This is a genomic window from Drancourtella sp. An57, assembly GCF_002161525.1.
Classification (GTDB): Bacteria; Bacillota; Clostridia; order Lachnospirales; family Lachnospiraceae; genus Sellimonas; species Sellimonas catena.
In genome coordinates, this window is record NZ_NFHY01000009.1 from 1 (window position 1) to 57671 (window position 57671).

General features: G+C 47.9%; 57 protein-coding genes (1 of these 57 running past the window's edge). 2 read left to right on the plus strand and 55 right to left on the minus strand.

The annotated features are described in order from the left end of the window. The first annotated feature begins 139 nt into the window (after positions 1–139). On the plus strand, positions 140–1423 hold the full coding sequence (locus B5G11_RS08590; protein WP_087252863.1) for a helix-turn-helix domain-containing protein: 1284 nt from the start codon (positions 140–142) through the stop codon (positions 1421–1423). Between the two features lie 297 nt (positions 1424–1720). Here B5G11_RS08590 and B5G11_RS08595 read toward each other — a convergent pair whose 3' ends face one another. The 29 genes from B5G11_RS08595 to B5G11_RS08735 form a co-directional block, all read right to left on the minus strand. Continuing rightward, positions 1721–2944, minus strand: coding sequence for a D-alanyl-D-alanine carboxypeptidase family protein (locus B5G11_RS08595; RefSeq protein ID WP_087253073.1), 1224 nt, complete (start codon positions 2942–2944; stop codon positions 1721–1723). Positions 2945–3183: 239 nt separating this feature from the next. Next, positions 3184–4215, minus strand: coding sequence for a 3-deoxy-7-phosphoheptulonate synthase (locus B5G11_RS08600; RefSeq protein WP_087167294.1), 1032 nt, complete (start codon positions 4213–4215; stop codon positions 3184–3186). A gap of 104 nt (positions 4216–4319) precedes the next feature. Continuing rightward, on the minus strand, positions 4320–4889 hold the full coding sequence (gene scpB / locus B5G11_RS08605; RefSeq protein WP_087252864.1) for an SMC-Scp complex subunit ScpB: 570 nt from the start codon (positions 4887–4889) through the stop codon (positions 4320–4322). After that, a complete protein-coding gene (locus B5G11_RS08610; RefSeq protein WP_087252865.1) occupies positions 4858–5646 on the minus strand; it encodes a segregation/condensation protein A in 789 nt (262 codons plus the stop codon). The genes scpB and B5G11_RS08610 overlap by 32 nt, the downstream gene beginning before the upstream one ends. 104 nt (positions 5647–5750) lie before the next feature. Then, positions 5751–6650: a metallophosphoesterase gene (locus B5G11_RS08615; RefSeq protein WP_087252867.1), complete on the minus strand. Its 900-nt coding sequence runs from the start codon at positions 6648–6650 to the stop codon at positions 5751–5753. Then, complete coding sequence (locus B5G11_RS08620; protein WP_087252869.1) at positions 6647–7465, minus strand: HAD-IIA family hydrolase; 819 nt, start codon at positions 7463–7465, stop codon at positions 6647–6649. Before B5G11_RS08620 ends, B5G11_RS08615 begins: the two co-directional genes overlap by 4 nt. A gap of 46 nt (positions 7466–7511) precedes the next feature. Beyond that, entirely contained in the window at positions 7512–8696 is a 1185-nt protein-coding gene (locus B5G11_RS08625) for a D-alanyl-D-alanine carboxypeptidase family protein (protein WP_343215488.1), read from the minus strand. Between the two features lie 66 nt (positions 8697–8762). Further along, entirely contained in the window at positions 8763–9665 is a 903-nt protein-coding gene (locus tag B5G11_RS08630; protein WP_087252871.1) for a HAMP domain-containing sensor histidine kinase, read from the minus strand. Continuing rightward, complete coding sequence (locus B5G11_RS08635; protein ID WP_087252873.1) at positions 9666–10514, minus strand: ABC transporter permease; 849 nt, start codon at positions 10512–10514, stop codon at positions 9666–9668. Continuing rightward, the gene (locus B5G11_RS08640; protein ID WP_204863515.1) at positions 10498–11424 is read right to left on the minus strand and encodes an ABC transporter ATP-binding protein; all 927 of its coding nucleotides are present in this window, start codon (positions 11422–11424) and stop codon (positions 10498–10500) included. The genes B5G11_RS08635 and B5G11_RS08640 overlap by 17 nt, the downstream gene beginning before the upstream one ends. Before the next feature lie 88 nt (positions 11425–11512). Further along, positions 11513–12187 (minus strand): response regulator transcription factor, encoded by a 675-nt coding sequence (locus B5G11_RS08645; protein WP_087167302.1) that lies wholly within the window; start codon positions 12185–12187, stop codon positions 11513–11515. Between the two features lie 108 nt (positions 12188–12295). After that, on the minus strand, positions 12296–12472 hold the full coding sequence (gene rpsU / locus B5G11_RS08650) for a 30S ribosomal protein S21 (RefSeq protein WP_005603101.1): 177 nt from the start codon (positions 12470–12472) through the stop codon (positions 12296–12298). Positions 12473–12613: 141 nt separating this feature from the next. After that, complete coding sequence (gene alaS, locus B5G11_RS08655) at positions 12614–15259, minus strand: alanine--tRNA ligase (protein WP_087252875.1); 2646 nt, start codon at positions 15257–15259, stop codon at positions 12614–12616. A gap of 87 nt (positions 15260–15346) precedes the next feature. Beyond that, positions 15347–17809 (minus strand): homocysteine S-methyltransferase family protein, encoded by a 2463-nt coding sequence (locus B5G11_RS08660; protein WP_087252877.1) that lies wholly within the window; start codon positions 17807–17809, stop codon positions 15347–15349. A 16-nt stretch (positions 17810–17825) separates the two neighbouring features. Then, a complete protein-coding gene (locus tag B5G11_RS08665; protein ID WP_087167305.1) occupies positions 17826–18473 on the minus strand; it encodes a vitamin B12 dependent-methionine synthase activation domain-containing protein in 648 nt (215 codons plus the stop codon). Next, positions 18466–19335 (minus strand): methylenetetrahydrofolate reductase [NAD(P)H], encoded by an 870-nt coding sequence (gene metF, locus B5G11_RS08670; RefSeq protein ID WP_087252879.1) that lies wholly within the window; start codon positions 19333–19335, stop codon positions 18466–18468. Before metF ends, B5G11_RS08665 begins: the two co-directional genes overlap by 8 nt. A 32-nt stretch (positions 19336–19367) precedes the next feature. Further along, positions 19368–20804 (minus strand): glycogen synthase GlgA, encoded by a 1437-nt coding sequence (gene glgA, locus B5G11_RS08675; RefSeq protein ID WP_087167307.1) that lies wholly within the window; start codon positions 20802–20804, stop codon positions 19368–19370. A 71-nt stretch (positions 20805–20875) separates the two neighbouring features. Beyond that, on the minus strand, positions 20876–21664 hold the full coding sequence (gene spo0A / locus B5G11_RS08680) for a sporulation transcription factor Spo0A (protein WP_087167511.1): 789 nt from the start codon (positions 21662–21664) through the stop codon (positions 20876–20878). Between the two features lie 130 nt (positions 21665–21794). Further along, entirely contained in the window at positions 21795–22856 is a 1062-nt protein-coding gene (locus B5G11_RS08685; protein WP_087252881.1) for a SpoIVB peptidase S55 domain-containing protein, read from the minus strand. 103 nt (positions 22857–22959) lie between these two features. Next, positions 22960–24645: a DNA repair protein RecN gene (gene recN / locus B5G11_RS08690; protein WP_087252883.1), complete on the minus strand. Its 1686-nt coding sequence runs from the start codon at positions 24643–24645 to the stop codon at positions 22960–22962. Between the two features lie 38 nt (positions 24646–24683). Continuing rightward, the gene (gene argR, locus B5G11_RS08695) at positions 24684–25133 is read right to left on the minus strand and encodes an arginine repressor (protein ID WP_087167310.1); all 450 of its coding nucleotides are present in this window, start codon (positions 25131–25133) and stop codon (positions 24684–24686) included. 4 nt (positions 25134–25137) lie between these two features. Further along, positions 25138–25947: an NAD(+)/NADH kinase gene (locus B5G11_RS08700; RefSeq protein ID WP_087167311.1), complete on the minus strand. Its 810-nt coding sequence runs from the start codon at positions 25945–25947 to the stop codon at positions 25138–25140. Positions 25948–25951: 4 nt separating this feature from the next. Next, entirely contained in the window at positions 25952–26764 is an 813-nt protein-coding gene (locus B5G11_RS08705) for a TlyA family RNA methyltransferase (RefSeq protein ID WP_087167312.1), read from the minus strand. Positions 26765–26767: 3 nt separating this feature from the next. Beyond that, entirely contained in the window at positions 26768–28669 is a 1902-nt protein-coding gene (gene dxs / locus B5G11_RS08710) for a 1-deoxy-D-xylulose-5-phosphate synthase (RefSeq protein WP_087252885.1), read from the minus strand. A 12-nt stretch (positions 28670–28681) separates the two neighbouring features. Further along, entirely contained in the window at positions 28682–29581 is a 900-nt protein-coding gene (locus B5G11_RS08715; protein ID WP_087167314.1) for a polyprenyl synthetase family protein, read from the minus strand. Next, positions 29568–29765 (minus strand): exodeoxyribonuclease VII small subunit, encoded by a 198-nt coding sequence (gene xseB / locus B5G11_RS08720; RefSeq protein WP_087167315.1) that lies wholly within the window; start codon positions 29763–29765, stop codon positions 29568–29570. The genes B5G11_RS08715 and xseB overlap by 14 nt, the downstream gene beginning before the upstream one ends. Further along, entirely contained in the window at positions 29743–30969 is a 1227-nt protein-coding gene (gene xseA / locus B5G11_RS08725; protein ID WP_087252887.1) for an exodeoxyribonuclease VII large subunit, read from the minus strand. Before xseA ends, xseB begins: the two co-directional genes overlap by 23 nt. A gap of 3 nt (positions 30970–30972) precedes the next feature. Next, positions 30973–31380: a transcription antitermination factor NusB gene (gene nusB / locus B5G11_RS08730; RefSeq protein ID WP_087167317.1), complete on the minus strand. Its 408-nt coding sequence runs from the start codon at positions 31378–31380 to the stop codon at positions 30973–30975. A gap of 184 nt (positions 31381–31564) precedes the next feature. After that, positions 31565–31945 (minus strand): Asp23/Gls24 family envelope stress response protein, encoded by a 381-nt coding sequence (locus tag B5G11_RS08735; protein WP_087167318.1) that lies wholly within the window; start codon positions 31943–31945, stop codon positions 31565–31567. Between the two features lie 231 nt (positions 31946–32176). Here B5G11_RS08735 and B5G11_RS08740 point away from each other — a divergent pair, with 231 nt between their 5' ends. Next, complete coding sequence (locus B5G11_RS08740; RefSeq protein WP_087252889.1) at positions 32177–33517, plus strand: Rpn family recombination-promoting nuclease/putative transposase; 1341 nt, start codon at positions 32177–32179, stop codon at positions 33515–33517. 123 nt (positions 33518–33640) lie between these two features. Here B5G11_RS08740 and B5G11_RS08745 read toward each other — a convergent pair whose 3' ends face one another. From B5G11_RS08745 to B5G11_RS08870, 26 genes are all read right to left on the minus strand, one after another. Further along, the gene (locus tag B5G11_RS08745) at positions 33641–35233 is read right to left on the minus strand and encodes a peptide chain release factor 3 (RefSeq protein WP_087167320.1); all 1593 of its coding nucleotides are present in this window, start codon (positions 35231–35233) and stop codon (positions 33641–33643) included. Positions 35234–35383: 150 nt separating this feature from the next. Next, complete coding sequence (locus tag B5G11_RS08750) at positions 35384–36106, minus strand: SpoIIIAH-like family protein (RefSeq protein ID WP_207738697.1); 723 nt, start codon at positions 36104–36106, stop codon at positions 35384–35386. Positions 36107–36120: 14 nt separating this feature from the next. Then, entirely contained in the window at positions 36121–36654 is a 534-nt protein-coding gene (locus tag B5G11_RS08755; RefSeq protein WP_242959009.1) for a stage III sporulation protein AG, read from the minus strand. Beyond that, the gene (locus B5G11_RS08760; protein ID WP_158099241.1) at positions 36590–36928 is read right to left on the minus strand and encodes a stage III sporulation protein AF; all 339 of its coding nucleotides are present in this window, start codon (positions 36926–36928) and stop codon (positions 36590–36592) included. The genes B5G11_RS08755 and B5G11_RS08760 overlap by 65 nt, the downstream gene beginning before the upstream one ends. A gap of 8 nt (positions 36929–36936) precedes the next feature. Further along, complete coding sequence (locus tag B5G11_RS08765) at positions 36937–38097, minus strand: stage III sporulation protein AE (protein WP_087252894.1); 1161 nt, start codon at positions 38095–38097, stop codon at positions 36937–36939. Beyond that, positions 38094–38480 (minus strand): SpoIIIAC/SpoIIIAD family protein, encoded by a 387-nt coding sequence (locus B5G11_RS08770; RefSeq protein WP_087167324.1) that lies wholly within the window; start codon positions 38478–38480, stop codon positions 38094–38096. Before B5G11_RS08770 ends, B5G11_RS08765 begins: the two co-directional genes overlap by 4 nt. A gap of 35 nt (positions 38481–38515) precedes the next feature. After that, complete coding sequence (gene spoIIIAC / locus B5G11_RS08775) at positions 38516–38710, minus strand: stage III sporulation protein AC (protein WP_024732252.1); 195 nt, start codon at positions 38708–38710, stop codon at positions 38516–38518. Between the two features lie 49 nt (positions 38711–38759). Continuing rightward, positions 38760–39293 carry a stage III sporulation protein AB gene (locus tag B5G11_RS08780; protein WP_087252896.1) on the minus strand — a complete coding sequence of 178 codons (534 nt, stop codon included), beginning with the start codon at positions 39291–39293 and terminating at the stop codon, positions 38760–38762. Beyond that, positions 39284–40192 carry a stage III sporulation protein AA gene (gene spoIIIAA / locus B5G11_RS08785; protein ID WP_087252898.1) on the minus strand — a complete coding sequence of 303 codons (909 nt, stop codon included), beginning with the start codon at positions 40190–40192 and terminating at the stop codon, positions 39284–39286. Before spoIIIAA ends, B5G11_RS08780 begins: the two co-directional genes overlap by 10 nt. Before the next feature lie 249 nt (positions 40193–40441). Then, on the minus strand, positions 40442–40744 hold the full coding sequence (locus B5G11_RS08790; RefSeq protein WP_087252900.1) for a site-specific integrase: 303 nt from the start codon (positions 40742–40744) through the stop codon (positions 40442–40444). A gap of 222 nt (positions 40745–40966) precedes the next feature. Next, positions 40967–41596: a DUF1847 domain-containing protein gene (locus B5G11_RS08795; RefSeq protein WP_087167328.1), complete on the minus strand. Its 630-nt coding sequence runs from the start codon at positions 41594–41596 to the stop codon at positions 40967–40969. Positions 41597–41714: 118 nt separating this feature from the next. Next, positions 41715–43811, minus strand: coding sequence for a polyribonucleotide nucleotidyltransferase (locus B5G11_RS08800; RefSeq protein WP_087167513.1), 2097 nt, complete (start codon positions 43809–43811; stop codon positions 41715–41717). A 211-nt stretch (positions 43812–44022) separates the two neighbouring features. Beyond that, positions 44023–44289 (minus strand): 30S ribosomal protein S15, encoded by a 267-nt coding sequence (rpsO, locus tag B5G11_RS08805; protein ID WP_024732247.1) that lies wholly within the window; start codon positions 44287–44289, stop codon positions 44023–44025. Positions 44290–44405: 116 nt separating this feature from the next. Beyond that, positions 44406–45389, minus strand: coding sequence for a riboflavin biosynthesis protein RibF (ribF, locus tag B5G11_RS08810; protein ID WP_087167329.1), 984 nt, complete (start codon positions 45387–45389; stop codon positions 44406–44408). A gap of 11 nt (positions 45390–45400) precedes the next feature. Continuing rightward, positions 45401–46309, minus strand: coding sequence for a tRNA pseudouridine(55) synthase TruB (gene truB, locus B5G11_RS08815; protein ID WP_087252903.1), 909 nt, complete (start codon positions 46307–46309; stop codon positions 45401–45403). Next, positions 46306–47265, minus strand: coding sequence for a bifunctional oligoribonuclease/PAP phosphatase NrnA (locus B5G11_RS08820; protein ID WP_087252906.1), 960 nt, complete (start codon positions 47263–47265; stop codon positions 46306–46308). Before B5G11_RS08820 ends, truB begins: the two co-directional genes overlap by 4 nt. A gap of 1 nt (position 47266) precedes the next feature. Further along, on the minus strand, positions 47267–47638 hold the full coding sequence (gene rbfA, locus B5G11_RS08825) for a 30S ribosome-binding factor RbfA (RefSeq protein ID WP_087252909.1): 372 nt from the start codon (positions 47636–47638) through the stop codon (positions 47267–47269). 9 nt (positions 47639–47647) lie between these two features. Then, positions 47648–50290: a translation initiation factor IF-2 gene (gene infB / locus B5G11_RS08830; RefSeq protein ID WP_087252911.1), complete on the minus strand. Its 2643-nt coding sequence runs from the start codon at positions 50288–50290 to the stop codon at positions 47648–47650. Between the two features lie 23 nt (positions 50291–50313). Beyond that, positions 50314–50628, minus strand: coding sequence for a ribosomal L7Ae/L30e/S12e/Gadd45 family protein (locus B5G11_RS08835; RefSeq protein ID WP_087167334.1), 315 nt, complete (start codon positions 50626–50628; stop codon positions 50314–50316). Then, the gene (locus tag B5G11_RS08840; RefSeq protein ID WP_191426935.1) at positions 50615–50887 is read right to left on the minus strand and encodes a YlxR family protein; all 273 of its coding nucleotides are present in this window, start codon (positions 50885–50887) and stop codon (positions 50615–50617) included. The genes B5G11_RS08835 and B5G11_RS08840 overlap by 14 nt, the downstream gene beginning before the upstream one ends. Further along, complete coding sequence (nusA, locus tag B5G11_RS08845; protein WP_087252914.1) at positions 50880–52079, minus strand: transcription termination factor NusA; 1200 nt, start codon at positions 52077–52079, stop codon at positions 50880–50882. The genes B5G11_RS08840 and nusA overlap by 8 nt, the downstream gene beginning before the upstream one ends. 22 nt (positions 52080–52101) lie before the next feature. Beyond that, entirely contained in the window at positions 52102–52569 is a 468-nt protein-coding gene (gene rimP, locus B5G11_RS08850) for a ribosome maturation factor RimP (protein WP_087252916.1), read from the minus strand. A gap of 191 nt (positions 52570–52760) precedes the next feature. Next, the gene (gene phnX, locus B5G11_RS08855; RefSeq protein WP_087252918.1) at positions 52761–53528 is read right to left on the minus strand and encodes a phosphonoacetaldehyde hydrolase; all 768 of its coding nucleotides are present in this window, start codon (positions 53526–53528) and stop codon (positions 52761–52763) included. Position 53529: 1 nt separating this feature from the next. Then, the gene (locus B5G11_RS08860) at positions 53530–54624 is read right to left on the minus strand and encodes a 2-aminoethylphosphonate--pyruvate transaminase (protein WP_087252920.1); all 1095 of its coding nucleotides are present in this window, start codon (positions 54622–54624) and stop codon (positions 53530–53532) included. 110 nt (positions 54625–54734) lie between these two features. Further along, the gene (locus B5G11_RS08865; protein ID WP_087252922.1) at positions 54735–57392 is read right to left on the minus strand and encodes an extracellular solute-binding protein; all 2658 of its coding nucleotides are present in this window, start codon (positions 57390–57392) and stop codon (positions 54735–54737) included. A gap of 3 nt (positions 57393–57395) precedes the next feature. Continuing rightward, positions 57396–57671, minus strand: the 3' end of a protein-coding gene (locus tag B5G11_RS08870) for an ABC transporter ATP-binding protein (protein ID WP_087167340.1). Its footprint extends 495 nt past the window's final position; only the last 276 of its 771 coding nucleotides appear in the window; its start codon lies off the right edge, out of view; it ends in the stop codon at positions 57396–57398.

Sequence of the window (57671 nt, forward strand, 5' to 3'; positions counted from 1 at the left end):
ACTGAACTGAAAAGTTTATTTCCACTTTAAATGGGCTAAAGTGGATTTTAGTCTTACGCTTATTTCTACTTCCATTCCTGTTGCAGTTTGTCTTACACTGGTCTTGGTTGACAGTCGCTGGAAAGGCTGGTGTTTCCCTATGACATTATCAAATGCTTTTTCCCATTTAACTTTGGAGGAACGTCGCATCATTCTTACCGGCATTACCAATGGCTCTTCTAAATCCGCCATCGCCCGAATCATCGGAAAGGATAAATCTACCGTCGGAAAAGAAATCAAACTCCACCGAAAGCTTACTCATAAGTGCAGGCTTCCTCTTGAATGCGCAAACTATCGCTCCTGTGTCTTTGGCCGGCATTGTACTCCCGACTGTCCGGAGTATCTCCCTTTCCGCTGTTCCAGACGGGACCGTTCTCCCGGTGCCTGCAATGGATGCTCTGACTGGCCACGCTGCCGTTTCAACAAATATCAGTACTGCCCGGAGGATGCCCACCGTGACTACCGTACCACTCTCATCGATTCCCGCCAGGGTGTAAACCTGACTGTTCAGGAAGCAAAAAAACTTGCTGCTATCATTGCTCCCCTTCTAAAACAAGGGCACTCTCCCTACCGCATTGTAGCCAGCCATCCGGAACTCGGTATCTGCGAAAAGACCCTTTACAATTATATTGAAGGAGGCGTCTTTCGAGAAATTTCTGATATCTCCGTGTTGGATCTCCGACGTCAGGTATCCCGAAAGATTCCCAAAAAGCTCTCCAAAGGCTTCAAAAAGAGAATCGACAGACACTATCTTCAGGGACGTTTCTACAAAAACTATCAAGAATACGTTTCTGAACATCCGGAAGTTTTTGTTACACAGATGGACACCATTTATAACAACGTTTCTGACGGCCCTTTTATTCAGACCTTTTTCTTTCTCCGCCCACGGATCCTTTTCGGCATCCTGCATGAAGAAAAAACTTCTCTTGCCATGAAGCAGGGCGTGGACCTTCTGGAATCCATCCTTGGCCCGGAAGTATTCCGAAAATATGTCCATGTCCTGCTCACTGACAGAGGGTCCGAATTCTCGCTGGCAGAAGAGATGGAACACAGCACGGATGGCACAAGAAGAACACGGGTCTATTATTGTGATCCCATGCAGTCCGGTCAGAAAGGCACTTTGGAAAACAAACATATTGAACTCCGATATATCCTCCCGAAAGGAACAGATTTAAGAGCACTCGGCTTAACCGACCAGACAGCATTGAACCTCGCTCTGTGCCATGTGAATTCTGCACCTGTAGAAGTTCTGGGAGGCAAAACTCCCCTGGAACTGACTGATTTTCTGTACCATGATCTTTATGAAAAGCTGTATGACTTTGGAATTCAGCCAATTCCAAGGGATCATGTAGTTTTAAAACCGTACCTGTTAAAAAAGAAGTAAAAAAAACAACAGGCGGCTGTCATCCCCTTCCCATACTGACCAATTCCAAGTGGATTTTAGTCCTACACCTTAAAAACCACGACCGAAATCCGCTTTTTTGTCATGCAAAAAAAGAGGAGGAAACGGCGGTAAACCTGTTGTTTCTGTTTTTATTGTAACACTGAATTCTACTTTATAGCATAAAAAAAGTAGCAATTCTCTTCTTTTGTAAGAGTAATTGCTACTTTCATATTTCCTAATTTCAAAGTGGAATTAAACTTTTCACTTCAGCATATTTCGACGACTGCTTATGTGTATTTACAGTGCATAGGTTTTCCAGATCTGTCGGTAGGTCCAGAGCAGGTCTTTTCTGGAAATTTGGTCTCCGCTGATGATATTTTTTTGTTCAAGAACTTCTCCGTTTAGTAGAAGGGTTACTTCTCCGAGTTTTTGTTTTTTTTCTACCGGGGCCTGGATCGTATCTTGCTCCTGGATCTGGATTTCGATCGTTTCTGTCTTTTTCATCAGAATCCGTTTTTGCCTGTCTGTTGCAGAAATATTCAGGAATGCATTCACAGTTCCATCATTGTATAAATTTCCATCCTGTGGTGTTGAATCCTTCACTTCTTTTTCTTTTCCTGCCTCCAGAAGTCGTATTTCGCCATTTTGCAGTGCTTCCTCCCAATATTGGCGGTATTCGTACTGGTCGAGCCCGTACTGCACCAGTTTCTTCATATCATCCCATTTATAATTTTTGTTATTCGGCCATCCGCAGGCAAGAAGTGTTACGATCAGTGTTTTGTCTCCCTGTCTTACCGCTCCCGCATAACAGTATCCTGCTTCTCCGGTAAATCCGGTTTTCCCGGTCAGTGCGCCTTCCATCATATCCAGAAATGCATTATGATTGCTGCATGTGAATTGTTTCTTCCCTGTGGTATCCTGAAATGTTTTTGTCTTTGTCTGTGTGATCCGCAAAAACGCTTCCTTTTGTGGCGATTCCATAATGCAATACCTCATAATTCTCGCCAAATCTTTCGCCGTTGTATGATGAATTCCGTCTTCGTCTTTTCCATCCAGCCCGTTTGGTGTCACAAAATTCGTGTGGTTGCACCCCAGTTTTTTTGCTTTCTGATCCATCAGACTTGTAAACTCATCCACAGTTCCTGAAATATGCTCCGCCACTGCCCACGCACTGTCATTGTGAGACTCCAGCATAATTGAGTACAGGAGATCTTCCATATAAAATTGATCGCCTTCCTTCATCCCAAGATGCACTTCCGGCTGTCTTGCTGCTTCTTTCGAAACTGTTACAATATCGTTAAGATTTGCTGTTTCCAATGCAAGAATACAGGTCATAATCTTCGTTGTACTTGCCATTGGCCGCTCTTCCCCACCGTCTTTTTCAAACAGTATCCGTCCACTTTCACCATCCATGAGAACAGCTGACTGTGCATATAATTGCAAATTATCCACCTGAGCTTCTTCTTCCGCCTGTACCTGCAACACCGGAAAACCAACACTAATACAAAGTACACCTATCATAAAAATTACTCCGGCCTTCCACTTCAACCGTCTACAACTCCTCATTTTCAACAGACCACTCCCAGATCAAACTTTCTAAGACAACTCTATGAAAATTCAGACACCTTTATTCCAAAAATGTTCTTTTACCGTAATATTCATGTAAGGTTTGCTACTCATTTTGTTCATAATTTTTTCAACGGGGACGTGTTCCGGTGCATCGGAACACGTCCCCGTTGAAACGTTGAAAAATAAAAATTTTAACATTCTTCTGCGATTTTTTTGACGAGTTTTTCGGTATCGTCCCATCCGATGCATGGATCGGTAATGGACTGTCCGTAGGTGCGGTTGTCGGTGATTTCCTGGCGGCCTTCGATGAGATAGCTTTCGATCATGACTCCTTTGATGAGTTTTTTGAGATCGGTGTTATAATTTCTGCTATGCAGGACTTCGCTGACAATACGGATCTGTTCTTTGTATTGTTTGTTTGAGTTAGAGTGGTTTGCGTCTACGATGACTGCCGGGTTTTTGAGTCTGGATGTTTTGTACATTGCGCTGAGCCGGTAAAGGTCTTCATAGTGGTAGTTTGGTATGCAGGTTCCGTATTTGTCTACGCCGCCGCGGAGAATGGCGTGTGCGAGTGGATTGCCGCTGGTGGTGACATCGAGTGTCCGGTAGATAAACTGGTGGGCGCCTTGTGCTGCTTTGATAGAGTTGAGCATAACAGAAAGATCGCCGCTGGTCGGATTTTTCATTCCTACCGGGATGTCCATGCCGCTTGCCGTCAATCGGTGCTGCTGATTTTCAACAGATCTTGCTCCTACAGCCTCATAGGAGAGAATGTCATCGAGGTAGCTTCTGTTTTCCGGATAAAGCATTTCGTCGGCTCCGGTGAGTCCGCTGACTTCGATGGAATGCAGATGAAGTTTCCGGATAGCGATCAAGCCTTCCAGAAGGTTTGGCTCTTTGTCCGGTTCCGGCTGATGCAGCATGCCTTTGTATCCTTCTCCTGTTGTTCTTGGTTTGTTCGTATAGATCCTCGGGATCAGAATCAGTTTGTCTTTGACTTCTTCGTTGAGTCGGGCGAGCCGTTCTACATATTCGCAGACTGCATCTTCGTTATCTGCGGAGCATGGTCCGATGATAACGAGAAATTTATCGGAATACCCGGTGAATACATTCTGAATCTCTCCATCCCGTTCTTCTTTGATTTTTTTCATGTCCGCAGACATAGGATATTTTTGTTTCAGCTCTTCCGGCTCCGGAAGTCTGGCCTGTATCTTCATTGCCATAATCTTGTCCTCTTTCTTTTTGTCTATCTTTTACTGTCTTGTTTAAATTTGCCTGATCTCTGTTTGCTCTGTACAGCTTCAATCAAATTGCCCGTTTGCAATTATCATACATGCAGCTTGATCTCCGCTTCATCCTCTGCCTCTTCTTTAAACTGTTCCATCTGATCCGGATCGATGCCCGGCAGATCCTCCAGTTTCTGTACGCTGAATCTTCTTAAAAATTCTTCTGTCGTTCCGAAAAGAAGCGGCCTTCCCGGCGCGTCCAGTCTTCCAACTTCACAGACGAGGTTATATTCTACCAGTTTGTTGACTGCGTGATCGGACTTGACGCCGCGGATCTTTTCAATTTCAATTTTGGTAACCGGCTGTTTATACGCAATGATGGAAAGTGTCTCCAGAAGAACATCGCTGAGCACCTGCTTTTTCGGCTGTTTTGCAATGCGGATCAAATACTCATAAGCCTCGGGTTTTGTGCACATCTGGCAGGAATCTTCCAGTTCAATAATGCTGATTCCTCTGTCCTCTTCTTCGTATCGTTTCTGCATGGATGTAACCGCCTCTTTAATCCGTTCTTCCGGCTCTTCTACCGCTTTTGCAATGCGTGAGAGTTCCACTGCTCCTCCCATGGTAAAGAGGATGGCCTCAATGATTCCTTCCAGTTTCCGCATCTCCATTGTCCTCTTCCTCCTCATCTGTGGACAGAATCAAAATGTCCCCGAATGTTTCTTCCTGACTTGCAGTGATCTTCCCGGCTTTCATCATCTCCAGTACTGCAAGAAAGGTTACGATAACCTGTACTTTCGATGACTGTTTCATCAGCAGATCACGGAACTTAAATGACCGGTGTGTCCTTGTATATTCTGAAATGTATTCCATCTTCTCCGGGAGTGTTACTTCTTCTTTTTCAATCTTGCCAAACCGGCTTCTGACCGGGTCAATCTTATCATTCTGACGGCGCATGACTTCCTGAAAAATCTCGTTTAACCGGGTCAGGGTCAGATCCCCGATCAGCTCGTCCAGATCTACCGGTGGTGTGTACTCGACCACCTCTTTCGGGAGATCCGCTTCCCGGTACATCCGCCTTTCGCCTAATACTTCCCGGTCCCGCAGTTCATACGACATATACTTGTACATCTTATACTGCAAAAGCTGTTCTACCAGCTCCTGTCTTGGATCTTCTTCCTCTCCTTCTTCGTTGACTTCTTTTGGAAGAAGCATTCTGCATTTGATATCCAGAAGAGTCGCCGCCATCACGAGAAACTCGCTCATGACATTCAGATCCTCCCGTTCCATCTGCCGGATATATTCCATGTACTGGTTGGTAATCTCTACAATCGGGATATCATAAATATCTATTTTATTTTTATCAATCAGGTGCAGGAGCAGGTCCAGCGGCCCCTCAAACACCGGAAGCTTTACCGGTATGCCCATTTGGTTCCTTCTTTCTCTACGCTTCGTCTAACCGTTTTATTATACATGATCCTGCTTCTTTTCTCAAGAGATTCCGCTCCCTTCCCGCAGTTTCCCACACACTGCTATTTTTCCTGCCGTCCGCAGATTACAACCACTTCCGCCCGGTCAAACAAGCGGATCGGGATGCTGTGTCCTCCCAGTCCTTTGCTGACAATGATATCACTCTCGCCGAGTCTGGAATGTTCTCCCGAATATTTCGGAAATAATGTCAGCTGCGGTGAAATGATTCCGCCGATCCCGGGAAGGCGTACGACTCCGCCGTGAAGGTGTCCGCACAGGACAAGATCCATTCCCCAGTCCGCATAGGTCTCAGCATACAACGCCTGATGTGCCAGCAGAATCTTATACGGACCTCCGTCTTTGACCGGACGCATGTCAAACTGTTCCGGCATCAACTGTTCCGGACTCTCATCACAAAAGGAATCATAGTGTTTCCATGGAACCTGCTTGGCAAAAAAGGAAACCGGAATTTCCAGTCCTCCGATCTGTACATTCTGTCCTCCAAGCTTCAGGGTGCAGGCTTCATTTTCGAGCATATGAATTCCGGCGTCGACCAGCCTTTTTTTATAATTCTGATAGGCCTTTCCATATTCTTCCTCGCACTCTTTCATTTTCTGCTCATGATTTCCATTGGCACAGTAAACCGGAGCGATGGACGGAAGCTGTTCCATAAAGCGTGCCGCCTTCTCCGATTTTTCACCGGTACTTCGGATCAGCATGTCCCCTCCAACAAGGATTAGATCCGGCTTCTCGTCACGTACTGCGCGGAGCAGTTTTTCATTGCCTTCTCCGTATTCCTGATTGTGAAGGTCACTTAAAAAAACAATCTTCCAGTCATCTCCTGTGCCATTGGTCCCGGAATCCACATCATAGCGTGTTACTACAAAGGTATGGTTTTCATAAAAAATTCTCAAAAGCACCAGAAGCGCAAGAAAGAAAAGACACACGATAACGGTTATCATTCTGCCTTTTCCCCCGTTTCTGCCGCTGCTTTAACTGCCTCGTACAGGTCACGGATCGTGTCAAAACAATAGTCCGGCTTCCAGATACTTGTCCGCACTTCCTCCTCATCGGCTTCTCCGCTGTAGACAACCGCCGTCTCCATTCCGGCATTGATGCCGCAGGCGATATCGGTGTAAAGCCGGTCCCCTACAACAAGGAACTCTTCCGAAGATCCCCGGCACTGCTCTGCACACAGATCCGCAATTACCCGGTTTGGTTTACCGATAAAGTACGGCTCACGGCCGACGGTATCACGGATCATCCCGCAGATAGCACCACAGTCCGGAATGAATCCGAAAGGTGCAGGGCACCGCAGATCCGGATTGGTTCCGAGGAAATCCACTTCCTCCCGGAACAGCAGTTTACACGCTTTTTCCAGTTTTTCATACCGAAGTGTATCGTCAAACCCGGCAAGAACACAGGTCACATCCTGCTCTGCCTCTTCCGTCACCTGCACTCCGAATCCTTTCAGTTCTTCCACGAAAGAAGGTGTCCCAAGTACGAACACCTTCTTCCCCGCATAGTGTTCTTTCATATAAAGACATGCCGCGTAAGAAGCAGTCATAAACTGCTCCTCCGAAGCTTCGATGCCCCATCTTGCAAATTTGTCAACATAGTCTTTCCTGCTCTTTGTAGAATTGTTTGTGATATAGAAACTCCGGCCGCCTTTTCTTTCAATCCATTCCAGCAACTCTTTGGTTCCGTCATATAATGTCTCTCCGACAGCCAGCGTTCCGTCAATATCAAATAAAAAATACTTTTTTTCTTTTAACATGCTTTTGGCTCCTTTTCCTAGACATTATATAATTTTTCTCTTCCTTTTACAACGAAAAGCTGTCCAAAACATCTTCGATTGCGTGTTTTAGCGACATGGCCGGCACATCGTCCGCCGCAGCCAGCTCCACTTCTCCGATCTTCTCCCCGTTCAGCAGATACTGTACCGTTCCAGCCTTCTGTCCTTTCTTCACCGGAGCTTTTAAAGAGGCCTTTGGCACCACTTCCTTTTCTACTCCGCTTACATCCGCTCCGCTGACGTCGAGATAAGAGAAACCGCTCTTCTGCACGACCTTTACCTGATCCTCTTCTCCACGTTCCACTTTTACCGTTTTTTGCACGGACTCCCAGTCCGGATCCTCGTACTTCCGGCAGATGGAGAATCCATAATTCAGCAGTGTCTGAGCATCTGCAAACCGTGTCTTTACGTCCGGCGCCGCCATAATAACGGCAATCAGATCAATTCTGTCTTTCTGTGCGGTGGCACTCAAACAGAATTTTGCCTCTCCTGTGGATCCTGTCTTCAGCCCGGTGGCATAGGAGTACTGTCGGATCAGCTTATTCGTATTGGAAAGGCCAAACTCTTCCTCGCCCTTTTTCGTTTTATGTACGATGGTATCCATCCAGATTTTCGTATACTCGTACACATCCGGATATTTTGTAATCAGTTCCCGTGACATCAGTGCAATATCTCTGGCTGTCGTCACATGACCGTCCGTATCCAGGCCGTTGCAGTTTTTAAACACTGTATTCTCCATCCCGAGACCTTTGGCCCGTTCATTCATCTGCTGCACAAACGCCTCCTCTGTGCCGGAAATGTATTCTGCCATGGCGACACAGGCATCATTGGCACTGGATACAACGATACATTTCAGCAAGGTATCCACCGTCTGTTCTTCTCCGGCTTCCAGAAACACCTGGCTGCCTCCCATGGAAGCGGCATACTCCGAGGTGGTCACCACATCTTCTTTGTGAATTTTCCCTGCCGAAAGGGCGTCGTAAATCAAAAGAATCGTCATGACTTTGGTCACACTGGCCGGCGGTCTTCTGGTATCCGCGTCTTTTTCATACAATACTTTTCCCGTTGACGCCTCCATCAAAAAAACAGAAGGAGCCGTGACGGTCACACTTCCCGCACTTTCTCCTCCTGTCTCTTCTTCTGCCATGACGGCCATACTCCCTGAAATGCAGAACAGGACCGACGCCATCAGCATTGCTATCCACTTTTTCACTTCTTACCTCTTCATCTGGCATTTATTACATTGTAGGATTCTGCCTGCCAAAATATGTCTGTCCCATCAAGAAAGGAGCGGAAATCGAAGCTGAATCGTAAACCAGTTCCCCTTCAGCCAGGCCCGGATCTCTCCGTGCATCCGTACAGTAAATTCCTTTGCAATGGAAAGTCCAAGGCCGGAGGAAGCGGTCCTGCTTCTTGCCTCGTCCGCCTTATAAAACCGTTCAAATACTTTCCCTACATCAATTTCGTCCAGCCTGGCCGTATAGTTGGCACACTCCACCACAGCCCAGCCCTCTTTCCTGAACATGGAGAATTTCATCTGCCCCTCTCCATGATCGAGACCATTTTTGATAATATTCTGGAGCGTCCGGCGAAGCCCCGCTTCGTTTCCTTCGATCTGCAGCTGCTCCTCGGTAAGATCAATCTCCGGTTCCATGCCTCTTTCCACCCAGACATCATAATAAGAAAACGCCGTCTCGGTCAAAATCCGGTTCAGATAAAGGGGCTCCAGTTTCAGCTCATAGGTCTCATTTTTCAGTTTTGTATAGGTGAACAACTCTTCCAGCATTTCTTTCAAGCTTACAATCCGCTCCTGAATCACTTTTAGATACCGTTCCCGTTCTTTCTGCTCTTTGCTGTCTCTTAACAGCTGGAAATATCCATCAAGCGAAGTCAAAGGGGTCCTGATATCGTGGGAAAGATTCGTATAAGCATCGGAAATATCCTGCTCTTTTTTCAGATATCTCCGCCGCTGCTCTCTCTGCAGTTCCAGCATTTCATTCAGTTCATCTGTCAGTTCCCGGATGCCGAAAGCATCCATCTGTCTTGTAATCAGAAGATTGCTGTCATATTCTTTCAGAAACGCCAGCTGGCGGCAGATATCCCGTATCTGCCGCTTGTATACTGCCAGTATGATAAGAAGTACAGCCACCAGGGCCGCAAGAATTCCAATGATCCATTCCATTTATCTGATGTCCCTTCTTTGAAATACGATGGCACTGACTACAGTGAAGACTGTACCGTAGACAATCGCCACCAAGGCTGCCTTAATCAGGAGATCCGGATCTCCGTGAAGCTGCAGTATACTGATCGATCCCGTTACCGTGTAAGAAAGAACGTCCACTGTCCTGTCAAAGACTGATTGAAGTCCTCTTCCGACCATTCCCCAGAGCAGGACCGTCATATTCATGCAGAGCATGATCGCCAGCGTCATGCTGATAATATTATTGAGAATAAGAATCGAAATTCCCATCACAATCAGAGCCAGTGCATAGTGCAGCAACAGCTGGGTTCCGATATATCCGAGGAACTCCGATACCGGACCGATCTCCAGATATCCGTAAAATACTGCATTACAGAAAGCCTGAACTGCCAAAGTAAGCAAAAAGGTCAGTACCGTATAGAAAAATAAAATCACTGCCTTGGAAATCACCAGATCCGACCGCCGCCTGCACTGTCCTCCAATGTTTTTAATGTATCCGCTCCGAATATCTGCCGTTGCAAAGAGAACAGCAAAAACAACAATAAAAATTGCTTCCACTTTCCCCTGCGTGTTGGCATAAAACATGTCATAGAGCGTTGCTTTCTGCCCCGGTTCTGTCGGCACTGTCACATACATGCCAAGATTTTCCGCCGTATCTTCTACTCCTTCCTGCATCGTCTCCCAGTTATTGGCACTTGCCTGTGGATCCTTATATTCTTCCCGCATGGATGCAGTAGTGAAAACCAGCATCACAGTAAGCAAGATCCAGAGAATGTACTGGCTTTTTGATTTCAGCATCCGGTAAAAGTCCATTTTAATGATATTCAGCATGACCGGCACCTCCTGTCAGATTCAGATAATAATTCTCCAGCTTCTCGCTGCACACCTTCAATTCCCGGATATCCGCCCCGGCACGAATCAGCTCCCTGTTTAACCATGCGCTCCGGTCCATCTTCTCAAAGACCCACACATGGCCGGAATCCACGATCTGATACTGCTGAATTCCAAGCCGGTCCAGTATCGGCACAATCTGTTCCGGCACTCCCGTAGCAATCTCAATCCGCTCGCCGCAGCGCTCCATCAGTTCTTCCCTTGTAATCTCCTCGATCAGTTCCCCGTGATGGATAATGCCATAATCCGTAGCAATCTTGGAGAGTTCCTCCAGAATATGGCTGGAAATCACAATCGTCATATTTTTCTCTTTATTCAGTTTCAGGATGGTATCTCTGATCTCCACAATTCCCTGCGGGTCCAGTCCGTTAATCGGTTCGTCGAGCAGCAGCAGGTCCGGCTCGCCTACCAGAGCAAGGCCGATTCCAAGTCTCTGTTTCATCCCGAGGGAAAAGTGCTTCGTTTTTTTCTTTCCCGTGTCTGAAAGGCCTACAATTTTCAGAATCTCCTCAATGTATCCTTTTTTATGAATTCCGAAAAAACGGCATTTCAGGTCCAGATTATCATAGGCGCTTAAATTTCCGTAAATCCCCGGTGCCTCGATCAGGCACCCGATCCGGGACCGTACATTTGCAAGTTCTTTTCCCCTCAGCCCGAATATCTCGATCTCACCGCTGCTTGGCGATGCAAGTCCGGCAAGCATTTTTAAAAACGTTGTCTTCCCGGCGCCGTTTCGTCCGATCAGTCCGTATACCGCCCCTTTCCGGACATGCATGCTGATCCGGCTGACCGCCCTGTGATGCCCGTATTGTTTTGTAAGTCCCTGGGTTCTGACTATCGTCTGATTCACTTTTATTCATCTCCTTTTTTATTTGCTTTCATCTTACACTCTCTTTCCAAATCCTTCGCAAATAAAAAGTAAAGACTTCGTAAAGATCTCATCTGGAAAGTGTATAGCCGATTCCCCATACTGTATCGATAAACGACCGGTCCGATACTGTTTTTAGTTTCTTCCTGATATTGCTGATATGCACATCAATGGCCTTCGTTTCACCCATAAACGGCTCCTCCCACGCCGCCTCAAAAATCTCTTCCTTGCTGAATACTTTTTTGGGCCAGCTAAGAAACAGTTCCAGAATCAAAAACTCCTGCCTGGTCACTCCTTCCAGACGCACCCCGTCTACGTAGATCTGGTGCTCCTCACGGTCAAGGAGAAGTCCATTGTGCTCCAGCACTTTCGTTTCTTTTGCGCCGGAACTTTTTCTGAGCTGTACCTGGACTCTTGCCAGCACTTCCCGGATCTCAAAAGGTTTGACCACATAATCATCCGCGCCGCCAAGGAGAACATCCACCTTATCGTCCATCTCGTCTTTTGCAGAAAGAACAATAACCGGAATGGCCCCTTTTGCACGGATCTCTTTCAGAAGCGCCTCCCCGGACATGCCCGGCAGCATCAGATCCAGAAGGACCAGATCCGGCCGTTCCTGCGAAAGCACAAATCTCCCTTCTGTCCCGGAAAATGCCTGTACGCAGCGATATCCTTCCTTTTCCAGCGCTTCTTTCAGCATCTCATTGATATTGACATCATCTTCCACAATCAAAATCATATTCATCCTGTCTTCCTTCCTTTTGGCTCATCTTTTCCTATCGTAGCACGTCCGAAGTTTTCTGTAAACATAGAAAAAAACAGGATGCCTTCCGGCATCCTGTCTCTGCACATCTTAGTTATATTTACGTTTTCTAGCAGCCTCAGATTTCTTTTTACGTCTTACGCTTGGTTTTTCGTAATGTTCTCTCTTACGAATCTCCTGCTGGATACCAGCTTTTGCGCAGTTACGTTTGAATCTGCGTAAAGCGCTGTCTAAACTTTCGTTTTCTTTAACGATTACATTTGACATAGTCTCACACCTAACCTCCCCTCCAGTCCTGTATTGTGCATCATACGACTGTTCGGGTATTTTATTGCACTACAAGTATTATACCATATTTTCTTTATCCGTCAAGGAGTTTTTCGCATCTTTGTGCGCGCTTTTGCGGGATTATGCCAGCTGTTCCTTTGCGGTTTCTCTTGCTTTTTCCAGTGCAGCATCCACGCCATCCGGATTCTTGCCGCCGGCCTGTGCCATGTTCGGGCGTCCGCCGCCGCCTCCGCCGACCAGTCCTGCGATGGCTTTGATCAGGTTTCCTGCATGGGCGCCTTTCTTCACCGCGCCGTCTGTCGCCGTCGCCATCAGGCTGACTTTTCCGTCTGTCACAGATGCGATCACGATGACTCCTTCACCGACTTTTTCCTTTAACTGATCGCCGAGATCACGCAGTCCGTTCATGTCTACACCTTCGACTTTTGTTGCGATCACGGAAATTCCATCGATCACTTCTGCCTGATCTGTGACATCTCCCATGGCATCCTTTGCCAGTTTGCTCTTCAGGCTTTCCACTTCGCTTCTAAGCTCTTTGTTCTCTGCCTGCAGATGGCTGATCTTCTCTTCCAGATGATCCGGTGTCGTCTTCAAAGCCCTGGAAGCCTCATGAAGAATCATTTCCAGATTTGCATAGTATTCCATCAGTCCTTTGGAAGTCAGTGCCTCGATACGGCGCACACCTGCTGCCACACCTGCTTCGGAAACAATCTTGAAGGATCCGATGGATGCAGTATTGTCCACGTGTGTTCCACCGCAAAATTCCTTGGAGAATTCTCCCATGCTGACAACGCGGACGACATCGCCGTACTTTTCACCAAACAAAGCCTGCGCCCCTGTCTTTTTGGCCTCTTCGATCGGAAGGTTTTCTACCTTCACCGGAAGTGCATCGGCAATGGCCTTGTTTACAATCTCTTCTACGTTTTTGATTTCTTCCGGCGTCAGTGCGGAGAAATGGGTAAAGTCAAAACGAAGTCTTGCCGCATCCACGTAGGAACCAGCCTGCTCTACGTGCGTTCCAAGTACGGTACGCAGTGCTTTCTGAAGCAGATGAGTCGCACTGTGGTTTCTTGCGGAGAGTCTTCTGTTCTCCTCATCGACTTTCAGCACAACCGTCTCTCCGGTACGGATCATGCCTTTTACTGTATATCCAATATGCGCGATCTTTCCGCCCAGAAGTTTCTTCACGTCTTTTACTACGAATTCAAAGCTTCCATCTTCGGAAGTAATCACACCTTTGTCTGCATTCTGTCCACCGCTTGTTGCATAGAACGGAGTCTCTTCTACGAAAATCGTACCTTCCACGCCTTCGGTCAGCGCCTCAGTCAGTTCGTTCTCTGTCGTCAGCACCGTTACCTTGGAGCTGTGTGTCAGTGTCTCATATCCAACAAAAGTCGATGTCACAGACGGGTCGATGGACTCATAAACAGTCACGTCTGCTCCCATATAGTTTGTTACGCCTCTTGCTGCACGTGCGGTCTCCCGCTGTACCTGCATGGCTTTCTGGAATCCTTCCTCATCTACGGAAATTCCCTTTTCTTCCAGGATCTCTTTTGTCAGATCCAGCGGGAATCCATATGTGTCGTAGAGCTTGAACGCATTGTCTCCGGAAAGAATCTTCTCTCCTTTTTCGTTCATCTCTGCTTCCATCTCTGCAAGGATGCCGAGACCCTGGTCGATGGTTTTATTAAACTGGTCTTCCTCTTTACTGATGACATTGAGAATGAAATCTCTCTTTTCTTCCAGTTCCGGATACCCGTCTTTGGATCCGGCGATTACCGTCTCGCAAAGACCGGACAAGAATTTTCCTTCGATATTCAGAATTCTTCCGTGACGGCATGCGCGGCGCAGGAGACGTCGAAGCACGTAGCCTCTTCCCTCGTTGGACGGCATGATTCCGTCGGAAATCATAAATGTCACGGAACGGATATGGTCTGTGATGACACGGATGGAAATATCCGTCTTCTCATCCTCTTTGTAAGTCACGCCCGCAATCCGGCATACATGGTCACGGAGCGCTTTCATTGTATCAATATCAAAAATGGAATCCACGTCCTGTACAACACTTGCCAGACGCTCCAGTCCCATTCCGGTATCGATATTCTTCTGTTCCAGTTCGCTGTAATTGCCATGTCCGTCGTTGTCAAACTGGGTGAATACGTTGTTCCAGATTTCCATGTAACGGTCGCACTCACAGCCTACTGTACAGTCCGGTTTGCCGCAGCCGTATTTTTCGCCGCGGTCATAGTAGATCTCGGAACATGGTCCGCAAGGTCCGGAACCGTGCTCCCAGAAATTGTCTTCTTTTCCAAACTTGTAAATCCGGTCTGCCGGGATGCCCATCTCCTTGTTCCAGATATCAAAGGCTTCCTGATCATCCACGTAAACGGACGGATACAGGCGGTTTGGATCAAGTCCTACCACTTCGGTCAGGAATTCCCAGGACCAGTGGATCGCCTCTCTTTTAAAATAATCTCCGAAGGAAAAGTTTCCGAGCATCTCGAAAAAGGTACCGTGTCTTGCGGTCTTTCCTACGTTTTCGATATCACCGGTACGGATACATTTCTGGCATGTAGCCATCCGTCTTCTCGGCGGAATCTCCTGTCCGGTAAAGTATGGTTTTAATGGTGCCATCCCGGAATTGATGAGCAACAAACTCTTATCGTTGTGCGGCACCAGGGAAAAACTTTTGTGAACGAGATGTTCTTTGCTCTCGAAAAAGTCCAGGAACATCTTTCTTAACTCATTGACTCCATAAGTCTGCATGACGCTGTCTGCCTCCTCATTGTATATTTCAAGCGTTCTCTCTTCTTTTGCTTATCTTATTAATCATACTGGATTGCACGGAAGGTGTCAAGATTCCTTCTCCCCGGAATGCAGGACTTTCTGCGCAAAATGGACGGACTGCATGGCGTCTTTCCCGTAAAAATCCGCTCCGATCATGTCTGCATACTCCTGATTGAGCACCGCTCCGCCCACCATAACCTGGCAGTCCGGCTTTTCTTTTCGGAGCAGCCGGATGGTTTCCTCCATATTGACCACAGTCGTTGTCATCAGAGCGCTTAATCCCACCAGGCGGATGTCCTCTTCGACCGCTGTTTCCACGATCCGCTCCGGATCCACGTCTTTTCCCAGGTCAATCACATCAAATCCGTAATTTTCCAGCAGCACTTTGACGATATTTTTCCCAATATCGTGGATGTCGCCCTTGACCGTGGCAAGAATGATTTTTCCGTTTTTCTCCTGCACAATGCCGCTTTGTTCCATCGTATCCTTGAGTACCGCAAAGGCCTCTTTCGCCGCATCCGCACTCATCAAAAGCTGCGGAAGGAACAGCGTTCCCTGCTCAAACCGTTTTCCCACCGTGTCAAGGGCCGGAATCAGATGCTGATTGATAATGGAAAGAGGCTCCTCCGTCTCTGCAAGGGCTTTTGCCAGACGGCCTGCTTCCTCTTTCAGCCCCCGCTCAATGGTGTAACGCAGATCCATCTCCCCGGTTTTCCGGTCTTTTCCAGTTCCGGAAGCACCGCCGGCACTGTCTGTCTTCCCGGATGCCGGACTGCCTGTCCGGGCCGGTCCGGCCGGTTTATAATCTGCATACGCCGCAATATACGCTTCACAGTTTTTATCAAAGTTCATCAACGCTAGATAGGAACGGTAGGCCTTCATCATCTCTTCGGATCCCGGATTGATGATGCCCGCGGTCAGGCCTTTCTGCATGGCAAGGGCATAAAAGACGGAGTTTACTGCCGGGCGGTACGGAAGCCCGAAGGAAATATTGGACACGCCAAGCACCGTGCGGACATGGTATTTCTTCCGTACCATCTCCAGTGCCTGAAGCACCGTGATGGCTCCTTCCGGCTCGGAACTGATAGTCATGGTCAGCACATCAATGACAATGTCTTTCGGCCTGATTCCGTACTTTGCAGCCTCCCGGATAATCTTTCCGGCCACTTCCACACGTCCTTCGGCGGTCTTTGGAATTCCGTTTTCATCCAGTGCAAGGCCGATCACCACACCGCCGTATTTTTTCACAAGCGGGAAGACCATGTCCATGGATTCCTGTTTTCCGCTGACGGAATTGACCATCGGCTTTCCATTATAAATCCGCATGGCGCGCTCCATGGCTCTTTGATCCACCGTATCAATCTGCAGCGGCAGGCTCGTAATGCCCTGAAGCTCCTTTACAACTTCCTCCATCATGGCCGGCTCATCAATATCCGGCAGGCCCACATTGACGTCCAGAATATGGGCTCCCTGCTCCTGCTGGCGGATGCCTTCCTTTAAAATATAATCAATATCATGCTCTTTTAACGCCTGTTTGAAGCGTTTCTTTCCGGTCGGATTGATCCGCTCTCCAATAATCACCGGGCAGTCGCCAAGTACCACAGCCTGTCCGTAGGAGGAAACAATCGTCTCCGTTTTTTCCGTTGGAACCTGGATCTGCATACCCCTGCATGCCTTTGTCATGGCCCGGATATGAGCCGGGGTCGTACCACAGCATCCACCAATGATGCAGGCTCCGGTCTCCACAAGCTGCTTCATCCATCCCGCAAAAATCTCCGGCGTCACATCGTAGCATGTCTTTCCGTCTCTCTGCTTTGGAAGACCCGCATTCGGCTTTACAATCACCGGAACACTGGCATGTCGGCAGATCTCCTTTAAAATCGGAAGCATCTGCTCCGGTCCCAGTCCGCAGTTGATTCCAAGAGCATCCACGCCGAGTCCTTCCAGCATGGCCACTGTCCCCGTCACATCGCCCCCGGTCAGCAGTTTTCCTCTTTCATCAAAAATCAGTGTCGCAAAAACCGGAATACCGGTCTGCTCTTTTGCCGCAAGAACTGCAGCTTTGACTTCGTACGTATCGCTCATGGTTTCGATGTGAATCAGATCCGCCCCTGCCTCAGCTCCGTAACGGGCCGCCTGAGCAAAGGCTTCGTAAGCCTCGTCAAAGGACAAATCTCCCATTGGCTCTAGCAGCTTTCCCGTCGGCCCGATATCCAGCGCCGCGTAATGTCTGCCGTCATCCTTTCCGGCCAAAGCTCTGGCGGTCTTGACATTGTCTACCGCAGCAAAGATAATCTCCCGCAGAGAACAGTCCTCGTCATGAAATTTCAGTGCATTGGCCCCAAAAGTATTGGACAGCACGATGTCGCTCCCGGCCTCATAATACTGTCTGTGGATCTCGATAATCTCTTCCTTTCTCTTCAGATTCCATGTCTCCGGAAGCTCTCCGGGCTTTAAACCTCTCTCCTGCAAAAGTGTCCCCATTCCACCGTCTAAAAACAGGAGCTCTTTTCCAAGCCGCTCTCTCATATCTGGTCACTCCTTCTTACTTGCTGTCTCTTCTGTATGCGCAGTCTGTCTTTTCACAGACCTCGCACCCCTGCCTGTGACAGGGCGTCTGCTCCGTACTGATTCCGATCAGTGCTGTCACCGATTTGGTGGGCGTCAGCATGAAACTTTTTGTCATCGTAAGACCGATGGTCTTGTCCGCCTGCAGAATCTTCAGAAGCATCTCCTGATGGCAGATATCAAAATCTCCATATCCAGGGCTGAATCTTGGACGGAGGTATTTTCCTTCTTCTGCCATTTCCTGTGCGATCCGATCCTGACAGCTGTCACAGTACTCCTCCAGAAGCGCTGCTGCACAGGCCTGCAGGACAACCGCTTTTGCCATCTCCGTCACAGAAGCCCTGCGGATCATCTGGTCAGCTTCCGGCCCAAGAGTCGCCGCAAACACTGCTGCCTGTCTGCATCCTTTCATGTTTTTAGAAAGGCTTCTGCTTTTGATTTCCCAATCTCCGATTTTCAAGGTCTCCCCCTCCTGAGATAATTCAAAAATGCGATAGATGAATCGCTCTCTTACCCCGGAAGAAAGCTCCTCCATGGAGCTTTCCACCAAAGCAAGTGTCTGTTCATCTATCGCATGTCTTCCATATCCCAGATAACGGACAGCCTCCCTTATCTTTCTATTCATCTACAATCTCCGATAGATTCTCCATGATCGCCCTTGCAACCTCCGGCTTGTTCATGGAATAAATGTGGATATTATTGATGCCGTTTGCAATCAGGTCGATCACCTGATCCGTCGCATATGCCACGCCTGCCTGGCGCATTGCCTTCGGATTGTCACCGAACCGATCTACCACTGCTTTGAACCGTTCCGGCAGATAAGTTCCGGACAGTGAACAGATCCTCTTGATCTGGCTTTTGTTTGTGACCGGCATGATGCCCGGAAGCACCGGAACCGTGATTCCTGCCTCCCGGATCTTATACAGGAAGTTGTATAAGATATGATTGTCAAAAAACATCTGGGTCGTCAGGAAATCAAGCCCGCAGTCCACCTTTTCTTTCAGGTGGCGGATATCCTCCTTCTGAGTCGCGCTCTCCACATGACCTTCCGGATAGCAGGCTCCGCCAAGGCAGAAATCCCCGCTCTCTTTCAGAAGCTCGATCAGCCCGATGGCATGCTGGAACTTGTCCTCCGCCGGGTACTCCATTCCCTCCGGAATGTCGCCCCGAAGAGCCAGCACATTTTCAATGCCTTCTTCTTTTAATTTTTTGATCACTTCCCGCACTTCTGCTTTCGTAGAAGAGACGCAGGTCAGGTGCGCAAGGCTTGGCACCTTCAGATCGTTCTGAATGTGGGATGCGATACCCACCGTATTCTTGCTTGTGCCGCCGCCGGCGCCGTAAGTGACGCTGATGAAGGACGGCTTGACTGTCGCAATCTCGTCCACCGCCTTCAGGACGCTCTCATATTTGTCATCCGTCTTCGGTGGAAACACCTCAAAGGAAATATGTACTTTTCCTGATTGTAAATTTTCTCTTATTTTCATGTTGTACTCCTAAGCTGTCTATGTTTTATTCTTTACAGGCTCTCATAAAGCTCTTCGTACTGCCTTGCGGAATTCTTCCAGGAGAAGTCTTTCTTCATGCCCTGCTCTACGATCTTGTTCCAGTCACGGCGTTTGTCATAATAAATCTTCTCCGCGTACCGGATGGTTGCAAGCATCTCATGGGCATTGTAGTTTGCAAAGCTGAAACCGGTCCCTGTCTTTTCAAATTCATTGTACGGCTCTACCGTATCTTTCAATCCTCCGGTCTCTCTGACAATCGGTACGGTACCGTAGCGCAGACTCATCAGCTGGCTCAGTCCGCACGGCTCGAAGAGAGACGGCATCAAAAAGGCATCACAGGATGCATAAATCTTATGGGAAATCGGCTCAGAATAATAAATATTTGCCGATACTTTACCCTGATATTTCCATGCAAAGTGGCGGAACATATTTTCGTAACGCTCTTCTCCTGTTCCAAGAGCCACGATCTGAACCGCATCCTGACAGAGCTCATCCATCACATACGCAATCAGATCAAATCCCTTCTGGTCAGTCAGACGGGATACGATACCGATCATCATGGTCTTCTTATCCTGATTCAGTCCAAGTGCCTCCTGAAGCGCAAGTTTATTCTTTACCTTTTCCTTGCGGAAATTCGTTACATCGTAGTGGTGCTCGATCATCGGGTCCGTCGCCGGATTCCACTCATTATAATCAAGACCATTTACGATACCGGACAGACAGTTGGATCTTGCATTCATCAGACCGTCCAGGCGCTCTCCGTAGAACGGCTGCTTGATCTCTTCTGCATAGGAATTGCTGACGGTCGTCACCTTGTCCGCATAAACGATACCGCCTTTTAACAGGTTGGCATCTTTGTATGCTTCCAGCTTGTCCGGCGCGAAATAATATGCCGGAAGTCCTGTGATATCCTTCACTGTCTTCGTATCCCAGATTCCCTGGAACTTGAGGTTGTGAATCGTCATCACCGTCTTGATGCCGCGGAAGAATTCGTTGCCGTATCGGAAATTGTCCAGATAAACCGGCACAAGTCCTGTCTGCCAGTCGTGGCAGTGAATGATATCCGGGCGGAAATCAATCAGCGGAAGGGCGCTTAATGCTGCCTTTGAGAAGAACGCGAACTTCTCAATATCCCATTTCGTATCGCCGTACGGAGTAAATCCGTTGAAATAGTATTCATTATCGATGAAATAGAAGGTAATGCCCTCATGAACAAGCTCCAGAATTCCGACATACTGCTCTCTCCAGTTTAAGTCCATATAAAAATGTATTTTATATGTCAGTTTTTCTTTCCACTCTTCTTTCATACACATGTATTTCGGAAGCATTACTCTGACATCGTACTCTTCTTTGTCAAAATATTTTGGTAAGGAACCTACAACGTCTGCCAGTCCTCCTGTTTTGATAAATGGAACCGACTCAGATGCTACAAATAATATTTTCTTCATAAGTCTTCCTCCTGAATAAAAACATAAACTATGGACTTATTATACCGCATTTTCCGGCATTTGCAAAGAATTTATCGATGTTTGTATTCTAATCGGATCGTATCCGCTACCAGGGCGATAAACTCCGAATTGGTCGGTTTCCCTTTCCCGTTACTTACTGTATAGCCAAACAGATCATCCAGAACATCAAGCTTTCCCCTGCTCCATGCCACTTCAATGGCGTGGCGGATGGCCCGCTCCACTCTGCTTGCCGTTGTCTGGTGCTTTTTAGCTACCGTCGGATAGAGGATTTTCGTAATGGCATTCAGAACATCCATATCTTCCACCGCCATGATAATCGCATCTCTCAGATAGTGATATCCTTTGATATGTGCCGGAATCCCGATCTCATGGATCATATCAGTCACCCTCGTCTCCAGAGGCTTTGCGTCTTCTTCTCTCTTTCGTACCTCCATCGCCTGCATAGGGGCTTCCATATGTCTTTTGCATCTTGTGCTTTTGATTTTCTCAATCAGTACTTCGTTCCGAAATGGCTTCATAATGTAGTAGGCCGCACCTTTGCGGAATGCATCTTCTGTAATCTTCTCCTGTCCAACCGCTGTAACAATGATAAAATCCGGCCGTTTCTGGATTGTCCTGTCTTTATTGACCATGTCCATCACACTTAACCCGTCGACTTTCGGCATGATCAGATCCAGCAATACGACATCAGGTTCTTTTGTTTTTATAATCTGATAGACGTCTTCCCCATTGTTCGCCTTGCCGACGAGGGAAAGATCTTTGTCCGATGTGATAATATTTCCCAAAAGTTCCAGCATTCGTTCATTGTCGTCTGCGATCGCTACATTTACTTGATCCATTTTCCTTTCAACCTCCGCTTTCTCCCATTCTTTCCTAAAAAACGCTACGATCACTATTATAAATTTCACATTTTGCCAAATCAAGAAATTGCTGTCGTAACAATTCGACATCTCCCTGCATTCTTTTTCCTTATCTGACATGGTTCAACATATTCCCGATGTAGATCCCGTACCCCCTGGCCGCGTTCTGGACAAAAACATGGGTTACTGCTCCCACCAGTTTCCCATCCTGAAGAATCGGGCTTCCGCTCATTCCCTGCACAATTCCGCCGGTCAGGCCGAGGAGCTTTTCGTCCGTCACCTCGATTACGAATGCCTTATTTGCTTCCCTGGCATTCCAGTCGATTTTTGTAATACGAATCCGGTAGTCTTCCACCTCTCCGCTGACTGCACACCGGATCACGGCATCTCCGGTGTGAACCTCTTTTTTTGCAGCCGCCGGAACCGGCTCCTGATCCGAAAACAGTGCGTCAATCCGGTCAATGGTTCCGTAAATTCCTTCCTCGGTATTTTGGTCGATGGATCCAAGGATATTGTAATTATTGTAGACAATCACGCCTTCCATTCCTCCCGGATCCCCCTCCTTTCCTTTCTGGATATCCTGAATGCTGGTCGTGTAAAGGCGTCCGTCCCCGATTTCCAGAAGTTCGTTCGTATCCGTATCACGGATTCCATGTCCAAGCGCGCCAAAATGACTCTGACTGTCCAGAAAGGTAATCGTTCCCAGCCCCTGTTCATTGTCCTTTACCCAGATACCAAGTTTCTTTCCCTCTTCACTGTCAACCAGTTCGGTCTTCACATCCAGGTATTCTTCCTCCCTGCGCAGATGAAGGACAACTTCACTTGCTTCTTCCCGGGCCACCGCCGCCTGAAGCTCTTTTTTCGTACCAATCTCTTTTTCATCGACTCCTACAATGTAATCTCCCGGTTTTACCAGATGTCTGGCAGGCTCCTTTGCGATCCCGTCCGCATCCTCCACAGCCTCTGTCCCAAGAACCATCACACCGTCTGTCTCCAGATAAAGCCCCACCGGCATACCTCCGGGAATGACAAGATTTTCGTCAATTTCCGATGTACTGACCTCCTGTTCAAACTGTCCCTGCTTCCACTCCAGAAAACAATAGCTCCCACCCAGGAGCATAAACGCCACAAGCACGATCAGCACGCCCCTTCGATACCATTTCACCCACATAACGCCGCCTCCTAAAAAACTGAATATTCTGAAAATGATCATTGGGGACGGGTTCCTTTGCATCGGAACACGTCCCCAATTAGTATTTTCAAAACCATGTATTCTATTCTGTTTTTTTCATGTTTCCGGCAAGCTTTTTCATTTCCCGGGCTGTTGCAAGAACTGCATGCGTGATTTCGGCTCCTCCCAGAATCCTTGCGAGTTCCTGGATTTCTTCGTCTTCATTCAGAAGCCGGATTCCGGTTGTTGTTTTCTGATCATCGGTCTGTTTTTCGATCAGGTAATGTGCGTCTGCCATGGCTGCGATCTGGGCCAGGTGGGTGATGCAGAGAACCTGATGGCGTTTTCCGAGGAGTGCCATTTTCTCGGATACTTTCTGTGCGGTTCTGCCGCTGATTCCGGTATCGATTTCGTCAAAGATCAGTGTCTCAACTTCATCTTTGTCAGCCAGTACAGATTTGACGGCCAGCATGATTCTGGAGAGTTCTCCTCCGGATGCTACCATGCCGAGGGGCTTTTTCTTTTCTCCCGGATTGAGGGAAATCATGAATTCCGCCTCGTCTTTTCCGTATTCGGTGAAATCGGAAAGAGGCCGGATTTCTGTCTCAAATTCAACGTTCAGGAAATTCAGGTCGAGAATTCCCTGACGGATTTCTTCGGAAAGTCCTTTTGCATAGGATTTCCGGATCCGGGTCAGCTGATCCGTCCAGATCTGAAGCTCTTCTCGTGCTTCTTCTTTCTGTTTTCTAAGCTGTTCCAGATATGCGTCATAGTCTGCCAGTACAGCGAGTTTTTTTTCGGTCTCTTCCGCGTATGCCAGAATGTCCTCAATGGTCTTTCCGTATTTTGTTTTGAGATGATTGATCGTATTGAGCCGGTTTTCGGTCTCATAAAACTCTTCTTCGGAGAAGCGGAATTCTTCCTGACAGTCGGAGAGTTCCCGGTTGAAATCATTCAACAGGCTGTCGATCTCCAGCAGTTCTCCGTAAAGCTCTTTAATATGTTCATCATACGCCGATGCTTCCGACATGGCGTGGATGGCTCTGCTTAACAGACTGGATGCCGATACATCGGAGAGTTCCCCTGTGCACTGGTAGGCTTCCTGAATGCTGTCTGTGATTTTCTTTGCATTGAGCATCTTTTTATAGCGCTGTTCCAGTTCCTCATCCTCTCCGGTTACAAGGGATGCTTCCCGGATTTCCGATGCCTCAAAGGAAAGAAAATCGGCCTCTTTCCTGCGCTCGGTCTCTGCTTTGTCCGCCTCTTCCAACGTCTTTACCGCCTCCCGGTATACACGGTATGCATCCCGGACTTTTTTCTTTACCGGGTCTGCCTCTTCCTTTGCGTAGGCATCCAGAATTTCCAGATGCTTTTTCTTGTACAGCAGGGACTGGTGCTCATGCTGTCCGTGAATATCAATCAGGATCTCCGCTGCTGCTTTCAGCCGCCCGATGGGAACCATCTCTCCGTTGATCCTGCTGATACTCCTTCCGTCCATGAGTTTTCTGCTCAGAACCACAATCCCGTCCTCCGGTTCAATTTCGAGTGCTACAAGCTTTTCTTTCTGTCTCGGATCCCGGATATAAAAGACCATTTCCACCAGTCCGTAATCCGCCCCTTCGCGGAGCATGGAGGCGCTGTATTTTCCTCCGAGAGCCAGATGTACTGAACCAAGAAGAAGGGACTTTCCCGCTCCGGTCTCCCCGGTCAGGATATTCAGCCCGTCCTTCCATTCGACTTCTGCCTCTTCGATCAGCGCCAGATTTTTTACGTGCAGACTTTGTAACATGTCTCCTCCATTTTCTATGCACATCCGTCCGGCTGCAGTTACATGACCATTCCTCTGAGCCGGTCCATCACTTCCACTGTTTCTTCCCTGCTTCGGATGGCACACATGATCGTGTCATCCCCTGCAATACATCCGGCAATCTCATGCCACTGCATGGCGTCAATGGCTGCCGCAACAGCCATGGCCATTCCCGGCACGGTTTTGATAACCAGAATATTTTCTGCCATATCCATTGACGCAAAGCCATCCCGTAAAATACGGATGTACTTCTCGCTCATTTCTTTTCCATCATGCCTGAGAAGGGCATATTTCTGTCTCCCGTTCTCTGACGGCACCTTCGTCAGTTTCAGATCCCTGATATCTCTGGAGACGGTTGCCTGTGTCACCTTGAATCCCGCCTCATTTAAGCGCTCTGCCAGCTCTTCCTGTGTCTCGATATCATATTTCCGGATCAATTCCACAATCTTTGCATGTCTGTTTACTTTCATTCGGCTAATTTCCTTTCATTTTTTCCCGCAGTGTCTCCAGGAAACTGATCCTGCTTAACCGGATCAGTTTCGTCACTTCTTTGGCTTTTCGGATACGCACCCGTTCTCCTGTTTTCAGCCTCATAATGTCGGTTCCATCAAAGGTCACGACCGCTTCTTCCTCTTCTTTGTTTCTTCTGGATCCGATCTCCACTTCAATCAGATCAGCATCCGATACGACAATGCTGCTGTTATTCAGGGAGTGTGAACAAATCGGCGTAATCAAAATCAGCGATGCCGTCGGCTCCACAATCGGACCGCCTGCCGACAGATTGTAGGCAGTAGATCCGGTCGGCGTAGAGATAATCAGGCCATCCGCCTGATAGGAAGTCAGATACTCTCCGTTCACATATAGATTCAGCCTGACAATATGAAGCGATTCACTTCTTGTTACAACTATATCGTTGAGTGCCGTATCTGTCCTCAGATCTTTAAGCGTTCCCGAAAGCATCATCCTGTTTTCCACAGAATATTCTCCCGCCAGCAGCCGGTCCAGTGCCGGAATCAGATTCTGCACCTCCGCTTCTGTCAGATATCCAAGTGTTCCCATATTCACTCCGAGAATCGGAACATCCCGTCCCAGGAGCTCTCTGGCCGCAAGAATCAATGTCCCGTCACCTCCGATGACAAGGGCGCAGTCGATTGTTTCCTGTTCCGCCTCTTCCCGGTTCAGAATGCAGCGCACACCATGACTTTCCAGATAAGACACCGCCTGCTTTGTCACTCTATGATGTTCGTCTTTTCCACTGTTTGTGATAATGTAAATCTGTTTCATCTTTCTATTTTGCCAGTGTCTCAAAGGCCTCTGTCACGACACGTTTGATCGCCTCATCTGACGGCACATCCCGATCCTCCTCCCCATTTGTTTTCTTTAAGTGGACCAGATATTCGATATTTCCCTCCGGTCCTTTGATCGGGGAGAAGGTCAGATCCTTCACCGTAAATCCGATGGAAGCTGCATAGTCCGTCACCATCCGGATCACTTCTTCATGTGTGCTTCTTTCCCGCACGACCCCTTTCTTGCCGACTTTTTCCCTGCCGGCCTCAAACTGCGGCTTGATCAGCGCCACAATCTCTCCGTCCTTCGTCAGATACTGATAAATCGGAAGAAGAACCTTGGTCAGGGAAATAAAGGATACATCGATGGAAGAAAAGTCAATCGGCTCTCCCAGATCCTCCGGCGTCACATAGCGGATATTGGTCTTTTCCATGCATACCACCCGCTCGTCCTGCCTCAGTTTCCAGGCAAGCTGTCCTCTCCCCACATCAATGGCAAATACTTTTTTTGCTCCGTTCTGAAGCATACAGTCTGTAAACCCTCCGGTGGAGGATCCCACGTCCGTGCATACTTTATCCTGCAGCTCCACGTCAAATTCTTTCATGGCTTTTTCCAGTTTCAGTCCGCCTCTGCTGACATAGGGAAGCGCATGGCCCCGCACCTCAATGGCGACATCCTCCGGAAACGTTGTCCCGGCCTTGTCCTCCCTTTGTCCGTCCACAAAAACATTGCCGGACATGATGACTGCTTTTGCCTTTTCTCTGGATTCAGCCAGATTTCGTTTTACAAGTAATACGTCCAGACGTTCTTTCATTTTTTACTGGTCTCCTTTTTTCATTGCTATCTCATGCTGCATACCCGCATAGACGGTCAGAACCTTTTTCAGAATCGATTCTTCGTCCAGCATGACCTCTTTTCTCAGCATATCCACACTGCCGTGTTCAATATAATCATCCGGAAGAGTGATGTTTAAGATCCGGACATCCAGAGCCATTCGATTGGCAAACTCCAGCACCCGTTCTCCAAAACCGCCGCTTTCTACATTTTCTTCAATTGTTACCAGAAGTCTGTGATCTTCCGCCAGCTTTGCAATCCGCTCTTCATCCAGAGGCTTTACAAATCTGGCATTGATCAGGCTTGCATTGAGACCCGCCTCTTTTAGCTTTTCCCGGACTTTTGCAGCCGTTTCAAACATATGACCGACACTGATCAGGGCAATGTCCTCCTCCTCAAAGACTGCTTCTGATTTTCCATATTCTATCGCCGGCCGGAACTCCCGGTATCCGTCATATGCCGTTCCTCTTGGATAGCGGATGGCAACCGGTCCTTTGGTAAATCCGATAGCAAACCTGATCATATCCGCAAACTCCCATTTATTCTTCGGGGACATCACTGTCATGTTCGGAATCATGGACAGATAGGACAAATCAAAAATCCCCTGATGAGTCTCGCCGTCACTTCCGACCAGTCCGCCTCTGTCCACGGCAAACACAACCGGAAGATTCTGAAGGGCCACATCGTGAATGATCTGGTCAAAGCCCCTTTGCAGGAAAGAAGAGTACACCGCAAACACCGGTTTGAGTCCACCTGCGGCAAGCCCTGCTGCAAAGGTCACTGCATGTCCTTCTGCGATTCCCACGTCAAAAAACCGTTCCTTGTATTTCCGGTGGAACGAGGCAAGGCCGGTTCCGTCTTCCATTGCAGCCGTGAGGGCCACAAGAGATGGCTCCTTTGCGCCCATCTCATACATAACTTTTGCAAACACATCAGTATAGGTGTCTTTCTCTTTCTTTTTTAAAGGTTTTCCTGTGCGGATATCAAAGGGCTCCGTACCGTGGAACCGGGACGGCTCCTCCTCAGCAGGAAGATATCCTTTTCCCTTTTTCGTCAGAACATGTAGCAGCACCGGTCCCTGGACCTTCTTCGCCTCATGAAAGGCACGGACAAGTTCTTTGATATTGTGCCCGTCCACCGGTCCCAGATAGGTGATCCCCATATCTTCAAAAAACATTCCCGGGACAAACAGCTGCTTGATACTGCTCTTTGTCTTTCTCAGATGATTCATGATCTGATCGCCGCCTGACGGAATTTTGCGAATCGCCTTTTCGAGACTTTTCTTCAGGTTCGTATAGGCATCCGCCGTCCGGATTTCATCCAGATACCAGGACATCCCGCCCACGTTCTGAGAGATCGACATCTGATTATCGTTGAGCACAATGATAAAATTTGTCTTCAGATTCGAAGCATTGTTCAGTGCCTCGAATGCCATTCCGCCTGTCAGGGCACCGTCCCCGATGACGGAGATCACATAATAGTCCTCTCCACGGATATCCCGTGCCTCCACATAGCCGAGTCCTGCGGAAATCGATGTGGAACTGTGTCCTGTATTAAATGCGTCACACTTACTTTCATTCCGTTTCGGGAATCCGCTCATTCCGCCGTATTTTCTCAGCTCGTCAAAACCTTCCCGGCGTCCTGTCAGAATCTTGTGCGTGTAGGACTGGTGTCCCACATCCCAGATCATCTTATCCTCCGGGAGATGGAAACACAGATGCATCGCGATTGTCAGTTCCACCACACCAAGGTTGGACGCAAGATGTCCGCCGGTACGGCTGATTTTCTCCACAAGAAATTCCCGGATCTCCTGCGCGAGAACCGGCAGTTCGTCTTTTGCTATGTTCTGAATATCATTTTCTTTTTGTATCCTCTCAAGTACCATAGAAATCCCTCACTATTTCTTTCTATGTATCAATTCCTTTATCAGCCATGTCAGATATGGATTCTCCACAGATAGTCCTGAAAGAAGCGTCAGCGCCTCTTGGGAAATCCGCTCCACATCTTCTTTTGCTTTCTCAAGTCCGCGCAGCGTCACATAGGTTGTCTTTTCGTTCTTTTCGTCACTGTGGACCGGTTTCCCAAGCTCATCCGTCGTGCTTGTCACATCCAGGATATCATCCTGAATCTGAAACGCAATCCCCACATTGGACGCAATGCGTTCCATCGTCCGGATTTCCGCTTCGGACGCTCCGGCAAGAATCGCTCCGATCATCATGGAGCTCTCGATCAGGGCGCCTGTTTTCAGCTCATAGATAAAGTCCAGTTTATCTTTCCCGATCCGGCTTCCCGTGGAAGCAACATCCACAACCTGGCCTCCGATCATGCCGTAGATTCCCGCTTTCCCTGCAAGTACCTGCAGTGCCTTCCCGATCATCCGGGACGCCTCCGGCTTCATATCAAAAGCTTTTGAAGCCGTCTCAAAGGCATAATTTAACAGGGCATCTCCGGCCAGAATTCCCATATCCTCTCCATAGACGATGTGAGTAGTCTTCCGCCCTCTTCGATATTCGTCATTGTCCATCGCCGGGAGATCATCGTGCACCAGAGAGTAGGTGTGAATCATCTCCTGTGCCGCAAGAAACGGCCGGATGATGTCGGAAGTACCTCCGAACATCCGGTAGGTCTCCATCATCAGCATTGGACGAAGCCGCTTTCCACCTGCCATCAGACTGTATTCCATAGCCTCCATGATTACCTTCTGAAACCCTTCCTGTTTCGGAAGATAGGAGACGATGATCTCTTCCAGCTCTTTTACTTTATTTTCTCTTTCTTTTTCCCAACTATTCAAACTCATGCTTTTCTCCATTCTCGTCCAGCATCTGCACCTGTTTCTCCACGGTGCCGATCTGCTCATCGCACTGTTTTAAAAGCTCCATCGCTTCCGCATAATACCGGAAGGAATCTTCCAGAGAGATTTCCTCCGACTGCATCTTCTCCTGGATCTCATCCAGTTTTTCAAAGATTTCGTTGATCTCCATCGTCGTTCTTCTTTATCCTTTCCACGATCGTATGAATCGTTCCGTCTGTCACATACAAAGTCAGCCGGTCTCCCTGCCGGACCTGACCGGTCGTCCTTACCGCATGGCGTGTTTCATCCTGCACAAACGCATAGCCCTGATTGAGCCGGCTCACTGGAGACAGACCGGAAAAAGTCTCGATCTGCACTGCAAGACGCTGGCGCTGCCTCTGGATTTTTATATCCATTCCTTCTCTGATCCTCATTTCGAGATCCGCAAGACGCTTCCTTTTTTCCGCAATCCGGGTGCCCGGATGCAGTCTCCGGAACACTTCGTATTCCTGGGAAAGACGCATCTTCCGGATGGCTGTCTGTCTGTTGATTTCCCGCTTCAGTCTCTGGCGTCTCGTTTCCATTTCGTCTTTCACCGCCCGGCAGTCATATACTGCCAGTTCGGCGGCCGCCGACGGCGTAGGCGCGCGTAAATCCGCCACATAGTCCGCAATCGTCGTATCTGTCTCATGTCCGACCGCGGAAATCACCGGAATCGGACAGTCAAAAATGGCTCTTGCCACTTCTTCCTCGTTAAATGCCCACAGATCCTCCATGGATCCGCCGCCTCTTCCGACGATAATAACATCCACATCCTCTTTCTGAATCCGTTCAAGCGCCTTTACAATACTTGGCGCTGCCTCCGCTCCCTGAACAAGTGCCGGGGAGAGAATCAGTTCTATGTATGGATTCCTCCGTTTTGCGATGTGAATGATATCCCGGACGGCTGCTCCGGACGGTGCGGTCACAATGCCGATCTTTTTCGCAAAAGCCGGAATCGGCTGCTTATATTCCGGCGCAAACATGCCCATCTCTTCCAGCTCTTCTTTGAGCTCCTGAAATCTCTGCGCCAGAATCCCTGCACCGTCAAGGACAATCTCCCTGGCATACAACTGATAGGTCCCGTCCCGCTCATACACAGAAATGGAGCCAAACACAGCAACCTGCTGCCCGTCCTGCATCCGAAACGGCAGTCCTTTCCGGTTTCCCGCAAACAGAATGCAGGAAATCGATCCTGACTCATCTTTCAGAGAAAAATAAATGTGTCCTTTCGGATGGTATTTACAATTTGAGACTTCGCCCCGGACATAGATGCGGCTCAGCATAAAGTCCTGGGTAAACATATTTTTGATGTATTGATTAACCTGACTGACGGTATATATATTTTTCATCATCTGTTAATCTGCCAGCTTTGCGAGAACTCCGTTGATAAAAGCCGGACCCTCGTCACTGCTGTACCGCTTCGCAAGTTCTACCGCTTCATTGATCGCCACCTTGACCGGGATGTCATCGTCCCATTTGATCTCGTAGACTGCAAGCCGCAAAATTGTCAGGTCCACTTTATTCATTCTTCCGGTCTTCCATCCGGTCGTATGTTCATTGATCAGCACGTCAATCTCCGGGATCAGCGCTTCAATTTTCCTGCTTTTTTCCTCAATATACGCCTCATCCTCTTCTCTTACTTCCCGTTCCGTCTTCAGAAGGTCCATATAGAGGTCCGCCTGCTCTGGAAGCTCTTCCGGTGTGTGGAATTCCTTTCCAAATAAAATTCTGAAAATGTGTTCTCTGATTTCTGATCTTCCCATATTACTTCCTTTCTCTGCTCTTCCCGCATGGCTTTCCTGCCTTTTACCGGCAGAACTTTTCTGTGGAATAAAAAAGGGGCATCATCCCGACACCCCTCATTATACCGTACTTTCCGCTATGCGGCAATCTATTGTGCATAAAAATGCATTTTCTCGTATATTTATTCTTTACAATGTGCGGGTTTTATGCTTCTGTGTCATCATCAACGCCTACAACACGGATATTGACATCAGCGACAGTCAGTCCTGTCATATTTTCAATTGCTGTCTTGACTTTTTCCTGTACCTTGGAAGATACTTCCATAATATTCTTTCCAAACCGTAAATTCAGTGATAAGGATACTGTCACTACGCCGTCCAGAACATCTACCTTGACTCCCTTTGAGAGATTCTTCTTTCCCAGTTTACTGATGAGATCTCTCGTGGATGTGCCAGCCATGGAAGATACGCCGTCCACTTCCATTGCCGCAAGGCCTGCAATAATCGCTACCACCTCATCAGCAATCTGTACCTGTCCGATCTCCTCTTCCTGGATCGTATAGGTATTTCTTTCTTCTTTCCCCATATCTGAAACCTCCTCATCTCGGTCTTAATGCACATTTCCTGTGTATAGAATACACAATTACTGTGTTCATTATACCAAATTCCCCGGATGCTTACAAGGCGATTTGCCATTTCATAAAAATTTTATCTTTCTCCATCTTGTCCGCTCCGGTTTTTCGTGTTATCCTTTGGCCATCAGAAAAAGCATTCTGCTTTTTCATCGTTCACGGCATTCGCCGATTTACCCAACTGTTTGACAAAAGAAACATGGCTGGCAGCTTCCTGTCTGGAAAATGTGTTTAGAAAATATATCTGGAAAATCCGTTTCCTTCGGGGTGTCTCTTTTCTGATACCGGAAAGTATGGTAGACTACAAGAAACGGAAACAGTTTTCTTATGTCAGAGGCATTGCCATCGCAGAAAGGAGACTGTTTATGCAGCAAAACAACATGACAAATCAAACCACCGCGGCCACTTCGGAAGAAGATTTTATTATGAAGCCTTACATCGACTGGTGCTTCAAAGAGCTGATGCGGAATCCGAATACAAGAAGAGGGTTCATCGCCGAATTGCTGAAGCTTTCCCCTGATCAGATCGGGAATACGACCATCCTGGAAAATGAACTTTCCAAACGGTCGGAGGAGGAAAAGAAGGGAGTACTGGATGTTCACGTTCTTCTGGAAAACGGCACTCAGCTGGACATCGAGATGCAGGTCGTCTACATGCACTACTGGGACGACCGAAGTCTGTTTTATCTGTGCAAGATGTTTTCCAGTCAACTCCACAAAGGCGAGGACTATGATCAGCTTCAAAAATGCGTGCATGTCGGCGTTTTGAATTTTACCTACTATAAAAATGATGATATCTGTTATCGCAAGGCCCGGATTTACGATGAAGAAACCGGAAGCCTGTACAGTGACAAGCTGGAAATTCAGGTTCTGGAACTCCCCAAGATTCCCAAGGAGTATCATCATCCGGACGGTATCATTGCATGGATGAAATTCTTCCGCGGCGGTAAAAAGGAGGACTTAAAGGAGATGTCAAAAGGAAATTCTTATCTTGAAGAAGCCTATGAAGATCTGATGGAAATGAGCCAGGATGAAGAAAAACGCCGTGCATATGAGGCAAGAGAACGTGCAATTCGAGATCAGCTGTCCCTGCAGCGACAGGCCGAACGTACTTTTCAGCAGTTGACAGACGCACAGGAAAAACTGGAAAAGGCAGCGCGGAAAATAGTCGAGGCGGAACGAAAAGTGGTTGAAGCAGAACAAAAGGCTGCCGTGGCTGAACAGAAAGCAGTCGAAGCAGAACAAAAGGCTGCCGTGGCTGAACGAAAAACTGCCGAGGCTGAACGAAAAACGGTTGAGGCGGAACAAAAAACGATTGAGGCGGAACAACGGTCTGAAAATACTCAGGGAAAACTTTCTGAAACTCAAAGGCTGTTGGAAACAGTTCGTGCGCAGAAAGATGCTGCGCATGAGCAGGGACGGAAGGATGCCGTGATGGAATTATATCAGGAAGGGGTCCTGAATCTGGAACAGGCAGCGTCTGCATGCGGAATGTCCCCAGGCGATTTTCAAAAGCAGCTCGTTTAAACAGAAGGATCGAAAGTCAGAGATTGAAAGAGGGGCCGTTGCAGCTTAATAAAAGAAGCTGCAACGACCCCTGAACAATTTCATCATCAATGCTATGGTATTGACAAACCTGTATCCCTTCGGTTAAGACCGGCCAAACTCGGAAAGCTTCAGTCCTTCATTTCTCTCCAGTGTCATCCGGATGCTCCATTCGTGTACAAACAAGAGCAGTGGTCTTTCTTTCAGATCTTTGATCTTCTTCATATCGGATGTACCGGTCAGACGATCCATATCGATTTCCTCATTTTCGATCCAGCGGATATGCTCATACGGCAGCGTTTCCAGAATGATATCCACACCGTACTCATTTTTCAGACGGTATTTCAACACATCGAACTGCAGAACGCCGACTACACCGACGATAATCTCCTCCATTCCGGTGTTAAACTCCTGGAAAATCTGGATCGCACCCTCCTGGGCAATCTGATTGATCCCTTTGATGAACTGCTTTCTCTTCATCGTATCTACCTGGCGCACCCGTGCAAAGTGCTCCGGCGCAAAGGTCGGAATCCCCTCATAGGCAAATTTTTCCGGGGATGTGGTGATCGTATCTCCGATTGAGAAAATGCCCGGATCAAAAATTCCGATGATATCTCCGCCGTATGCTTTCTCGATCATTTTTCTCTCACTTGCCATCATCTGCTGCGGCTGGGAGAGACGGACTTTCTTTCCTCCCTGAATATGGAAGGCGTCCATCCCTGCGTCAAACTCTCCGGAACAGATGCGCATAAATGCGATCCGGTCCCGGTGTGCCTTATTCATATTTGCCTGAATTTTAAATACAAAAGCAGAAAAATCTTTCTCCGTCATCGGATCGATGTCGCCTTTGTCCGAATGTCTCGGAAGCGGAGACGTCGTCATTTTGAGGAAATGCTGCAGGAAGGTCTCTACTCCGAAGTTGGTAAGCGCAGATCCGAAGAAGACCGGAGAAAGCTCTCCTTTATCCACCAGATCCTGGTCAAACTCTGCACTTGCTCCGTCCAGAAGCTCGATCTCTCCTAACAGCTGCTCTTTCTGGTCCGGATCCATGTAACTGTCCACATCCGGGTCATCCAGACGGATCTTCTTTACTTCCCCTGTAGTCGTTCCCTTTTTCGTATCGAAGAACAGCTCGATCTCCTCTTCATTTCTGTCATATACCCCGCGGAATGCCTTTCCCGATCCGATCGGCCAGTTGACCGGACAGGTTGCGATGCCAAGCTCCTTTTCGATATCATCCAGAAGCTCGAAGGTATCCATCGCTTCCCGGTCCATCTTGTTAATAAAGGTAAAGATCGGGATATGACGCATGACGCAGACTTTGAACAGCTTTCTTGTCTGCGCCTCCACACCTTTGGATGCGTCGATCACCATCACGGCGGAATCCGCCGCCATCAGGGTCCGGTATGTGTCCTCCGAGAAATCCTGATGTCCCGGAGTATCAAGGATATTGATGCAATATCCCCCATAATTAAACTGCAGTACCGAAGAGGTGACCGAGATTCCTCTCTCCTTTTCGATCTCCATCCAGTCTGACACCGCATGCTTTGCAGTCGCTTTTCCTTTTACAGAACCTGCCTGATTGATGGCTCCGCCATATAATAAAAATTTTTCAGTCAATGTCGTCTTCCCGGCATCCGGGTGGGAAATAATCGCGAACGTTCTCCGCTTTTTTATTTCATCTGTAATCTTTGACATGATACTCTCCTGTATTTTCTTTTATTCTACCCGGAATCTTCCATATGATTCCACACAGGTAAATATTGTAGCACATCCATCCTGAATTTCGCAACAGGTTTTCCCGTCCAGACCGCATTTTTCGGACCTTTTGCGCGTGATGTCCGCTTTTTATTCTGCTGTTTCCGTATTCTCTGTGCCTTCCGTGTTGGTTTCCGAATCCGAAGACGTGCCCTCTGCAGCAGCGGTATTCTGGTCCGCCTTTTTATTCATCGGAGTGATGACGATATTTTCCGGCGCCACTCCGGTTTTTCTTGTGACAATATCCTCGATCTGGGCACGGTTTGCCTCCGTCATTTCCACATTTCCGACGACCACATCCGCTTCCCCTTCACTGACCGTCACAACCGTCTCGGTAAATCCTTTTGAGGCAAGCAGCGTTTCTGCCGCAGACTCCTGCTCAGCCACCCTGGTCAGCTCGATCATCTGATTTACCGCCTCTTCTTTCTGTTCCTCTGTCACAGAAGCGCTGTCGATAATCCCCTGCAACGTCTCCTTGTTTTTCGCCCGTACCTGTTCTCTGGATACCTTGGCCTGAGCCACCGTATTTTTCACCTCTCCGCTTGTCAGCACAGCCTCTCCCGGGGTGCCTTCCACATCCCCGTCCGTTTCCTCGGACGCGTCCTGATCCTGGCTTTCAATATCCCCGGACCCGGTCTCGATATCTTCCTCGGAAATATCAAGTAGTTCACTGTTTGCCTGCTGGGAAACTCCGCTGTCATCTGTACTTTCAAAAAGTTTTCCTGAATAATTCAGATACCCTGCCGCCGCGATCATCAATGCCAGTGCCGCCACAATCACCTGATTTTTCTTAATCAATCGTTTCACCGTCATTCCTCCTGCTTTTCCTATTTCATCTTTACTACCTTAATCTTATGTGACTCTACGGGAAATAATGCCTCAACCGCCTCTGTAATCTGTTGTACCACAACCGGTTCGTCTCCTCCCTCACAGAGCACTACCACCCCTTCCACTGCCGGAGTCAGTTCTTTTGCCACATAAGGCGTCTGTCCCCTGTCTGTCGTTTCTTCATAAACCGTTGTCTCGCTGCTTGTACTTTGGGTTTCATCTTTGGATGTCTCCTTGTCTTTTTCCACTATCTTTTCTGAAGAGGAAGAAAGAGTAATCATCACCTTCACCTTCCCTGCCCCTTCCATCTGCGCCAGAATCTTTTCCAGCTTAGCCTCAGCCATGGAAGCGTAATCCTCTTCATTCACGGTGTCGGTTTCAGCCTCTTTTGTCTTCCTGTTTTCAGGTTCAGAAACAGGAAGTGCTATCACCAGAAGCAAAAGCCCGGCAAGCAGCAGAAGCAGCCACTTATTTTTCATCGGCATTTTCCCGCCCTTCAGAAGATTCTGAAGCCATGTCCTGCTGCCATTCAAAATATCCCTCCTCCGCAGACTCGAATTGTTCCCTCGCCCGTTCCATTTCCTTTACGTTCTGGCGGTATTCCATACTATGATACAGGTTTTCAAATTCTCCCTCCAGCTGGAATACCCCAAGCACCGGCCTTGCCAGAAGCAGAATCAATACCAGCCCCGTAAAAAAGCGGATATACTTTTTGTAATCGGAATCCGGAATGATCTGCATCAGCATTGTCATCAAGATCAGATAAAAAACAAGATTCTTTATCCAGTCAAATATATATGTAAACATGTCTCCTCCTATGACCGAACGGCCGCCACAATCACGATGGTAATCAAAAACAGTACGGCACTGGTATAGACGGTTTTTAACAGAAGCACCGCTCCGTCTCCTGCACCTGCAATGCATCCGACCACACGTTTATCCGAAACAGGCTCCAGGAGCGCCGCGGTCAATTTATATAGAAGCGCCATCACCGCAATCTGAATAACCGGAATGAGACAGATCACCACACAGATAACCGCGCCGGCCACTCCGATTCCATTCCGGATCAGCGTCAGCGCCGAAACGATAATCTCCGTCATTCCTCCAATGGTATTTCCAATTCCAGGAATGGATTCCAGCCCTTTTTGCAGTCCGCTTCGCCTGACCTGGTCAAGTACCGGACTGATGAGCCCCTGGATCAGATTCATCCCCACAATTCCTACCAGCATCGTCTTTAAGATCCAGCTGATCACCGTTTCCACCAGTTCCGCAAACCGTCCCAGAAATGGTTCCGGGGAGAGTTCATCCATCAGACGGATCATCAGATATACATGGATCAGCGGTAGAATCAGATAGCAGACCACATTGTGGACGAGAAAAATAAGGAACAGCATCAGATTATAAAACACAACAGAAGTCGCGCTCCCCGTGACCACAGCCGCGGCCATCAGGTAGACCGGACAGAGCACCTGCATAAAATCCGTCAAAAGCTGCAACCCGGATGTAACCGCATCCATCATCATCTCAAAGGTCTGCAAAAGCAACGTAATCAAAAGCAGATACAAAATAAAAAATCCCGCATCCGCAGCCTGTCCTGCCGCAAACACATGGCTGAAGTTGGCAAAGACTGCCGCAATCAGCGCGATCACCAGGATGTGGAGCATCGCCTGTCTGTTTTCGGAAAGGACCGAAAACAAGGTGCCAAGAAGTCCTTTTCCCGCAAGCTGCAAGGCACCGGACACATCCCCTTCCATAAACGTCTCCAGAACATCGGCAAACCGGATTCTCTCATCCGGAAAGATTTCCCGCATCATCTTATCCACATCTGTGAAATCCAGATCCTCCATCATCTCCCGGGCCGCCTCCGGTGTTTCCTCCTCCCCGTTTGCTGCTTCTGCCGTCACACTCAGGCCGCCCCAAAACAGGAGAAGTCCAAGAATGACTGCCAGAACGATTCTGCTTTCCTTTCTTCTCATGATAAAAACGCCTCAATCGTTCGAAGCAGCGTCAGGAGAACCGGCATCCCAAGTGCCAGCACTGTGATCTTCCCGAAGAGCTGAATCTGGGCGGCGATGGTCTGGCAGCCGGAATCTTTGCAGATATTGGAGGCAAATTCCGCCACATAAGTAATACCAAGCATCTTCAGGAGAACTCCAAGATAAGAGCCTTCAATCTGGAGGAACGAGCCGATCTCCTTTACCGTATCCAGCACTGTGCCGAGCTTTCCAATAATCCCCGCACCAAGCAGAATTCCCGCCGCAATACTGACATAAATTCCGTATTCTGTTTTTCCTCCCTTAAACTGCAACGCAATCAGTGCCGCACATACACCGATGGCCGCTGCTTTTTGTATGGACATCTACTCCCTCCTTCGCCTCGTCATTTTATTTACAGCTACAGGGCAAACAGACGCCTCATGGTTTCAAACAGATCGTAGATATACGGCACAATCCAGATCAGGACCAGAATCAGCCCGGCAAGACTGGTCAAAAACGCCTGCTCCTCCCGCCCGCTGTGCTTTAACACCTGGCTTAAAACCGAGACCAGAATTCCCACTGCGGCAATTTTAAAGATCAGACTGACACTCATACGCACTTCCTTCCCTTCTTTTTTCTCCCAGCATTTCATCCATCGTTTTTTACAAAAACAGAATCGTAAGAAAAACCCCGCCAAGCACTCCAAGACAGTTCCCGATCCTCCGCCTGGGACCAATCTCCGCTTCCGCCTCCCGGATCCATTTTTCCCATCGCTCTCCCGAGAGTTTCAGCATCCCCGTCTGCATCTTAAGATCCAGATATCCGGTCTGGCTCCCAAGGGAAAGAAATATTTCCCACTCCTCTGCGGACAGATGCTTTTCCTTTCGATATGCCTCCAAAGTCCGGGAGGCATATTCACGGAACCACTCCGGAAACTTAAGGCTTCCCTGCTCCTCAAACACCCGGTGCGCCTGCACAAACAACGATGCATACGGCTCCTTGATTCTGGAAGAGATCTCCAGCATCACCTCCGGGAACGGCTCCCTGGTATATTCAATCTCGCCCCGGATCATCTGATACAATTCTCTCAAGAAACGCAGTTCTTCCAGATGCTGGTTCAGCGACCGCCCGTAACCGAATCCAAGGGCCGAACAGGCAGAAACTACAAGAACCGCTCCCGCGATTTTCAACAGCACGGCTGTCCCCTCCTGTCATAAATCCCCTCGATCATGCCCGGCCTGTCCCCCTGCTTCAGTACAATGTACCGCTCAAACCGCTCCTCCTGAATCATTCTCCCAAGAACCGGCTTTTTCCTCAGCTCCTGTACCGAATTTCCATGGGCCGTCACAAGTATCCTGCACCCACAGTGCATGGCATACTCAATCGCTTCCACATCCTCCTTCGTCCCGATCTCATCCGCCGCCACCACTTTCGGCGTCATCGAACGAATCAGCATCAGCATCCCCTCCGCCTTCGGGCATGCATCCAGCACATCACTGCGAAGGCCGATATCATTCTGCGCCGCCCCAAGATAACATCCGGCAATCTCCGAACGCTCGTCCACAATTCCCACTGTACAGCCCTTCACATAGGAATTGCCGTCAGATACCTGACGGATGATATCCCGAAGCAGCGTCGTCTTTCCGCAGCCCGGAGGCGAAATAATCATCGTATGGTACAACTCCTTCTGATTCGTAATATACGGAAACACCCGGTCCGCACACCCTTTCACCTCATGGGCCGCACGAATATGTACCGAAGACACATACCGAAGATTCTTCACACGGTCCCTCTCCGTAATCGCCTTTCCCGCCATCCCCACGCGATGACCACCCTCAATCGTCAAAAAACCCTTCCGCATCTCCTCCTCAAACGCATACGGCGAATATCTGCTCATAAAATTCACAATCTCCTTCAACTCCTCTTTTCCCGGAAAATAATCCAGACGTACCTCCCGACCGCCCACATAAACACAAACCGGCCGCCCGACCCGGATACAAATTTCCGTAACCTGATCAAAATCCAGATTTCTCTTTCCTATTACACTCTTCAACCTTTCCGGAAGAATCCGAAAAATCTCCTCCCGCTTACTCATGATTGTCCACCACCTTTTACATCACAATATATGCAGGGGGACGTGTTCTGATGCATCGGAACACGTCCCCCATGAAAAAAATATGAAGTTGTCTTTAAGTTGTTTTTACCGATCTTTTTCGACTTTTTGTCTTTTTGTTATGTGGCGCATCAGATATTTTCCTGTCGCAGTCTCGGATTTTCTGTAGTTTCTGAATTTCATACTTTTGTAACTTTTAGATCGGGCAGGCGGGTTTTGTGTATACATCTATTATTGTCTGATTTTTTTCACAGGTACCTTCAACTGGGCGTATCCGCAGAATTCCAGGAACTGATTCAATGCAGCCAGCATGGAATTTACGCTGCTTACAGCGTAACGCTCTATCAGCCATTCTTTATATGCAAGAAGCCTTGCCTTGTCCACTTCCCGGCTGTTTCCAAGAAACTTCAAAAAGCAACGCAGGTCTGTACTGTATTTGCTAATAGTCGTCTCCGCGTTTTCCCTTTCATACAGATAGGTTTTAAAATCCTTAACATCTGTTTCCTTCACCGTAAAATATACTTTCTCTGTCATGATGATTCCTCCTCACGCTTACTTTTCCCTGTTTTTATCCTTCTATAATATAAAGATGGAATAAAACAGCAAAAAGGGTCAGAAAAACGGGAAATTTTTACAATTTTTTCTTTTTTACATCCGGGCAATAAAAAAAGAAGCACATCCGGCAGCATGCTTCTGCCCTGATATGCTTCTTTTACTCGGTTTCGATTTATACAGATACAATGCGGTTCTGTATTTTTATAAAAGTTTCTTATAGTAAGACTCTGCCGTATAAAGTGCGGCAACCGGATTGTGTCCCAGTACCCGGTCTTTGGTCACGGCTGTGGTAACCGGTGCATCCGAATGTTTGTAGAACAGGCTGTCGTGTCCTACGCAGAGGCCGACTACGACATTGAGGTCGGTCTTTTCTTTGTTCAGATATTTTGCCTGTAAGATCGGATTGCACATGTGGCAGCCGATTTCCTGACATTCTTCCGGGATACCGATTCTGCTTTTGTCCACCGCTCCTGTTTTGCAGGCTACTCCGATGACTTCCAGACCGTGGGATCTCAGGATCTTCGCCAGTGTCCTGCTCTCCCGGATCAGTCCGACACAGGTCGCGATTCCGATCTTTTTCGCTCCGATTTTTCCGGCGAACTGAATGATCTCCTCCACTCTTGTCAGTTTCAGATATCCTTCATACTCGACCTCCGCCGCGGCAATGGCAAGCTTATGATTCTCCGGATCTTCATAGCAGGCAAGCGCCTCCTCCAACAGTTCTTCGTCCAGTGACGCAGTCAGGCAGAAATCCGGGTAGTTCCCGTCCTTTTTCTCACATGCTGTCACTGCACAGTCTACGCAGGATCTTCTGATCTTTTTTTCTTCCATTTTTTCGTTCCTCCCAGTCCTTTTTCCGTCTTCTCTTTTCCCATCATATCACACTTTTCCCACAAAAAAAAGCATCCACACCGTCTATGGCATGGATGCTTGAACTTTTCCGTTTGGATTATCTGTTTTCCGGAGCGACGTCTTTGATGCTGAAGCTGATTCTTCCCATCTTGTCTTTTCCAAGGCAGACTGCCTTGACCTTGTCTCCCAGTGTCAGAACATCTTCTACGTGGTCGATGCGCTGTTTGCAGATCTTGGAAATGTGAACCATTCCCTCTTTGCCCGGAGCAAACTCGAGGAATGCGCCGAAATCTTTGATGCTGACTACGGTTCCTTCGAGAACCTGTCCGGCTTCGAAGTCTGTTACGATGATTGTGATCAGGCGTTTTGCCTCTTCCATCATCTCTTTGTCTGTACCGCAGATGGATACGCTTCCTTCGTCGGAAATGTCGATCTTCACGCCGGTTCTTTCGATGATAGCGTTGATCGTCTTTCCTCTCTGTCCTACCACATCGCCGATCTTCTGCGGGTCAATGCTCATCTGAATGATCTTCGGAGCATATTTGCCGACTTCTGCTCTCGGCTCTGCGATTGCTTTGTTCATCACTTCATCGATGATGTAAAGTCTTGCCTGTCTTGTACGGGCAATCGCTTCCTCGATGATCGGTCTTGTCAGTCCGTGGATCTTGATATCCATCTGGATTGCTGTGATACCTTTATGTGTACCTGCCACTTTGAAATCCATGTCTCCGAAGAAGTCTTCCAGACCCTGGATATCTGTCAGGACGATGTAATCGTCGTCTGTCTCTCCTGTTACAAGTCCGCAGGAGATACCTGCTACTGCGCTCTTGATCGGCACACCGGCTGCCATCAGGGACATGCTGGATGCGCAGACACTTGCCTGAGATGTGGATCCGTTGGACTCGAATGTCTCGGATACCGTACGGATTGCGTACGGGAATTCTTCCTCAGACGGAAGTACCGGCACGAGGGCACGCTCAGCCAGTGCTCCATGTCCGATCTCACGGCGTCCCGGTCCTCTGGACGGCTTTGTCTCACCTACAGAGTAGGACGGGAAATTGTAGTGGTGCATATAGCGTTTTGAAGTCTCTGCCTCATCAAGTCCGTCAAGTTTCTGTGCGTCAGAAAGCGGAGCAAGTGTTGTGATGTTGCAGATCTGTGTCTGTCCTCTTGTAAACATTGCGGAACCGTGTACTCTCGGGATCAGGTCTACTTCCGCTGCAAGCGGACGGATCTGGTCGATCGCTCTTCCGTCCGGACGTTTGTGATCTTTGAGGATCATCTTGCGGACAGTCTTCTTCTGATACTGGTACAGCGCTTCTCCGATGCGTGGCAGCCACTCTTCGTTTTCAGCAAATGCCTCTTCGAGACGATCCTGAATCACGCGGATGTTCGCCTCTCTTGTCTGCTTGTCATCGGTAAATACTGCTTCTTCCATCTCCTCAGCCGGAACGAGCTTCTGGATCTCTTCCATCAGGTCTGCCGGTACTGCGAAGCTTTCATATTCATGTTTCGGCTTGCCGCACTCTGCTACGATCTGGTCGATGAATGCGATTACCGTCTGGTTTACTTCGTGTGCCGCGAAAATCGCTTTGATCATCACATCTTCCGGTACTTCGTTGGCTCCGGCTTCGATCATGATGACTTTTTCTTTTGTAGATGCAACAGTCAGCTGCATATCGGATACTGCTTTTTCTTCTGCAGTCGGGTTGAATACGAACTCACCGTTTACAAGTCCTACCTGTGTAGAAGCTGTCGGTCCGTCAAACGGAATATCGGAGATCGCAACTGCGATTGCGGATCCAATCATTGCTGTCAGTTCCGGGCTGCAGTCCTGATCTACAGAAAGGACAAGGTTTTCCAGGGTAACATCGTTTCTGTAATCCTTCGGGAAGAGCGGACGCATCGGGCGGTCGATGACACGGTCTGTCAGGATCGCATTTTCAGATGCCTTTCCTTCTCTTTTGTTGAATCCTCCCGGAATCTTTCCAACTGCATACATCTTTTCATTGTACTCTACGTTCAGCGGGAAGAAATCGATTCCTTCTCTTGGCTTCTCAGAAGCTGTTGCTGTGGAAAGTACTGTTGTTTCTCCATAGTGCATCAGTGCTGCACCGTTTGCCTGCTTTGCCACTCTGCCTACATCAACACGCAGAGGACGTCCGGCAAGTTCCATCTCAAATGTCTTGTACATAAGATCCTCCTCATTTTTCTTTTCTTTTTTTGTCGTGCGGAGAATCCCGAAACTACTGAAAAACAAGTCATATACTGGCTTGCTTTTCAGTGGTCCCGGTGTCTCTCCCCGCATACATTTCGCATGATTTTGACAAATATTGAAAACCGGAAAAATATCCCGGCAGTATAAAAGAGGACGGATAAGTGTCCGTCCTCTCTGAATAGCCTGACTATTTTCTGAGTCCTAATCTTTCAATCAAAGAACGGTATCTTTCGATATCTTTTTTCTTTAAATATGCAAGAAGACCACGTCTCTGACCTACCATCTTCAAAAGACCTCTTCTGGAATGATGATCCTTTGGATTTGCTTTGAAATGCTCTGTTAATTCATTGATTCTTGCTGTCAGGATTGCTACCTGAACTTCCGGAGATCCTGTGTCTCCTTCGCTTCTTCCATACTCAGCAATAATAGCTGCTTTCTTTTCTCTGTCGATCATGTTTTTATCCTCCTTATTTTTGAAACGCCGGATATCAGGCGGCGGTCGGAGTCTTCCGTCCACTGGATATCGGCTCACTCATACTTTTTGAGTATATCATGGCACCCTGCCGGATGTCAATTCTTTTCTTCACTTTTGTTTTTGATTTCCAGAAGCATGCGTCTGCTTTCCATTGTGAGAAGAAAGTGTCTCTTTCCTTCCCGTATATCTGTCTGAATCTGCCTTTTAAGTTCATCTATATCGTCAAACTTTTCTTCCGGTCTCAGATAATGATAAAGCTGCAGTACAACCTGCTTTCCGTCTGCTTCTTCCTTCTCCTCATAGCAGAAGAGATGAACCGAAAGAATGGTATCTTCCCCGCTTGATACAGTAGGCTTCTTTCCGATGTTGCACACACCCTGATACCATTGTCCGTCCACCTCCAGCTTACAGACGTAGGCTCCGGCAGGAGGCAGGATTTTTTCCTGACACGGGAAGATATCCATCGTCGGATATCCGATCCGGCGTCCCATGCCCTCTCCTTTCCTCACTGTACCCGCGATTGTATAAGGATAACTGAGCAGCCGGTTCACAAGATCAATATCTCCTGTTTTCATGACTTCCTTTACATAAGTACTGCTTACGATGCGTTCTCCGTAATACTCATTTGGTATCACTTCGAGACGGTATCCGTACGTTTCCTGGTACTTTGCGAGCATCCCGACGTCTCCACGCCTCTCGTGCCCGAACCGGAAGTTTTCGCCAACCACAATGTATTTTGCATGAAACAGATCCGAGAGAATTTTCTCGATAAATACTTCCGCCTCCATCTCTTTTACGGACAGAAACGGACATTCAATCAGATAATCCACTCTTCCGTCCAGACGGATGGCACGCTCTTCATTCATCATCAGTTTTTTCTGGTCAAGGTGACACATTTTTTTGAATTCGGTCATCTCGAAAAAACAAACAACACTTTTTAAATCCGGCTCCTGCTCCACATGTTCCATAATCCGCTCCACCAGTTTACGGTGTCCTCTGTGCAGACCATCAAATTTTCCCAGCGTTACGGCAGTTCCGGCTTCTTCCTGGTAATGTTCAAATCCTGTAATATATTGCATGTTCTTTCCTCTTATTCCGGACTGTAAAACATTTTTTCCACCTGATATTTCTTTTCTCTCCCGGCATAGCGGTAGAGTGCGAGGAATCTTCCGTCCGGACCGTAGACCCGGATGGTCTCCCCGTCCTTTTCCGGGATGTGGTCCTCGATCTGATCCGGCGACAGGGCATTCCCGTTGTAAACGGTCTTTTCCTTTCCCTGCTTCACCGATACTTTCGGCGCATCCGGAAACATGGCATCGATCGGAACAAGAATCTCCCCGATCCTGCCGCCATCCAGATACTCCTGAATTTCAGAAAGAGTCCGGCTTTGATCCAATGTAAAGTTTCCGGATTTTGTTCTGAGCAGGTCGCCCATACATGCCCCGCATCCAAGTTTTCTGCCGATATCATGACAGAGGGTGCGGATGTAGGTTCCTTTGGAGCAGACTACTTCAAACCTGACTTCCGGAAGCCGCATCTCAAGAATCCGGATGGAACGGATTTCCACCCGGCGGGCTTTCCGTTCGATTTCCTTACCTTCTCTTGCAAGTTCATAGAGCTTTTTCCCGCCAACCTTTACCGCAGAGTACATCGGCGGGATCTGGTCATAGATCCCTACGAAAGAAAGGATGGCTTCCTGCACTTCCTCTTCGGTCAGATGGCCGGTCGCGGAAGTATCGAGAACTGTACCGGAAAGATCCTGGGTATCGGTCTCTTTTCCAAGCACCATCACGGCTTCATATGCCTTTTCTTTGTCCGTCATCATTTCACAGAGCCTGGTTGCTTTTCCAAGGCAGACCGGAAGGACGCCTTCCGCATCCGGATCCAGCGTCCCGGTATGTCCGATCTTTTTCTGTCTTGTCATTCCCCGAAGCTTTGCCACCACATCATGGGAAGTAAAGCCCTTTTCTTTTCTTACGTTCAGAATTCCGTGGATCATGCTTCTTCCTCCAGCTGAAGGGCAACCTGTCCGACGATGTTGTTGACTGCATCATGGACGGTTCCGCGGAACGTAAGTCCTGCGGCCCGCACATGTCCGCCGCCGCCAAAGTACTGGGCAACCTTGCTGACATCCACTTTCTCTTTGGAACGGAGGCTGACTTTAAATTCTCCGCTTTCCAGTTCGTAGAGGAAAATCGCAGCCTCCACGCCGGTTGTCACTCTCAGCTGGCTGACAATGCCTTCCAGATCTTTTGCCTTCACTCCAAAGAAGTTCATGCTTTTCTTTGTAATGTAGGAAAAGATTACTTTTCCGTCCATCAGACGGATACTCTCCAGAAGCGCCTTTCCAAGCACCTGATTCTGAGCGTAGGTCTTTTCATAAAATGTTTTCTCTATGATTTTCGGTCCGTCGATTCCTTTTCTTAAAAGCTCCGCAGCTGCCTCCATGGTCGAAGGCTTTGTGCAGGAATACTGAAACACTCCGGTGTCGTGTACAATTCCCAGATACAGTGCTTCCGCAATCTCCTTTGTGATCCTCTCTTTTTCCAGCAGATCATAGATCAGCTCAGAGGTGGAGCTTGCGTCCGGAACGATCTGGTTTACATCCGCAAATGCCAGGTTGCTCACGTGGTGGTCGATGCAGACCGTCTTTTTGGCCTGTTCAAACAGTGTACCTGCAAATCCGAGTCTTTTCGTATCCCCGCAGTCCAGTGCGAAGAACACATCATATCCGGTATCTTCCGGCAGCTCGTGACGGATCTCGTCTGCCCCTGTCAGCATATGGAACGAATTCGGGATCTCTTCCAAATACACATCCGTGCTGACTTCCGGATAATACATACGTAAATACTGGTAAAGCGCCAGGCAGGAACCGGTGCAGTCCCCGTCAGGCCGTACATGCCCTGCAATGCCGGCCCGCTTTACTCCTTGCAGTATCTCATCCAGTTTCAGCATATTACTCTTCCTCTTTCTTACTGCCTTTCGTGATATCGTCGATCTTCTTTGACATTGCCACCCCGTATTCGATCGACTGATCCAGAATAAAGCGGATCTCCGGGGTGTTACGAAGGTTCAGAGAATGTGCAAGCTCTCTTCTGATATACCCTTCTGCGCTCTGAAGCCCTTTGATTGTATCTGCCTGTGCCTTTTCATCACCAAGAACACTGATATAGGCTTTACAGGTCTTCAGATCCGGTGCGACTTCCACCGCAACGACAGAGGTGAACTCTGCCACGCGGGGATCTTTGATTCCCCCGCGCAGAATATTGGACAGTTCATGCATCACTTCTGTATTGACCCTCGTGTTTTTGATACTGTTTTTTCTCATATTTTCATCCTATCTTGGTTTTTCTACCATCTTGAATGCTTCTACCTGATCGCCTTCTTTGATGTCATTGTATTTTTCAAATACGAAACCACATTCGTATCCTGCTTTTACTTCTTTGACATCATCTTTGAAACGCTTCAGTGAAGCAAGTTTTCCTTCAAATACTACAATTCCGTCGCGGATAATTCTTGCGGAGCAGTCACGTTCAAAGATACCGTCCAGAACGTAAGCACCGGCAATGGTTCCGACTCCGGAAGCCTTGAATGTCTGGCGTACTTCCGCGTGTCCAAGCACCTGTTCTTCGAAGATCGGATCGAGCATACCCTTCATGGCAGCTTCCACGTCTTCGATGGCATTGTAGATGACACGGTACAGACGAACGTCAACATTTTCTCTTTCTGCTGTCTCTTTTGCTGCCGCATCCGGACGAACATTAAATCCGATGATGATCGCGTTGGACGCAGATGCAAGCATAACGTCGGATTCGTTGATGGCTCCGACTCCGCCGTGGATCACTTTTACAACAACTTCGTCGTTGGAAAGCTTCAGAAGGCTCTGCTTCATCGCCTCTACAGATCCCTGTACGTCCGCTTTGACTACGATATCCAGTTCTTTTAAGTTTCCTTCTTTAATCTGGTTGAACAGATCATCCAGAGACATCTTGGATTTTGTCTCCTCCAGCATCTTCATACGATTCTGGGAAATAAAGGTTTCCGCAAAGTTTCTTGCCTCTTTTTCGTTCTTGCTTACAACGAAGACTTCACCCGCATTCGGGACGTCATTGAATCCAAGGATCTCAACCGGCATGGATGGGCCGGCCTCTTTGACACGTCTTCCCTTGTCATCCATCATGGCTCTGACTTTACCAAACGCAGATCCGGCTGCAATGGCGTCACCTACACGGAGTGTTCCTTTCTGTACAAGGACAGTAGCCACCGGTCCTTTTCCTTTATCAAGCTGCGCTTCGATCACAAGACCTCTTGCGCGTCTGTTCGGGTTTGCTTTTAACTCAAGCATTTCCGCTGTCAGAAGGATCATCTCAAGAAGCTCCGGAATACCTTCTTTTGTATGCGCGGATACCGGAACGAAAATCGTGCTTCCACCCCAGTCTTCCGGGATGAGCTCATACTCTGTCAGCTCCTGTTTTACACGTTCGATATTCGCGCTTGGCTTGTCGATCTTGTTGATCGCGACAACAATCTCAACGCCCGCCGCCTTGGCATGGTTGATCGCCTCCACCGTCTGCGGCATGACACCATCGTCTGCTGCAACGACAAGTACTGCAATATCTGTGGAACATGCACCTCTAAGACGCATTGCCGTAAATGCCTCATGACCCGGTGTGTCAAGGAATGTGATGCTCTCTCCGTTGATGTTGACAACAGATGCTCCGATATGCTGTGTGATTCCGCCGGCCTCTCTGTCTGTTACATTCGTGTGACGGATTGCATCGAGGAGGGAAGTCTTACCATGGTCAACGTGTCCCATAACGCAGACAACCGGTGGACGTTTTTTCATCTTCTTTTCGTCCTCTTCTTCCTCTTTTAAGAGCTCTTCGATTACATCGATTTCTTCTTCCTGCTCGCAAAGCACGTCAAACTCCATTGCGATCTCCTCTGCAGTATCAAAGTCGATCTCCTGGTTGACTGTCACGATTTTGCCCTGAAGGAACAGTTTCTTGACAATAGCGGACGGCTGGATCTTCATCGCGTCTGCCAGCTCCTTGATGGTGAGCATCTTCGGAATTGTGATCTGCTTGATCTGCTCTTCCTTCTTCTCCTGCTTCGGCTGCGGTTTCTCCATTACAGGCTGCTGGTTCTTCCTGCCTTTGCCCTGCTTCTGGCCAAACCTGCCTTCCCGTTCATCATCGCGGTCATAGTCTTTCTTCTTATAATTATCCTTCTGGTTTCTTCTCTGCGGCTTCTGCTCGGCTACCATCGGTGCCGGGATAGACGGTCCGTTGTTTCTTCCGTCTCTTGATCCTCTGCCCTGACGGTCTCTGTCACGATCTCTTCCGTCGCGGGAATCTCTGCCCTGGCGGTCTCTGTCGCGGTCTCTTCCGTCGCGGAAATCTCTTCCTCCCTGACGGTCTTTATCGCGGAAATCCCTGCCCTGGCGGTCTCTGTCTTTATTATCTCTTGATCCTCTGCCCTGACGGTCTCTGTCGCGGTCTCTTCCGTCACGGAAGTCTTTTCCTCCCTGGCGGTCTTTATTGCCGTCTCTTCCCTGACCCTGACGGTCTCTGTCGCGAAAATCTCTTCCCTGACGGTCTTTGTTTCCGTCTCTTGCCGGACGGTTATTGTCGCGCCCTCTCTCCTGGGCAGATACGTATCCTTCTCTCTTTTCCTTATCCATTCCTGTTCTTCCTGACGCCTGCTGTCCGCCCGGTCTCTGGGCACCTCTTGCGTTCTGGCGTCTTTGTCCTCCCTGTGTGTTCTGAGGCCGGAAAACCTGAACAATAGTTTTCTTTTTCGGAGCTTCTGCATTGTGTCCGGCGCTTCCGAATTTCTTCTTCACATCCTCCACCTGCTGCTCTGTCAGAAAACTCATGTGGCTTTTCAGGTCCGCTCCGTTCCCTTTCAGATAATCCATAATTTCCTTGCTCGTTTTATCTATCTCTTTTGCTAATTCATGTACTCGCACTTTTGACATCCAACTACCTCCTATATGCAATTTTATTCTTCTTCCACTGTCAGCTGTTTCTTAATCTCGTCCGCAAATCCCGCATCTGTCACCGCAGCACTTGTGCGGAATTCTTTTCCCATTGCATGACCCAGGGTGTCCTGATCTGCATAAAACAGAATCGGAACGTCGTAAAAGCTGCACATGTTACGGAATTTCTTTTTTGTATTCTCAGAGGCATCCGCGGCGATAATCACAAGATAAGCCGTCCCTGACTTGACCGCCTGCTCTGTCTGAAAGTTTCCGCTTTTTGTCTTTCCCGCCCTGGTAGCCAGACTTAAAAGTGACAGACCTTTATTCAGTTTCAATCTGCTCCATCTCCTTTTCCAGCTGTTCATACACTTCGTTTGGAATCGCCTGCTTAAAAGAGCGTTCCAGCCCTTTGTTCTTTACTGCTTTTAGAAAACAATCTCTGGAAAAGCAGAGGTAGGCTCCTCTTCCGTTTTTTCTTCCTGTTGTGTCCAGAAGGAATTCCCCTTCCTTCGTGTGGATGACGCGGAGCATCTCCTTTTTGTTTTTCATCTCCCCGCACCCGACACATTTGCGCATTGGGATCTTTTTATTCATCACTTTCATCCCCGTAACTTTCTTCTTCATCAATGCCGTCTTCGTATGCGTCATCCTCATAGACGTCGTCCTCATAAACGTCATCTTCATAAATGTCCGACTCGAATACACCTTCTTCCATCGGCATATCCATGTAGTTTGCCGGAAGTTCTCCGGATTCGATTGCCTGAGTCTCACTCTTGATGTCGATCTTGTATCCGGTCAGTCTTGCGGCCAGTCTTGCATTCTGTCCTTCTTTACCGATGGCAAGAGAAAGCTGGTAATCCGGCACGATGACGCTTGCTGTCTTCTCTTCCGGATCTGCCGCAACCGAAATAACCTTCGCCGGACTCAGCGCATTTTCGATGAGAATGGCCGGATTGTCGCTCCAGTTGATGATATCGATCTTCTCGCCGCGCAATTCGTTCACGATGGCGTTGACTCTCTGTCCGTTCATTCCGACACATGCTCCTACCGGATCCACATCCGGATCATTGGACCATACGGCAATCTTTGTACGGGATCCTGCTTCTCTTGCAATGCTCTTGATCTCAACAATACCGTCTTTCACCTCAGTCACCTCGGACTCAAAGAGACGTTTTACAAGCTCCGGATGGGTACGGGATACGAGAATTTTCGGTCCTTTTGTCGTATTCTTTACTTCTACCACGTAAAGTTTGATACGCTCTGTCGGTTTGAATACTTCCCCTTTGACCTGCTCGTTTTCTGTCAGCATGGCGTCTGCCTTTCCAAGATCAATGCTGATGTTGCGTCCCACATAACGCTGCACGATTCCTGTCACAATGTCTTTTTCCTTCTCAAAGTACTGATCATAAACGACCTTGCGTTCTTCTTCCCGGATCTTCTGGAGGATCAGGTTCTTCGCGTTCTGTGTCGCAATCCGTCCAAAGGATTTGGAATCGATCGGTACCTGTACAATATCGCCAAGTTCATATTTGGAGTCCATCATCTTCGCATTTACAAGACTGATCTCCTCCTCCGGATCTTCCACTTCCTCCACTACGGTCTTCTCAGCGTAAACCGCGAAATCGCAGGTCTCACGGTTCATCACGACCTTAATATTATCCGCTTTTTTGAAATGGTTTTTGCAGGCGTTCATCAGGGAATTTTCAATTGCGTCCAGCATGGTCTCCTTGCTGATGTCCTTCTCCTGTTCCAGTATGGTAAGCGCTTCCATTAATTCTGTACTCATTGCTTTCTTTTCCTCCTAAACACTAAAAATCAAATGCCAGCCTGATCAATGCAATCTCTTTCCTGTCAAACTTCTGTTTTGTTCCATCTTCATAAGAAATCGTCACAGAATCACTGTCATATTCCTCTAACACTCCGGTAAACTCTTTCTGCTTGTCAATCATCCGGTATGTCCGGATCTCCACTTCTTCCCCGATGCTTCTTGCAAAGTCCCTGTCTTTCTTTAACGGTCTTCCAAGCCCCGGCGAACTCACTTCCAGGATATAGCTGTCGTCGATAAAATCCTTTTTATCCAGAAGATCAGAGAGCTCTCTGCTTACGACCTCGCAGTCGTTGATGGCAATTCCGCCCGGCTTGTCGATATAGGCCCTTAAATACCAGGTGCCAGCCTCTTTCACATATTCTACGTCAACCAGTTCAAACTCATACTTCATAAGGATCGGAATCAGCAATTCCTCTGTTCTTTGTTCGTAGCTTTCTCTTTTTGACATCCTAACATCCTTTCTCTTTCAGATTTTCATGCCTGTCATAAAAAACCGTCCTTTGTACGGGGACAACCCGCAGAATTAAAGAAGAGTGAACATGACGTCCACTCTTCTGCCGATTTCTTATGTAACTATATGCACTATAGCACGTTTTTTTGACAAAATCAAGGTTTTTTGCCGATTTTAGCGGTTTTCTCCTATTTTACGATATCGAGAATGCCTCTGATGTCGAGAATCACATAGTCTGCTCCCGCATCCTTGTAAATTTTCTCCGCTCTTTCGTACTGTGCTTTCTTTTCTTCTTCGGAAAGGGCGTCAAATTCCTCTTTGGAGAGTCCGAGAACAGAACTTCCTTCCAGGATTCCGACTGCTTCCATTCCTGCGTTCTTTCCTTCTTTGATATCGGATACCGTATCTCCGACTTTGATAACCTTTCTCACATCGGAAAGTCCAAGTGCTTCCATGTTCTTGAAGATCATGTACGGGTACGGACGTCCGTGGTTTTCCACCGCGTTCGGGCTGAACCAGCAGTCCGGCTCGTATCCAAGTTCTTTTGCCTTCGGAGCAACGATGGCCATCATGTCATCGGTATATCCGGTTGTGGATCCTATCTTCAGTCCCATCTCGCGGAGTTCTTTCACCGTTTCGATCACGTACGGTTTCGGATCTGCGAAGTTCGGAAGGTTTTCCAGAAGTTTCTTCTCGCTGAGCTCGTAAACCGCATGGACATCTTCCTCGGTCCAGTCTCTTCCATATTTTTCTTTCCACAGTCCGCTGATGCGTTCTCCCTGAAGCATGGTCCGGATATGGTCGATTTTAAGCATTCCCATCGGTCCTCTGACCTCCTCCATGGTCGGGTCAATTCCGTATTCATGGAAGGAATCGAGGAATGCCTGTACCGGTGCAAAGCATCCGTAATCCACCGTCGTTCCTGCCCAGTCAAAAATCACTGCTTCGTATTTCATCTTAGTTTCTCTCCTTTAAAAATTCTGAAATGATTGCTGTCACCTTTACCATATCTTCCGGATAGATCTCTCCGATGTTTCCGATACGGAATGTATCTGCATCCGTTACTTTTCCCGGATAAATCGCGTATCCTCTTTCTTTGATGTACTGGTACATATCCTGGAAGGAGAAGTTGTGGTGTTCCGGATAGTAGAAGGTTGTAATGATCGGTCCCTGAACATCTGCTCCTACATATGGCCTGATGCCAAGCTCTGCCAGATTTTCAATGAGAATCTGATTGTTCTTCTCGTAGCGTTCCTGTCTCTTTTCAATGCCGCCTTCTTCCTCCAGTTCGCGAAGCGCCTGTCTGAATGCAAGTACCACATGGGTCGGTGATGTAAATCTCCACTTTCCATCCTTCTCCATGGTTTCCCACTGATCGTAAAGATCAAGAGAAAGGCTTCTTGCTTTTCCTTTGCTCTCCATCAGTTTGTCTCTTCTGCAGATAATAAAGGAGAAGCCCGGAACTCCCTGAATACATTTGTTGGCGCTGCTGATGATGAAGTCAATGCCAAGCTCACCCACCTGAATATCCACGCCGCCAAAACTGGACATAGCATCCACGATGAATGTCTTTCCTCTTTCTTTTACTACTTTTGCAACGGATGCAATGTCATTTAAGATTCCGGATGTTGTCTCGCTGTGTACCATGGCAACATGTGTAATCTTTGCATCCTCATCCAGATATGCCGCGATCTTTCCTGCATCCGGTACTTTATCAAAATCTTCTTCATAAAGAACGTAGTCAATTTTTGCATGTTCCGCAATTGACGCCATACGTTTGCCGTAAGCACCGTTTGCTGCGATCAGAAGTTTTTCATCTTCTCCAATGACGCTGGTCAGTACAGACTCCACGCCGAATGTTCCGCTTCCCTGCATCAGGACAACGGTGTAGTCCTCCTCGGAAACATGAGCCAGTTTTAACAGTTCTTTTCTGATCTCCTGTGTAATCTGTTTGTAGTCGTCATCCCATGTGCAATGGTCAAACAGCATCTCCTTTTTTACAGTATCCGTTGTGGTGAGCGGTCCTGGTGTGAGTAATTTGTAGTTCTTCATGATTTTCGTTTTCCTTCCCTTTTTCCTGTATTTTCGCATCCGCTCGGACGCATTGACAGACCGCCGGCCTTATTTTCCGGCAGTCTGCATTTGTCTTAATTGATCATGTCTTATTTTGCTGCTTCTGAGATTTCCTGATGTTTTTCCAGTAAGTCTACTGTCAGTTTTTCCGGGAATACCTTTGGATAAGCAGATTTGTTGTCGGAATCTGTCTCTCCTTCATATACAGCAAGCGGGTATGTTTTCTGAAGTTCTTCTCTTCCTTTTTCAATGATGCACTGCGCCATCTCCATTGCCTTGTCTGCTTTGTCTCCGTTGTCTTTGTCGAGAACAGCTACAGACTCTGTCAGAGAGAAGTTTCCTTCCGTCGGGTCGACATAGTCAATCGGAAGTCCTTCTTCTTTATCTGCTACCGCCTGATGTCTCAGACCAAATCCGACTGCCACTTCTCCGGCACGTACTTTTTTAAGCGGTGCGGAACCGGAATCTTCGATGTTGTCGCCTGCATTTGCGTAAATATCCGACAGAATATTCTGTGCTTCCTCCTCACCGTATTCGCTTACAAGTGCCTGAATCAGAAGCCATGCCGTAGAAGAGCTCTTAATATCTGTCACGGAAATCATGTCCTTGTACTGCGGATCTGCCAGATCCTTGATGCAGGTCGGTGTGTCCAGATTGTTTTCCTTTAAGAGTTCTGTATTGACAATGATCGCGCCTTCCTGTTTTGTAATCGGTGCGTAGAAATCAGAACTGTCATTTTCACTGAGTGTTGTATAGTCAAATGTCAGATCTTTAAACATGCTGTTCTGCTCCTGAGCACTGTCCAGGTAGAAAGAACTCATTGTCACCATGTCTGCTTCCAGATTCTTTCCTTCCGCGATCAGCTTTCCTCCCAGTTCGGATGTTCCGAATGTCTGGAATACATATTCGCCTTCATATCCATTATCATCCAGTGTTTTTTTCATGGCATCTACCGCCTCTTCATCAGCGTTGGAATAGATAATGATCTGATCCTCTGAAGATCCTGAAGCCGCATCTGATCCGGAACATCCGCCAAGCATTACGGAGCCGGCCATCAGACATGCCATAAACATTGCTGTCACACTTTTCATCTTCATAATTTTTTTCTCCTTTTTCACTTTAAATTCAGATTTTTTTCTATCTGAAAGGAGGACTAATACTCCCTTTATGCAAAGATTGGTCAAAAGGATCAGGATGGACAGTACGAAAATTTCATTGAATTTCATAAAGTACTGTAATTCCTTGATCTTTGTCGTAATGACCATGGTTCTCGCTCCCGCGATGAAAATCACCGCGCTGACGGTTACCATTGCGTTCACAAAATAGTATCCGAACACTTCCAGAAGTGTAGATGACATATTCGGTGTGATAATTCTTATGAGGGTTTTCCCCCAGGAGTCGCCAAGCAGTTTCGCTGTCGCCTCCCAGGAGGTGTTCAGCTTCAGAAGCGCGTTCTTGATCATCAGGTACGGTGTAGAAAAATAATGGATCATGTTACAGATGATGATCAGTAAAAAAGTGTTCTGAAGCGATGTTCCTGAGAACACAAGCATATATGCAATACCGATAACCATTCCGGGAATGGTGTTGGTGATCAGGGCTGTGCTTTCTACCACCTGCTTTGCGGATCCTCTCAGGCTGCTCCGCGTGGAAGCAAGCGCACATCCGTAAGCAAGCAGGGTTCCGAAAATCGCCGTCATAAATGCTACAAACAATGAGTTTTTATATACTGCCGTCAATGTATTGTCGTTGAATACATCGCGGAAGTGATCCAGTGTAAACACTGCCTGATAAGGCCATTCCTGAATAAACGGCATGATGAAGATCACAGCAAAGACTGCAAATACACAGATCAGGATCACAGCCGATCCGACCGAGCAGAGGATATCTCTTGTCTTGTTTTTCTTTAATTCGATTGCGGAGATCTTCGTATACCGGATGTTGTATCGTTCCAGGAATTTCAGAAGCAGGATGCTGACAATCGAAGGAATCAGCATGATCACGGCTACTACCGCTCCGTTGTTGAAATTCGGGATACTTCCAAGCATCTCATTGTAAAGTACGGTTGCAACAACTTCGTACTCTCCTCCCACGGATTCCGGAATACCGTAATCGGTAAAGCAGAGGAAAAAGCACTGTACAAAGGATGTTGCAAAGGTTCCAAGCAGCGGACGGATGATCGTCTGCTGGAATGTTTTCAGCGGGGAGTCTCCCATGATTCTGGAGACAACCGTAAATTTCTTGTCGATATATTCCATCGTATTGGACAGAAGCATAAAGGATACCGGAAGGGTGTAGATCACATATCCGATCACAAGTCCGTTAAATCCGTAGATATCAAACAGCTGTCTTCCAAAGAGCCTTGTCAGAAGTCCCTGTTTTCCGAAGGAATAGATAATGGCAAATCCGTATGTAATAGTCGGCAGAAGCATTGGAAGCTGTGCTGCCAGACGGATAAATTTCTTATATTTTCCAGGTGCATTTGTATAATGTACGGTGTACGCAAGTAAAAACGCAAGGAGTGTTGCCACCACCGCGCTGACGATGGAAACTTCCAGGCTGTGCCGTACAGCCAGGCCGAATCCTCTCTGTGTCAGCATTTCACTGTAGTGTGCCAGGGAAAGTCCTGACTCACCTGCAAGAGACTGTTGAAACAGTACGATAACCGGGACAAACAGAAAGATCAAAAACAGAAGAAGCGCACTCCCGTAAATTCCTTTGATTTCTTTTTCTTTTATCTTCTTCATCTTTTACACCACCTGAAATCTCTTTGCTTCTGATTCACTGAACAGCATCATGATGTTGTTTCTCTTGATTTCGAGCTGTCTTAAAATGAAGTTCTTTACGAAATCTTCTTCCGGTGTATTGATAATATCTTCCGGTCTTCCGTACTGGGCGATCGTTCCCTGATTCATGATGACAACCTTGTCGGAAAGGGTGAGCGCTTCCTCCGGATCATGTGTGACTATAATGGTTGTCAGATGATATTCTCTTGCAATCTCCTTGATCTTGTCTTTGATGGATTC

Coding starts and splice junctions, on each gene's coding strand:
- B5G11_RS08590 (WP_087252863.1), top strand. CDS start 140: ATGACATTATCAAATGCTTTTTCCCATTTAACTTTGGAGGAACGTCGC.
- B5G11_RS08595 (WP_087253073.1), bottom strand. CDS start 2,944: ATGATAGGTGTACTTTGTATTAGTGTTGGTTTTCCGGTGTTGCAGGTA.
- B5G11_RS08600 (WP_087167294.1), bottom strand. CDS start 4,215: ATGGCAATGAAGATACAGGCCAGACTTCCGGAGCCGGAAGAGCTGAAA.
- scpB (WP_087252864.1), bottom strand. CDS start 4,889: ATGGAGATGCGGAAACTGGAAGGAATCATTGAGGCCATCCTCTTTACC.
- B5G11_RS08610 (WP_087252865.1), bottom strand. CDS start 5,646: ATGGGCATACCGGTAAAGCTTCCGGTGTTTGAGGGGCCGCTGGACCTG.
- B5G11_RS08615 (WP_087252867.1), bottom strand. CDS start 6,650: ATGATAACCGTTATCGTGTGTCTTTTCTTTCTTGCGCTTCTGGTGCTT.
- B5G11_RS08620 (WP_087252869.1), bottom strand. CDS start 7,465: ATGTTAAAAGAAAAAAAGTATTTTTTATTTGATATTGACGGAACGCTG.
- B5G11_RS08630 (WP_087252871.1), bottom strand. CDS start 9,665: ATGGAATGGATCATTGGAATTCTTGCGGCCCTGGTGGCTGTACTTCTT.
- B5G11_RS08635 (WP_087252873.1), bottom strand. CDS start 10,514: ATGCTGAATATCATTAAAATGGACTTTTACCGGATGCTGAAATCAAAA.
- B5G11_RS08645 (WP_087167302.1), bottom strand. CDS start 12,187: ATGAATATGATTTTGATTGTGGAAGATGATGTCAATATCAATGAGATG.
- rpsU (WP_005603101.1), bottom strand. CDS start 12,472: ATGTCAAATGTAATCGTTAAAGAAAACGAAAGTTTAGACAGCGCTTTA.
- alaS (WP_087252875.1), bottom strand. CDS start 15,259: ATGCAGACTTATGGAGTCAATGAGTTAAGAAAGATGTTCCTGGACTTT.
- B5G11_RS08660 (WP_087252877.1), bottom strand. CDS start 17,809: ATGAGAGAGCGGCTTGGAAAAGAGCTCCTGTTTTTAGACGGTGGAATG.
- B5G11_RS08665 (WP_087167305.1), bottom strand. CDS start 18,473: ATGAATAGAAAGATAAGGGAGGCTGTCCGTTATCTGGGATATGGAAGA.
- metF (WP_087252879.1), bottom strand. CDS start 19,335: ATGAAAATAAGAGAAAATTTACAATCAGGAAAAGTACATATTTCCTTT.
- glgA (WP_087167307.1), bottom strand. CDS start 20,804: ATGAAGAAAATATTATTTGTAGCATCTGAGTCGGTTCCATTTATCAAA.
- spo0A (WP_087167511.1), bottom strand. CDS start 21,664: ATGGATCAAGTAAATGTAGCGATCGCAGACGACAATGAACGAATGCTG.
- B5G11_RS08685 (WP_087252881.1), bottom strand. CDS start 22,856: ATGTGGGTGAAATGGTATCGAAGGGGCGTGCTGATCGTGCTTGTGGCG.
- recN (WP_087252883.1), bottom strand. CDS start 24,645: ATGTTACAAAGTCTGCACGTAAAAAATCTGGCGCTGATCGAAGAGGCA.
- argR (WP_087167310.1), bottom strand. CDS start 25,133: ATGAAAGTAAACAGACATGCAAAGATTGTGGAATTGATCCGGAAATAT.
- B5G11_RS08700 (WP_087167311.1), bottom strand. CDS start 25,947: ATGAAACAGATTTACATTATCACAAACAGTGGAAAAGACGAACATCAT.
- B5G11_RS08705 (WP_087167312.1), bottom strand. CDS start 26,764: ATGAAAGAACGTCTGGACGTATTACTTGTAAAACGAAATCTGGCTGAA.
- dxs (WP_087252885.1), bottom strand. CDS start 28,669: ATGGTACTTGAGAGGATACAAAAAGAAAATGATATTCAGAACATAGCA.
- B5G11_RS08715 (WP_087167314.1), bottom strand. CDS start 29,581: ATGAGTTTGAATAGTTGGGAAAAAGAAAGAGAAAATAAAGTAAAAGAG.
- xseB (WP_087167315.1), bottom strand. CDS start 29,765: ATGGAGATCAACGAAATCTTTGAAAAACTGGATGAGATCCAGGAGAAG.
- xseA (WP_087252887.1), bottom strand. CDS start 30,969: ATGATGAAAAATATATATACCGTCAGTCAGGTTAATCAATACATCAAA.
- nusB (WP_087167317.1), bottom strand. CDS start 31,380: ATGGGAAGATCAGAAATCAGAGAACACATTTTCAGAATTTTATTTGGA.
- B5G11_RS08735 (WP_087167318.1), bottom strand. CDS start 31,945: ATGGGGAAAGAAGAAAGAAATACCTATACGATCCAGGAAGAGGAGATC.
- B5G11_RS08745 (WP_087167320.1), bottom strand. CDS start 35,233: ATGTCAAAGATTACAGATGAAATAAAAAAGCGGAGAACGTTCGCGATT.
- B5G11_RS08750 (WP_207738697.1), bottom strand. CDS start 36,106: ATGACGGTGAAACGATTGATTAAGAAAAATCAGGTGATTGTGGCGGCA.
- B5G11_RS08760 (WP_158099241.1), bottom strand. CDS start 36,928: ATGTTTACATATATATTTGACTGGATAAAGAATCTTGTTTTTTATCTG.
- B5G11_RS08765 (WP_087252894.1), bottom strand. CDS start 38,097: ATGAGAAGAAAGGAAAGCAGAATCGTTCTGGCAGTCATTCTTGGACTT.
- B5G11_RS08770 (WP_087167324.1), bottom strand. CDS start 38,480: ATGTCCATACAAAAAGCAGCGGCCATCGGTGTATGTGCGGCACTGATT.
- spoIIIAC (WP_024732252.1), bottom strand. CDS start 38,710: ATGAGTGTCAGTCTGATCTTTAAAATTGCCGCAGTGGGAATTCTGGTC.
- spoIIIAA (WP_087252898.1), bottom strand. CDS start 40,192: ATGAGTAAGCGGGAGGAGATTTTTCGGATTCTTCCGGAAAGGTTGAAG.
- B5G11_RS08790 (WP_087252900.1), bottom strand. CDS start 40,744: ATGACAGAGAAAGTATATTTTACGGTGAAGGAAACAGATGTTAAGGAT.
- B5G11_RS08795 (WP_087167328.1), bottom strand. CDS start 41,596: ATGGAAGAAAAAAAGATCAGAAGATCCTGCGTAGACTGTGCAGTGACA.
- B5G11_RS08800 (WP_087167513.1), bottom strand. CDS start 43,811: ATGTACAAGACATTTGAGATGGAACTTGCCGGACGTCCTCTGCGTGTT.
- rpsO (WP_024732247.1), bottom strand. CDS start 44,289: ATGATCGACAGAGAAAAGAAAGCAGCTATTATTGCTGAGTATGGAAGA.
- ribF (WP_087167329.1), bottom strand. CDS start 45,389: ATGCAATATATTACAGGATTTGAACATTACCAGGAAGAAGCCGGAACT.
- truB (WP_087252903.1), bottom strand. CDS start 46,309: ATGATCCACGGAATTCTGAACGTAAGAAAAGAAAAGGGCTTTACTTCC.
- B5G11_RS08820 (WP_087252906.1), bottom strand. CDS start 47,265: ATGCTGAAACTGGATGAGATACTGCAAGGAGTAAAGCGGGCCGGCATT.
- rbfA (WP_087252909.1), bottom strand. CDS start 47,638: ATGAGAAAAAACAGTATCAAAAACACGAGGGTCAATACAGAAGTGATG.
- infB (WP_087252911.1), bottom strand. CDS start 50,290: ATGTCAAAAGTGCGAGTACATGAATTAGCAAAAGAGATAGATAAAACG.
- B5G11_RS08840 (WP_191426935.1), bottom strand. CDS start 50,887: ATGAATAAAAAGATCCCAATGCGCAAATGTGTCGGGTGCGGGGAGATG.
- nusA (WP_087252914.1), bottom strand. CDS start 52,079: ATGAGTACAGAATTAATGGAAGCGCTTACCATACTGGAACAGGAGAAG.
- rimP (WP_087252916.1), bottom strand. CDS start 52,569: ATGTCAAAAAGAGAAAGCTACGAACAAAGAACAGAGGAATTGCTGATT.
- phnX (WP_087252918.1), bottom strand. CDS start 53,528: ATGAAATACGAAGCAGTGATTTTTGACTGGGCAGGAACGACGGTGGAT.
- B5G11_RS08860 (WP_087252920.1), bottom strand. CDS start 54,624: ATGAAGAACTACAAATTACTCACACCAGGACCGCTCACCACAACGGAT.
- B5G11_RS08865 (WP_087252922.1), bottom strand. CDS start 57,392: ATGAAGAAGATAAAAGAAAAAGAAATCAAAGGAATTTACGGGAGTGCG.